The following is a 57,466-nucleotide window of genomic DNA, read 5'->3' as shown; positions in this document are numbered from 1 at the left end:
GGGCAAACGCTGCGCACGCCTGGACCTGCACAACAAGGAGGATCGAACGCTATTCGAAAGCCTGCTCAAGGACGCCGATATCTTGCTCCACGGCTACCGCGCCGACGCATTGCAAAGGTTGGGTTACGGTGTCGCCGAGCGGCAGAAACTGGCGCCAGGCCTGATTGATGTGTGCCTCAACGCCTACGGCTGGAGCGGTCCATGGCAGAACCGGCGCGGCTTCGACAGCCTGGTGCAGATGAGCAGCGGGATTGCCGAGGCGGGGATGCAGTGGAAGACCGCGGACAAGCCGACGCCGCTGCCGGTGCAGGCACTCGATCATGCCACCGGATATTTGATGGCGGCTGCGGCGATCACCCTATTGGGACGTGGTGGGTCAGCCAGATTGTCGTTGGCGCGGACGGCGAAGTTGTTGATTGAAAATGGCGCTGGGACAACCGAGGCCTTGCGGGCGGAGGATGAAAACGATCAGGGCCTGTTGGTTGAGCAAACGCCATGGGGCCCGGCGCATCGGTTGCAAGTGCCGCTGAAAATCACCGGCACGCCATTGCAGTGGGCACTGCCGGCAACTGAATTGGGTTCTCATCGCGCGCAGTGGGGGTGACCGTTCTGGCCCCATCGCCAGCAGGCTGGCTCCCACAGTGAATCTGCATCGTTCACAAAACCTGTGGGAGCCAGCCAAACCAAATCATCAAAATCAAGACAGTTGCCCCACAGCGGACTTATGTCGATCACAAAACCTGTGGGAGCCAGCCTGCTGGCGATGAGGCCGTAACAAACAGCTCAATCCATCCGGCTCAACGAAGTCCAAAGAAGCTGCGCCGCATACCCTCGGCAAGGTCGCCACGCCTCGGCGCGCAGCAGCAATTCCCGCGCCGTCACCGGCCTTTCTTGAAGCGCCGCCAGTGCATTGATCAACCCCACATCCCCACTCGGAAACGCATCCATCTCCCGCAACTGCCGCAACGCAATGTACTGCGCCGTCCAGTCGCCAATCCCGTGCAACGCCAGCAACCGCGCCACACCGCCCTCACGCCCCGGTTCAAACAGCAACGGATCATCGAGCAACGCCTGAGCCACACCCGACAACGTCCGGCCCCGACTTTTCGGCATGCCCAGCGTTGCCAGATCTGCGTCCGCCAAAACGGCCGACTCAGGAAACACAGATGTGACACCGGGCAGAACAGAGTCCAAAGGCTGCCCATACTGCGCCACCAGTTTCCCCGCCAACCGGATCGCCGCGCTCACCGTAATCTGCTGACCCAACACCGCACGAATCGCCAGTTCGAGACCGTCCCACGCCCCCGGAACCCGCAATCCCGGGCGCTCGGCAATCAACCGCGCCATCAACGGATCAGCCTTCAGCGACTGATGAATCGCCGATAAATCCGCATCCAGATCAAACATCCGCCGCAACCGCGCAACGATCTCCGGCAGCGCCGCCGGATCAGCAAAGTCCAGCGTCACTTGCAGCGCATCGCCCGCCACCGGCCTTATCGAGAACGTACCGTGAACACCGTTCAAGCCGATGCTGCGCGAATACACGCCATCCACCACCGTTTCCATTCCCGCCACAGCCCGCGCCGACAAGAAGCCCAGCATCGCCGGCCAGTCATAGGGCGGTTGATACGCCAGCAGCAACCTCACAACGACAGCAATCCGCTGTACAAGCCATACGCCGCCAACCCGGCGCCGCTGATGACCGCGGTAAAAATCCCTTTCTCGATGGTCGTAAACAGCGGTTCACCCTGCTCGTGTTTGGCCTTGGCGAACAGAATCACCCCCGGTGCATACAACAACGCCGACAGCAGCAAATACTTCACCCCGCCGGCGTACAACAGCCACACCGCGTAACTCAGCGAGATGCCGCCGATCAGCAGGTCTTTGGTGCGTTCCGCCGAGGCATGTTCGTAGGTTTCGCCGCGCCCGCTCAACAGCACCGCATACGCCGCCGACCACAGATATGGCACCAGAATCATCGACGACGCGAGGTAGATCAGGCCGGTGTAGGTGCCAGCGGAAAACAGCGTGATCAGCAGGAAAATCTGGATCATCACGTTGGTCAGCCACAGCGCATTGACCGGCACATGATTGGCGTTTTCCTTTTTCAGGAAGGCCGGCATGGTGTTGTCTTTCGCCGTGGCAAACAGGATCTCGGCGCACAGCAGCGCCCAGGACAACAGTGCACCCAGCAGCGAAATCGCCAGGCCAATGCTGATCAACAAAGCGCCCCAGGGCCCGACGATACGTTCCAGCACTGCCGCCAGCGATGGGTTCTGCAGGTTGGCCAGTTCCGGCTGACTCATGATCCCCAGCGACAACACATTCACCAGCACCAACAACGCCAGCACGCCGAGAAAACCGATGACCGTGGCGCGTCCCACATCCGAACGTTTCTCCGCCCGCGCCGAATACACACTGGCGCCCTCGATACCGATGAACACAAACACGGTGACCAGCATCATGTTGCGCACTTGATCCATCACCCCGCCGAAATTCGGGTTGCTGTGGCCCCAGATGTCGCGAGTGAAGATGTCAGCCTTGAACGCCACGGCGGCGATGACGATGAACATGATCAGCGGCACGATCTTGGCCACGGTGGTCAACTGATTGATGAACGTCGCTTCCTTGATCCCGCGCATCACCAGAAAATGCACGGCCCAGAGCAGGACCGAGGCGCAGCCGATGGCGATGGGCGTGTTGCCCTGGCCAAACACCGGAAAGAAGTACCCCAGGGTGCTGAACAGCAAGACGAAGTAGCCGACGTTGCCGAGCCAGGCGCTGATCCAGTAACCCCACGCGGACGAGAAACCCATGTAGTCGCCGAACCCGGCCTTGGCGTAGGCGTACACCCCGGAGTCCAGTTCGGGCTTGCGATTGGCCAGCGTCTGGAACACGAAGGCCAGCGTCAGCATGCCGACCGCCGTGATGGCCCAACCGATCAATATCGCGCCAGCATCGGCACGCGCCGCCATGTTCTGTGGCAAAGAGAAGATCCCGCCGCCAATCATCGATCCCACCACCAGCGCAATCAGTGCGCTCAGGCGAAGTTTTTGCGTCGGTTGCGACATTCCAGCGTCTCCTTTTTTCCTCGCCCCAGGAATAACTTTAACTAAATAGGCAAACGGTAATAACGTTTATTAATTAATGGCGATTCGCGTCTTCTATTTATAGCCGGTGCTTCTATAGCCGCAGTCGGCAACAGCAGTTTTGTGTGTTGATCCTAATAAATCAATTCGGTACTGAAACAAACTTCAAAAATTTGCGCAAACCGGAAAACGAACTAGCCTAAAGGTCCGAGTAATATCCTCCCTTGCTGAGCGTTCTGGCCGATGGCTCTGGACTGGGCTTTTCCGGCAATACCGTTATGCCTGGGAAAGATTCATAAGTCTTTCATTAACAATGGAATGTGACCATGCACTGATCTATGTCAGATGATTGAATAGCGAACAGAATTAATCTGTTGTCTCTTTTCTCCTGCATTGGAGTCATGCAATGTCTGAATCCCCCGGAAAACTGAAACTCGGTGCACTGGTTGCGCTGGTTGTCGGCTCAATGATTGGTGGCGGGATCTTCTCTTTGCCGCAGAACATGGCAGCCAGTGCCGACGTCGGCGCCGTGCTGATCGGTTGGGCCATTACCGCCGTCGGCATGCTGACGCTGGCCTTCGTCTTTCAAACCCTTGCCAATCGAAAACCTGACCTGGACGGCGGTGTCTACGCCTACGCCAAGGCCGGGTTCGGCGACTACATGGGTTTCTCGTCCGCCTGGGGTTACTGGATCAGTGCCTGGCTCGGCAACGTCGGCTACTTCGTTTTGCTGTTCAGCACCCTCGGTTACTTCTTCCCGATCTTTGGCGAAGGCAACACCGTTGCCGCAGTAATCGGCGCGTCGGTGCTGCTCTGGGGTGTGCATTTCCTCGTGCTGCGGGGGATCAAGGAAGCCGCGTTCATCAACCTGGTGACCACCGTTGCCAAGGTCGTGCCGCTGCTGCTGTTTGTGCTGATCGCTGTTTTCGCCTTCAAACTGGACATCTTCACCGCTGACATCTGGGGCCTGAAAAACCCGGACCTGGGCAGCGTGATGAACCAGGTGCGCAACATGATGCTGGTCACCGTGTGGGTGTTCATCGGCATCGAAGGCGCGAGCATCTTTTCGGCCCGCGCAGAAAAACGCAGCGACGTCGGTAAAGCCACCGTGATCGGTTTCATCACCGTGCTGCTGTTCCTGGTGCTGGTGAACGTGCTGTCGCTGGGCATCATGACCCAACCGGAATTGGCCAAGTTGCAGAACCCGTCAATGGCGGCCGTACTGGAACATGTGGTCGGTCCGTGGGGCGCGGTGCTGATCAGCATCGGTCTGATCATCTCGCTGCTGGGGGCGCTGCTGTCGTGGGTGCTGCTGTGCGCGGAGATCATGTTCGCCGCCGCCAAGGACCACACCATGCCGGCCTTCCTGCGCAAGGAAAACGCCAACCACGTACCGGTCAACGCCTTGTGGCTGACCAACGCGATGGTGCAATTGTTCTTGGTCATTACGCTGTTCTCGGCCAGCACGTACCTGTCGCTGATCTACCTCGCCACCTCGATGATTCTGGTGCCGTACCTGTGGTCGGCGGCCTATGCGCTGCTGCTGGCGGTGCGAGGCGAGAGTTATGAAAACGCCATGGCCGAGCGCAGGAAAGACCTGTTCATCGGTGCCGTCGCATTGATCTACGCGATCTGGCTGATCTATGCCGGCGGCGTCAAATACCTGCTGCTCTCCGCCCTGCTCTATGCCCCCGGCGCGATCCTGTTCGCCAAGGCCAAGCTTGAAGTCAACAAACCGGTTTTCACCAACGTCGAGAAGCTGATTTTCGCCGCAGTCGTCGTGGGCGCCCTCGTGGCGGCTTACGGGCTGTATGACGGCTTCCTGACCCTGTAACACCTGATTGATTTGTCATTTGGAGGATCACTGAAATGACCACCGAAAAAGTTAAGTACGGCGTACATTCCGAAGCCGGCAAACTGCGCAAAGTCATGGTTTGCTCCCCCGGCCTGGCCCACCAGCGGCTGACCCCGAACAACTGCGATGAGCTGCTTTTCGATGATGTGCTGTGGGTCGCCCAGGCCAAGCGTGACCATTTCGACTTCGTCACCAAAATGCGTGAACGCAACATCGACGTGCTGGAAATGCACAACCTGCTGACCGACATCGTCGCCATCCCTGAAGCGCTGGACTGGATTCTGGAACGCAAGGTCACCGCCAATTCGGTCGGCCTCGGCCTGATCCATGAAGTCGGTTCGTGGCTGCGCAGCCTGGAGCCGCGCAAGATCGCCGAGTTCCTGATTGGCGGCGTGTCCGCCGATGACCTGCCGGACAGCTTCGGCGGCAAGACCATTCAGATGTTCCGCGACTTCCTCGGCCACTCCAGCTTCATTCTGCCGCCGCTGCCCAACACCCAGTTCACCCGCGACACCACCTGCTGGATCTATGGTGGCGTGACCCTGAACCCGATGTACTGGCCGGCCCGCCGTCAGGAAACCCTGCTGGCCAGCGCCATCTACAAATTCCACCCGCAATTCACCAACGCCGACTTTGAAATCTGGTACGGCGACCCGGATCAGGAACACGGCAGCGCCACCCTTGAAGGCGGCGACGTGATGCCAATCGGCAACGGCGTGGTGTTGATCGGCATGGGTGAACGCTCGTCCCGTCAGGCGATCGGCCAACTGGCGGTGAACCTGTTCAAGAACAAAGCCGTCGAGAAAGTCATCGTTGCCGGCCTGCCGAAGTCCCGTGCCGCGATGCACCTGGACACCGTGTTCAGTTTCTGCGACCGCGACCTGGTCACGATCTTCCCGGAAGTGGTGAACCAGATCGTCGCCTTCACCTTGCGTCCTGACGAAAGCAAACCGGGCGGCATCGACATTCGCCGCGAAGAAACCAACTTTCTCGACACCGTGGCCAAGGCCCTCAACCTCAAAGCATTGCGCGTGGTGGAAACCGGCGGCAACAGCTTCGCCGCCGAACGCGAACAGTGGGATGACGGCAACAACGTGGTGGCCGTGGAGCCGGGCGTGGTGATCGGTTATGACCGCAACACCTACACCAACACCCTGCTGCGCAAGGCCGGTGTGGAAGTCATCACCATCAGCGCCGGCGAACTGGGGCGCGGACGTGGCGGCGGCCACTGCATGACCTGCCCGATCATTCGCGACCCTATCGACTATTAAATCCTGAGCCCTGCTTCACGCTTATAACGCGTGAAGCAGGCGGATAACCGAAACCCAAGGAGATCCAATCATGGCTTTCAACATGCGTAACCGCAGCCTGCTCTCGTTGATGCACCATACGACTCGCGAGCTGAACTATTTGCTGGACCTGTCCCGCGACCTCAAGCGCGCCAAGTACACCGGCACCGAGCGTCCGCACCTGCAAGGCAAGAACATCGCACTGATCTTCGAAAAAACCTCGACCCGCACCCGTTGCGCCTTCGAAGTCGCGGCCCATGACCAGGGCGCCCACGTCACCTACATTGACCCGGTGTCGTCGCAGATCGGCCACAAGGAAAGCATGAAAGACACCGCCCGCGTGCTCGGGCGGATGTTCGATGCCATCGAATACCGTGGCTTCGAACAGGAAATTGTCGAAGAGCTCGCCAAGTTCGCCGGTGTGCCGGTGTTCAACGGTCTGACCGCTGAGTTCCACCCGACGCAGATGATCGCCGACACCCTGACCATGCGCGAACACAGCGACAAACCGCTGCATGACATCAGCTACGCCTACCTCGGCGACGCCCGCTACAACATGGGCAACTCGCTGCTGATGATCGGCGCCAAACTCGGCATGGACGTGCGCATCGCCGCGCCGAAAGCGCTGTGGCCGCACGCTGATTTCATCGCCCAGTGCAAAGCCTTCGCCGAAGAAAGCGGCGCACGCATCACCATCACCGAAGACCCGAAAGAAGCGGTCAAGGGCGTGGACTTCATCCACACCGACATCTGGGTTTCGATGGGTGAGCCGGTGGAAGCGTGGGACGAGCGTATCGAGCAACTGCTGCCGTACCAGGTCAACGCGGCGATGATGAAAGCCTCGGGCAACCCGCGCGTGAAATTCATGCACTGCCTGCCGGCGTTCCACAACAGCGAAACCAAGGTCGGCAAGGACATCGCCGCGCGCTACCCGAACCTGGCCAATGGCGTGGAGGTGACTGAAGAAGTCTTCGAATCCCCGGCCAACATCGCCTTCGAGCAAGCGGAAAACCGCATGCACACCATCAAGGCGATTCTGGTGTCAGCGCTGGCGGATATCTAACGGCTGACCTGGCCGTTCCTGCAGGAACACGGAACCTGTGGGAGCTGGCTCGCCAGCGATGGCATCACCTCGGTGTATCTGACAGACCGAGGCGACGCCATCGCTGGCGAGCCAGCTCCCACATTGACCGAGTCCCTACAGGGACACCGAGTCGCTCGCAACTTCTCTGCTTTAGAAGGACTGCATTATGCGTATCGTCGTTGCTCTGGGCGGTAACGCCCTGCTCCGCCGTGGTGAACCCATGACCGCGGACAATCAACGCGCCAACATCCGGATCGCCACCGAGCAAATCGCCAAGATTTACGCCGGCAATGAACTGGTCATCGCCCACGGCAATGGTCCGCAGGTCGGCCTGCTGTCGCTGCAAGCGGCGGCTTACACCTCGGTTTCGCCGTATCCGCTGGACGTGCTCGGCGCCGAAACCGAAGGCATGATCGGCTACATCATCGAACAGGAACTGGGCAACCTGCTGGACTTCGAAGTGCCCTTCGCCACGCTCCTGACCCAGGTTGAAGTCGACCCCAACGATCCGGCGTTCCAGAACCCGAGCAAACCCATCGGCCCGGTCTACGCCAAGGCCGAAGCGGAAAAACTCGCCGCCGAAAAAGGCTGGGCGATTGCCCCGGACGGCGACAAATACCGTCGCGTGGTCGCCAGCCCGAGACCGAAACGCATCTTCGAAATCCGCCCGATCAAATGGCTGCTGGAAAAAGGCAGCATCGTGATCTGCGCCGGTGGTGGCGGCATTCCAACCATGTATGGCGCCCACGGCAAGCTGCAAGGCGTGGAAGCGGTGATCGACAAGGACCTGTGCTCGGCGCTGCTGGCCGAACAGCTGGACAGTGATTTGCTGGTGATCGCCACCGACGTCAACGCCGCCTTCATCGACTTCGGCAAACCGACCCAGAAAGCCATCGCTCAGGCGCACCCGGACGACATGGAGAAACTCGGTTTTGCCGCAGGTTCCATGGGGCCGAAGGTTCAGGCGGCCTGTGAGTTTGCCCGCCATACTGGAAAAACCGCGGTGATCGGTTCACTCTCGGACATCGAAGCGATCGTCCAGGGCAAGGCCGGAACGCGCATCAGCACGGCGAAACCTGGCATAACTTATTTATAAGGAGAAACGTCAATGGCAACGTTCGAGCCCGGCAAGCTGCACATCGAGCGCCACGCGCTGACCCCGGATGATGTCAGCTACAACCTGCACCTCGACTATGAGGTCAGCAAGGACGACAAAGGCGAAAAAGGCATCCAGTTCACCATGCATGGCAGCATTCAGAACAAGGATATGAGCGAAACCTTCTTTCTACCCAAGGTTGAGGCCTACAACTTCGCCAACAACATAACGAATATCGCCGAGAAGTACGGCATTCCAAGGACACACAGCCAGATCGGCTCGGTTCACAAACATTACGACTTGGTGTTTGAAGACATTCGGACGAAGCTGGATATGAAATCCGGCGACCCGGTAGACCTCAAGAACTTCGAGTAACCCTGTTCCCCTGGATGAACGCTGTACCCGTGGGAGCGAGCCTGCTCGCGATAGCGGACTGACAGTCACCATGATGTCGACTGACACACCGCTATCGCGAGCAGGCTCGCTCCCAAAGGGTTCATCGTTGCCCTGAAGTCCTGCTCAGGATTTCACCATTCGCCCGCCCCAAGGCATACTTGCCACCCTCCGCTCGCAAGATTGAAAACCGCCCCATGCGTATCCACGTCAGCTTCATCGACCGCGTCGGCATCACCCAGGAAGTCCTGGCCCTGCTCGGTGGGCGCAATCTCAATCTGGATGCGGTGGAAATGGTTCCGCCCAACGTCTACATCGACGCCCCGACCCTCAGCCCCGAAGTGCTCGAGGAACTGCGCGATGCGTTGCTCAGCGTGCGTGGCGTGCAAGCGATGACGGTGGTCGACATTCTTCCGGGCCAACGTCGGCACTTGCAGCTCGATGCATTGCTCGCCGCCATGACCGACCCGGTGCTGGCATTGGACAGCGACGGCAAAGTGCTGCTGGCCAACCCGGCGCTGATCGCCCTGTACGGTCGCGAACCGGCCGGTGAAAGCATCGCGGATCTGTTTGCCGATCCCGCCCTGCTCGACACCTTGCTGGAACAAGGCTTTCGCTTGCCGCTGCGCGAGATCACCGTCAACGGCCAGACCCTGTTGCTGGACGCCACGCCGATCACCGACGCCGGCGCGCTGCTGACGCTGTATCAACCGAACCGCATCGGCGAACGCCTCTCGGCGCTGCACCACGACCATGCCGAAGGGTTCGATGCGTTGCTTGGCGAATCCCCGGCCATTCGCACGCTCAAGGCCCGTGCCCAACGTGTAGCCGCCCTCGATGCGCCGTTGTTGATCCAGGGCGAAACCGGCACCGGCAAAGAACTGGTGGCCCGCGCCTGTCACGCCATCAGTGCCCGGCACACGTCACCTTTCCTGGCGCTGAACTGCGCGGCATTGCCGGAGAACCTCGCCGAAAGCGAACTGTTCGGCTACGCCCCCGGCGCCTTCACCGGCGCCCAACGGGGCGGCAAACCGGGGCTGATGGAACTGGCAAACCAGGGCACGGTATTTCTCGATGAAATCGGTGAAATGTCGCCGTACTTGCAGGCGAAACTGCTGCGGTTTTTGAACGATGGCAGCTTCCGCCGCGTGGGTGGCGATCGTGAGGTGAAGGTCAACGTGCGGATCCTCAGCGCCACGCATCGCGATCTGGAAAAAATGGTCAGCGAAGGCACGTTCCGCGAAGACCTGTTTTATCGCCTCAACGTGCTCAACGTCGAAGTCCCGCCGCTGCGCGAACGCGGCCAGGACATTCTGTTGCTGGCGCGCTATTTCATGCAGCAGGCCTGCGCGCAGATTCAGCGCCCGGTGTGTCGTCTGGCACCGGGCACTTACCCCGCGTTGTTGGGCAACCGCTGGCCGGGCAACGTGCGGCAATTGCAAAACGTGATCTTCCGCGCGGCGGCGATTTGCGAAAGCAGCCTGGTGGACATCGGCGACCTCGACATCGCCGGCACCTCCGTGGCGCGCCAGAGCGACACCGAGGTCGACAGCCTGGAACAGGCGATGGAAGAGTTCGAGAAAACCCTGCTGGAAAAACTCTACGTCAGCTACCCCTCGACCCGGCAACTGGCCAGCCGTCTGCAAACTTCGCACACGGCAATTGCCCATCGGTTGCGCAAGTACGGTATTCCCAAAACACCATAGCCCGCCTGTGGGAGCCAGCCTGCTGGCGATTGCGGTGTGGCAGGCAAAAAAGATGTCGACTGACAGGGCCTCATCGCCAGCAGGCTGGCTCCCACAGGTTTCGCGTTCAACTGAAAGCCTGTTTAAAAACGACCTCCATCTGTACTGAAAGCGCTACAGCGGAATGATATCGATACACTCCCTCCTAACCACCGCAGTGCAAGGCTTTGATCCACTTAGGCTTTTTTCTTCGGCTCGCGCTGTATCGATTTCGCTACAGTCGCTGCAACACAATGGCCACATGAAACTCATAAGCCATTGTTTTTAAACACAAAAATAACATTGGCCGCGATTTTGCTTAGTAACCACCCATAAAGAAGGGCTTTTGCCCAAGCATTCAATCGCGTCCACCAGACGAGTCTGGCCCCTTAGGAGTTTCCATGAGCGAGTTGCGTTTTACTGAAGATCACGAATGGCTGCGCACCGAAGCTGACGGCACCGTTACCGTCGGCATCACCGCTTTCGCACAGAACGCCTTGGGCGACGTGGTTTTCGTACAACTGCCTGAGCTGCAGTCCTACGACAAAGGCGCAGAAGCCGCCACCGTGGAATCGGTAAAAGCCGCCAGCGGCGTATACATGCCACTCGACGGCGAAGTGCTGGAAGTGAACCCGGCGCTGGACAGCAACCCGGAACTGGTCAACGAAGATCCGCTGGGCGAAGGCTGGTTCTTCCGCTTCCAGCCTGCCGACGCCTCGGCAGTTGCCAAACTGCTGGATCAGGACGCTTACGACCGTCTGATCAAAGCCAACGCCGAAGCCTGAGGAGCGCTGACATGACTCAAGTAAACCTTACGACCGCCAACGAATTCATCGCGCGCCACATCGGCCCGCGTTCCGGCGATGAGCAAGCCATGCTCAACAGCCTCGGTTTCGATTCGCTGGAAGCCCTGAGCGCCAGCGTCATTCCGGAAAGCATCAAAGGCACCAGCGTCCTCGGCATGGACGACGGCCTGAGCGAAGCCGACGCCCTGGCGTTGATCAAAGGCATCGCCGCCAAGAACCAACTGTTCAAGACTTACATCGGCCAGGGCTACTACGGCACGCACACGCCGTCGCCGATCCTGCGCAACCTGCTGGAAAACCCGGCCTGGTACACCGCGTACACCCCGTACCAGCCAGAAATTTCCCAGGGTCGTCTCGAGGCGCTGCTGAACTTCCAGACCCTGATCAGCGACCTGACCGGCCTGCCGATCGCCAACGCCTCGCTGCTGGATGAAGCCACCGCCGCTGCCGAAGCCATGACCTTCTGCAAACGCCTGAGCAAGAACAAAGGCAGCCACGCGTTCTTCGCGTCGGTTCATTGCCACCCGCAAACCCTCGACGTGCTGCGCACCCGTGCCGAGCCGTTGGGCATCGACGTCGTGGTCGGCGACGAGCTTGAACTGACTGACGTGACGCCGTTCTTCGGCGCCCTGCTGCAATACCCGGCGAGCAACGGTGACCTGTTCGACTACCGCGCACTGACCGAACGCTTCCACGCCGCCAACGCTCTGGTTGCGGTGGCTGCTGACCTGCTGGCCCTGACCGTGCTGACCCCGCCAGGCGAATTCGGCGCCGACGTGGCCATCGGCAGCGCCCAACGCTTTGGCGTGCCGCTGGGCTTCGGTGGCCCGCACGCGGCGTACTTCTCGACCAAAGATGCATTCAAGCGCGACATGCCGGGCCGTCTGGTCGGTGTCTCTGTGGACCGTTTCGGCAAGCCGGCCCTGCGCCTGGCGATGCAGACCCGCGAGCAACATATCCGCCGTGAGAAAGCCACGTCGAACATCTGTACTGCCCAAGTCCTGCTGGCCAACATCGCCAGCATGTACGCCGTCTACCACGGCCCGAAAGGCCTGACGCAGATTGCCAACCGCATTCATCACCTGACCGCGATCCTCGCCAAAGGCTTGAGCGCACTGGGCCTGACCGTCGAGCAAGCCAGCTTCTTCGACACCCTGACCCTGAACACCGGCGCCAACACCGCCAAACTGCACGACAAGGCACATGCGCAGCAGATCAACCTGCGTGTAGTCGATGGCGAACGTCTGGGCCTGTCCCTCGACGAAACCACGTCGCAAGCGGACGTCGAATCGCTGTGGGCCTTGTTCGCCGACGGCAAAGCGCTGCCGGACTTCGCCGCCCTCGCCGCCTCTGTGGTCAGCACCATCCCGGCCGCTCTGGTTCGCCAATCGCCAATCCTCAGCCACCCGGTGTTCAACCGTTATCACTCGGAAACCGAGCTGATGCGCTACCTGCGCAAGCTCGCCGACAAGGACCTGGCCCTGGATCGCACCATGATCCCGCTGGGTTCATGCACCATGAAACTCAACGCCGCCAGCGAAATGATCCCGGTGACCTGGGCTGAATTCGGTGCCCTGCACCCGTTCGCCCCGGCCGAACAAAGCGCCGGTTACCAGCAACTGACCGATGAACTGGAAGCGATGCTCTGCGCCGCCACCGGTTACGACTCGATCTCCCTGCAACCAAACGCCGGTTCGCAAGGTGAGTACGCCGGTCTGTTGGCGATTCGTGCCTATCACCAGAGCCGTGGCGAAGACCGTCGCGACATCTGCCTGATCCCGTCGTCCGCCCACGGCACCAACCCGGCCACCGCCAACATGGCTGGCATGCGCGTGGTTGTGACAGCTTGCGATGCCCGCGGCAACGTCGACATCGAAGACCTGCGCGCCAAGGCCATTGAGCACCGCGAACACCTCGCTGCGCTGATGATCACTTACCCGTCGACCCACGGCGTGTTCGAAGAAGGCATCCGCGAAATCTGCGGCATCATTCATGACAACGGCGGCCAGGTGTACATCGACGGCGCCAACATGAACGCGATGGTCGGCCTCTGCGCACCGGGCAAGTTCGGCGGCGACGTGTCGCACCTGAACCTGCACAAAACCTTCTGCATCCCCCACGGCGGTGGCGGCCCGGGCGTCGGCCCGATTGGCGTCAAGTCGCACCTGACGCCGTTCCTGCCGGGCCACGCCCAGATGGAGCGCAAGGAAGGCGCGGTCTGCGCGGCACCGTTCGGCAGCGCGAGCATTCTGCCGATCACCTGGATGTACATCCGGATGATGGGCGGCGCGGGTCTCAAGCGCGCTTCGCAATTGGCGATCCTCAATGCCAACTACATTTCCCGTCGCCTCGAAGAGCACTATCCCGTGCTGTACACCGGTAGCAACGGTTTGGTCGCGCACGAATGCATCCTCGATCTGCGTCCGTTGAAAGACAGCAGCGGCATCAGCGTCGATGACGTCGCCAAGCGCCTGATCGACTTCGGTTTCCACGCCCCGACCATGTCGTTCCCGGTCGCTGGCACACTGATGATCGAGCCGACCGAAAGCGAATCCAAGGAAGAACTGGACCGCTTCTGCGACGCCATGATCCGCATCCGCGAAGAAATCCGCGCAGTGGAAAACGGCACGCTGGACAAGGACGACAACCCGCTGAAAAACGCCCCGCACACCGCTGCGGAACTGGTCGGCGAGTGGTCCCATCCGTACAGCCGTGAGCAAGCGGTGTACCCGGTTGCCTCGTTGATCGAAGGCAAATACTGGCCGCCGGTCGGTCGCGTCGACAACGTCTTCGGCGATCGCAACCTGGTATGCGCCTGCCCGTCGATCGAAAGCTACGCTTAAACGAATTAGGGGGCGGGTTCGCTCGCCCCCACCTTCGAGAACACTGCAAGACTCTGTGGGAGCTGGCCTGCCAGCGATAGCGGTGGGTCAGTCGACATTTCCGCTGTCTGACACTCCGTCATCGCTGGCAGGCCAGCTCCCACAGAATCGTGCCTAGCCTGAAATTCCGTGAATTCCTATAACAAGAAACCGGAGAACAACCATGTCGTTAAGCGTGTTCGACCTGTTCAAGATTGGCATCGGCCCCTCCAGCTCCCACACCGTCGGCCCGATGCGCGCCGCTGCGCGTTTCGCCGAAGGTTTGCGCCGTGAAGGGCTGCTGGCCGCCACCACCTGTGTCAAAGTCGAGCTCTACGGCTCACTCGGCGCCACCGGCAAGGGCCACGGCAGCGACAAGGCTGTGTTGCTGGGCCTGGAAGGTGAACACCCGGACACCGTGAACACCGAAACCGTCGCCGCCCGTCTGCAAGACATTCGTGGCAACGGTCGCTTGAACCTGCTCGGCGAACACAGCATTGCGTTCAACGAGAAAGAACACCTGGCAATGATCCGCAAACCATTGCCCTATCACCCCAATGGCATGATCTTTCGCGCGTTCGACGCGGCGGGTCTGCAAATCCGAAGTCGCGAGTACTACTCGGTCGGCGGCGGTTTTGTGGTCGATGAAGACGCCGCCGGCGCCGACCGCATCGTCGAAGACGCCACACCGCTAACGTTCCCGTTCAAAAGCGCCAAGGACCTGCTCAGCCATTGCGCCACGTACGGTTTGTCGATCAGCCAGATAATGCTGACCAACGAAAGCGCCTGGCGCCCGGAAGCGGAAACCCGCGCCGGCCTGCTGAAGATCTGGCAAGTGATGCAGGACTGCGTCGACGCCGGCTGCCGTAACGAAGGCATTCTGCCCGGCGGTTTGAAGGTCAAACGGCGAGCGGCAGCGCTGCATCGGCAACTGTGCAAAAACCCGGAGTCATCACTGCGCGATCCGCTGTCGGTGCTGGACTGGGTCAATCTGTACGCCCTGGCGGTCAACGAGGAAAACGCCAACGGCGGACGTGTGGTTACCGCGCCCACCAACGGTGCAGCGGGCATTGTCCCGGCGGTTTTGCATTACTACATGCGCTTCATTCCCGGCGCCAACGAGGACGGCGTCGTACGTTTTCTGCTGACCGCCGCAGCCATCGGCATTCTCTACAAGGAAAACGCCTCGATCTCCGGCGCCGAAGTCGGTTGTCAGGGTGAAGTCGGCGTGGCCTGTTCGATGGCGGCCGGCGCCTTGTGCGAAGTGCTTGGCGGCACCGTGCAGCAAGTGGAAAACGCCGCCGAAATCGGCATGGAACACAACCTCGGCCTGACCTGCGACCCGATTGGCGGGCTGGTGCAAGTGCCTTGCATCGAGCGCAACGCCATGGGTTCAGTGAAAGCCATCAATGCGGTGCGCATGGCCCTGCGCGGCGACGGTCAACACTTCGTTTCCCTCGACAAGGTTATCCGCACCATGCGCCAGACCGGCGCCGACATGAAAAGCAAATACAAGGAAACCGCCCGTGGCGGTTTGGCAGTCAACATTATCGAGTGCTGATGCGCGCTCACTGCATCTGCACACTTTTTCAGGAGCTGGATATGTCCACCGAACAACTGTTGAAAACCCCGTTGCACGCACTGCACATCGAACTCGGCGCCCGCATGGTGCCGTTCGCCGGCTATGACATGCCGGTGCAGTACCCGCTGGGCGTCATGAAGGAACACCAGCACACCCGTGATCAGGCCGGGTTGTTCGATGTTTCGCACATGGGCCAGATCCGCCTGACCGGCGCCAATGCCGCCAAGGCCCTGGAAACCCTGGTGCCGGTGGACATCATCGACCTGCCAGTGGGCATGCAGCGCTATGCGATGTTCACCAATGAGTCCGGCGGCATTCTTGACGATCTGATGGTTGCCAACCTGGGTAACGACGAACTGTTCCTGGTGGTCAACGCCGCTTGCAAGGATCAGGACCTGGCGCACCTGCGTCAGCACATCGGCGATCAGTGCACTATCGAGCCGCTGTTCGAAGAACGTGCGCTGTTGGCATTGCAGGGCCCGGCCGCCGTCACCGTGCTCGCACGCCTGGCACCGGAAGTGGCGAAGATGACCTTCATGCAGTTCGCCCGCGTGAAACTGCTGGGTGTGGACTGCTTTGTCAGCCGCTCCGGCTACACCGGTGAAGACGGTTTCGAAATCTCCGTGCCGGCCGCCAACGCCGAAGCCCTGGCTCGTGCCCTGCTGGCCGAACCGGAAGTGGCAGCCATCGGCCTGGGCGCACGCGACTCCCTGCGTCTGGAAGCCGGCTTGTGCCTCTACGGCCACGACATGAACACCGAGACCAGCCCAATCGAAGCCAGCTTGTTGTGGGCCATCTCCAAGCCACGTCGCGCCGATGGCGCGCGGGCTGGCGGCTTCCCTGGCGCTGAAACCGTGTTCGCCCAGCAACAAGCCGGTGTCAGCCGCAAGCGCGTGGGCCTGTTGCCGCAGGAACGTACGCCGGTACGCGAAGGTGCAGAAATCGTCAATGAAGCGGGCGACATCATCGGCACCGTGTGCAGCGGCGGTTTCGGTCCGACCCTGGGCGGTCCTTTGGCCATGGGTTACCTCGACAGCGCATATATCGCCATTGACACACCTGTGTTCGCAATCGTTCGTGGGAAAAAGGTGCCATTGCTTGTAAGCAAAATGCCATTCGTTCCACAACGCTACTATCGTGGTTGATTGACTGTTTCTATAAGTAACGCGGTTGCGTTAACAGTGCACTAATGTGTAACGCAACCGCCATAAAACAGTGCAGCGTTTCGATTATGAACTTGCCTTATAACGTTCGAAAACAATTGAACACCCCTATCGAATAAGCCAACGCTAGTACACGTACTACTGCGGCCAACCTGAGCAAAACCAGCCCTTTCGCGGGGCTTGTTTTTCCTCCCGTAGTTGGCGTAGAGTTTGTTCACTGTGTTTGCATGGGTCGCTTGGAATCGTGACCTGGGCAGTAGCCTACAAGTTAGCTACATCCCGTTCGACGTCTTCTTACTCTCCTGCAACCAGCCCCAGTACTCTTTCATGAGAAAGAGACTGTCATTAATTTTTGCGTCAAAGGAAATAAGAAATGTCCCAACGTCAGAGCGGTACCGTCAAGTGGTTTAACGACGAGAAAGGTTTTGGTTTTATCACTCCAGAAAGCGGTCCGGATCTGTTCGTGCATTTCCGCGCTATTCAGGGCAACGGCTTCAAGAGCCTGAAAGAAGGCCAGAAAGTGACCTTCATCGCCGTGCAAGGCCAGAAAGGCATGCAGGCTGACGAAGTACAAGCAGAAGCCTAACCTTCTGTTACGAAAAAGCCCCTGATGCTGACATCAGGGGCTTTTTTGTGCGCGTAAATCCGTAAAATGGCTTCTTTTTTCGTCGAGAGCCCTGCCATGTCGAAACACTTGCTCAACCCTCAGGGCGACTTTCCCGCCGCGACCCTGGGCCGTCGCCTGGCAGCGATGTTCTATGACTTCCTGTTATGCACTGCGCTGCTGATCGTCACCAGCGGCCTCTACAAGATGATTCAGATGGCAATCATCGGCGAAGACAAAATGCGCACCCTGACCGAAGCAGGCGCGCTGGACGGTGACCCGTTGCTGTCGACTGTGTTGTTGTTCGTGCTGTTCGGCTTCTTCGCCAAATTCTGGACCTGGTCCGGCCAGACTCTGGGCATGCAGGTGTGGGGCATTCGTGTGCAGAATGCCGATGGATCATCCATCAGCCTGTGGCAGGCGCTGCTGCGCTTTGTCGTGTCGATTGCGTCGCTGTTGTGCGTTGGCCTTGGGTTCTTTTGGTCACTGTTCGATAAACAGAAACGCAGCTGGCATGACATGTACTCGAACACGCAATTGGTTCGAATTCCGAAGAAGACCAAGTAATCCAGCCATACGAAAACCACTGTGGGAGCGAGCTTGCTCGCGATAGCGGCGCATCGGTCAACATTGATATGACTGACAGACCGCTATCGAGAGCAAGCTCGCTCCCACAGTTTTTGCAAATTGACTGAACAATCTCAGGCGTTACCGGCCAGCCTCATCCGCGCTGCTTGCGTAAAGTCGAGCATGCGCTTCAACGGGCGGATCGCCTGAGGAATCAACGCCGGATCAACAAAGATCTCGTTCGTCCCCTCCTTCAAGGCCTTCAGCGTCCGCTCAAGCGTGTTCATCGCCATCCACGGGCAGTGTGCGCAACTGCGGCACGCCGCGCCGTTACCCGCCGTTGGCGCCTCGATGAAGACCTTGTCCGGGCACAACTGCTGCATCTTGTAGAAGATGCCACGGTCAGTGGCCACGATCAGCGTCTTGTTCGGCAGGCTCTGCGCCGCTGCGATCAATTGACTGGTGGAGCCGACGGCGTCCGCCAGTTCGATCACCGAGGTCGGCGATTCAGGGTGCACCAGAATGGCCGCGTCCGGGTACAACGCTTTCATATCTTCGAGCTGCTTGGACTTGAACTCTTCGTGAACGATGCAGGCACCGTCCCATAGCAGCATGTCGGCACCGGTCTGGCGCTGGATGTAGGTGCCCAAGTGCTTGTCCGGGCCCCAGATGATCGTTTCGCCGTTATCCATCAGGCTTTCAACGATTTCCAGCGCACAGCTTGAAGTCACGACCCAGTCCGCCCGGGCCTTGACCGCTGCCGAGGTATTGGCATACACCACCACGGTACGTTCCGGGTGCTGATCGCAAAACGCCGAAAACTCGTCTACCGGGCACCCCAGGTCCAGCGAGCACGTCGCTTCCAGAGTCGGCATCAACACGCGTTTTTCAGGATTGAGGATTTTGGCGGTTTCGCCCATGAATTTCACACCGGCGACCACCACGGTCTTGGCCGGGTGAGCATTGCCGAAGCGGGCCATCTCCAGCGAGTCGGAGACGCAGCCACCGGTCTCTTCGGCAAGCGCCTGAATGACCGGATCACAATAAAAGTGAGCGACCAGCACCGCGTCCTGAGCCTTGAGCTCGGCAGCGATGGCAGCACGGTAATAGGCCTCTTCCTCGACTGTCAGCGGTTTGGGCTGCTTGGCGTCGAGGTGGGCTTGAACCAGAAGGCGTTCGGAAATCTGCGTCATGTTCGCAAGACCTGCAAGCGCTTACGCGCGAAAGTCGAGTATACACCTGGCTCTGGACCCTTCAGGGGTACCGCCGGGAGAGTGAGTGTTCATCAGGCATGGACAGCGTTGAAGCTGCGCAAGGCTACAGAATATCCCGATGATGCAAAAGATGATTCTGACCTGTGTCACGCAGTGCAGCCCCGAACGGGGTCGACCTTAAATCGCGGGCAAAAAAAAATCCGGAAATCCTCACTTGCGTGGGCCTTCCAGACTTTTAAAACTGCTACAAAAATGGTGGGTCGTGTGGGATTCGAACCTACGACCAATTGGTTAAAAGCCAACTGCTCTACCAACTGAGCTAACGACCCGCTGTGTGGTGGCGCGTATAATACTGATTTTTATAGGTTATTCAACACCTTATTTGAAATAAATCAGAAATAAGGTGTTGGGTCGCTGATTCCGGCCGCTGCGAAGCCTTCCGCACGCAGTCGGCAGCTGTCGCATTTACCGCACGCATAGCCTTTATCGTCCGCCTGATAACAGGAAACGGTCAGGCCGTAATCGACGCCCAGCTTCACGCCCGCCTGGACGATCTGCGCCTTGCTCAGGTTTTGCAGGGGCGCCTGAATACGGAAGCCGTTGCCTTCGACACCGGCCTTGGTCGCCAGATTGGCCATACGCTCGAAGGACTCGATGAACTCGGGACGGCAATCCGGATAGCCGGAATAGTCGACAGCGTTCACCCCGATGAAGATGTCACGAGCGCCGAGCACCTCAGCCCAGCCTAGCGCGAGGGACAGAAACACCGTGTTGCGAGCCGGCACGTACGTCACCGGAATGCCTTCGCCGGCCTCTTCCGGCACATCGATGCTGCTGTCGGTCAGTGCAGAACCACCGATACCATTCAGGTTCAGACCGATGACCTTGTGCTCGACCACACCCAAATCCCGGGCAACACGTTCGGCGGCGTGCAATTCGGCGTGAGACCGCTGACCGTAATCGAAGCTCATCGTGTAGCAGCGGTAGCCTTCAGCGCGAGCCATGGCCACGACCGTCGCCGAGTCGAGGCCGCCGGAAAGCAAGATGACCGCACGTTTTTCAGCAGTATTCAGTTGTTCAGTCATATCAGCGCCCCGGCTCATCATTCCAAAGATATTTATGCAGTTGCAGCTGCAGACGCACGGGCAGGTTGTCCGCCACCACCCAGTCAGCCAGATCCCGAGCATTCAGGTCATGGTGACTGGGTGAGAACAACACTTCACCGGCACGGCGATCCAGACCGTACTGAATCAGCTTCGACACGGCCCAGTCGTAGTCTTCCCGCGAACAGATGACAAATTTCACCTGGTCATTGGGTGTGAGCAGCTCGATGTTCTCGTAGAGGTTGCGATGCACTTCCTTCGAACCCGGGGTTTTCAGGTCGACCACGCGGCTGACTCGCGGATCCACCGCCGAGATATCAAGCGCACCACTGGTTTCCAGTGACACTTCGTAACCGGTGTCGCACAACTGCTTGAGCAATGGGATGGCATTAGGTTGCGCCAGCGGCTCGCCGCCGGTGACACACACATAACGCGGGCGGAAACCGGCGACTTGCTCGAGGATATCGTCGAGCGTACGGACAGTGCCGCCAGAGAACGCATAGGCGCTGTCGCAGTATTGGCAACGCAATGGGCAACCGGTCAGGCGCACAAAAACAGTGGGCAGCCCGGCAGTCCGCGTTTCACCCTGCAACGAGTAGAAAACTTCGGTGATTCTCAATGTGTCTTGCATAGTCGCCACGGGCGTAACAGCTAAACAGGCTGTCCGCCTCCGTCAGGCACTTCAAGGAACCCCGCCAACGCGCAGGCCCCAAAAAGCGTATTTCATAAAAAGGGCGTGAATTCTAACGAAAAAACCCGCGACAAGCGCGGGTTTCTTCGAAATGGGTCAAGCAGGCTTACATGCGCTGCAGATCGCGCTGGGCCAACTGAGCGGCGGAAGTGCCCGGATATTGGGACACAACCTGTTGCAGAATGCCTTTTACCTTGTCGGGATGACCGAGGCGACGCTCTACATCAGCCAGCTTGTACAGCGAGTCAGGCACTTTGTTGTGCTTTGGGTACAGCTGCGAAACCTTGGCAAATGCCTGACCTGCACCTTGCAGATCGCCTTTGGCCAGGTTTACTTCGCCCAACCAGTACTGGGCATTGCCCGCGTATTGGCTGTTCGGGTACTTACGCAGGAAAGCGGAAAAAGCCTGACTGGCTTTGTCGAAATCCTTGGCTTTGATCAAATCGAAGGCTGCATCGTAATACAGTTTTTCCTTCGCCGGATCCGCCGGTTCGCTACCTGCGGCAGGAGCTTGAGCGGCTGCCGCCCCTGCACCTGCACCCGCTGCTGCGCCGGGGGCATTCAGATTGCCACCGGAGGAAGAATTCTCAGGAGTCGCGGCTGGTGCAACGCCGGTTCCTATGCGCCGATCAAGATCCTGGTATCGCTCCAGGCTTTCCTGCTTCATGCGCGCTACATCATTTTGCAGAACTTCAATCACACCTTGTTGGCGCGAGATCTGTTCCTGCATCGATTGCAGTTGGTTGAACAGCTCGCCCTGTGCCGAGACAGGGGCCGAAACCCCTCCCCCGGCATAGGCGCCGTTCGTACCGTAACCCGCAGGCGGATAACTACTCCCGCTATTGTTATAGCCGGAGTTGTCCTCGACCACAGGAACCGCAGCCCACACCGCAAGCGGTGCGAGGCTGAGAGCCAAAACAGTTACAGCACGACGGCACGTTCGCATGACGAATTACTTACGCAGTTCGACGCGACGGTTTTGAGCCCAGGACTGCTCGTCGTTGCCGGTAGCAACTGGACGCTCTTCGCCGTAGGAAACCAGTTCCAGCTGAGCTGGGGAAACACCTTGCAGTACCAGGTAGCGTTGAACGGCTTTCGCACGACGCTCGCCCAGTGCCATGTTGTACTCACGAGTACCACGTTCGTCGGTGTTGCCTTCCAGAACAACGCGAGCGCCGTTTGCTTTCAGGTCTTTGGCGTGAACGTCCAGAGCGCGCATGGCTTCTGGCTTCAGGTCCGAGCTATCGTATTCGAAGTAGAAGGTGGTGATTGCGCGCAGAGCAGCTTCTTCGCTCAGGGAGCCATCAACAGCACCAGTGTTAGCGCCGTAACCAGCGTTTGGATCAACAGCGCCTTCACCGGCGTTGTCGCCGCCTTTGGACGAGCAACCTACAGCTACAGCCATGGCCAGAGCCAGCGCAGCAAATTTACCAAACTTCAGCATTTCCATCGTGAAACTCCTAATGAACCCCAGTGTGTTAAGTGAAACGTGTAGCGCCGCGTCAGTTCAGGTAAGGGGACCAGGAAGGTTCTCTGACTTCGCCTTGTGCGGTAGGAAGCGGGAGCCTTACGCGTCCATTAATGGACACGAGCATCAAGACTCCCCGGCCCTGCTGGCGGGTGGCGTAGATTACCATGGTGCCGTTGGGCGCAACAGTAGGCGACTCGTCCAGAGTGCTATCAGTGAGGATTTTTACGCTTCCGCGCTGCAAATCCTGGGCCGCCACCTTGAAATTAGTGAAGCCATCCTGGCGATGGATCATCACCAGAGTCTTTTCATCAGCCGAAAGCTTCGGGTTGGCGTTGTAGTTACCGATAAAGGTCACACGCTCCGCACCGCCGCCGCTAACGCTGGATTTGTAGATCTGAGGCTTGCCGCCACGATCTGAAGTGAAGTACAGGGTCGAACCATCCTTGCCCCAGAACGGTTCGGTGTTGATGCCGGGACCGTTGGTGACGCGAGTGATCTGACGCGAACCCAGGTTCATCACATAGATGTCCGGGTTTCCGTCCTTCGACAGCACGAATGCCAGGCGATTGCCATCCGGCGACCAGGCTGGCGCGCCATTCAGGCCTTCGAAGTTGGTGATCTGCTCACGGCGACCGGTGTCGATGTTCTGCATGAAAATGCGCGGACGCTTCTGCTCGAACGATACATAAGCGATGCGCTTGCCATCCGGTGCGAAACGCGGCGACAGGATCGGCTCGCGCGATTGCAGCAGGGTCACGGCGCGGGCACCGTCATAGTCCGAACGTTGCAGCGTGTAGCGCGTGTTCTTCTCGGAGAAACGCTCTGCAGTCACGTACAGCAGACGTGTCGAGAACGCACCTTTGATACCGGTGAGTTTTTCGAACGACTGGTCCGCGATGTAGTGCGACATGTCGCGCAGCTGATCAACGCTGCCCGACACGCTACCGGTCAGCACTTGCTGCTCGGTGGCGACGTTGAACAGAGCGTATTGAACCTGCAGGCGGCCGCCCGCTGGAGCAATGCTGCCGACCATGACGTACTGGGCGCCGAGCGCCTTGAAGTCACGGTAGATGATTTCGCTGGCCTGGCTCGGCTGGCTGATCATGTTCTGCTTTGGAATCGGCGAGTAGTAACCCGAGTTGCGCAGGTCGTTACCGATGATCTCGGCCATATCGTCCGGCAGCACGCTACCGCCCTGGTTGCCGAACGGAACAACGGCGATCGGAGTTGCCCGATCGCTGCCGCTGGTGACCAGAATGTTTTTTTCATCTGCCGCCGCTATCCCTGCCATGCAGCAGATCACGACAAGCATTCCTCGAAGAAGGTTTCTCACAAGGCTAGATCCTCAGGTGTGAATGTCATCTTGAATGAACGATACGGGGCGAAATCGCCCGGCTTCATTCCCTGCATTTCTGTCAAACGTCCAATATTCTTGACCGCCGCTACAGCCGAAGCGTCAAACGGACCGTCACCGCTGGACTTGGACACGCTGACCGAAGTCACCGTACCGTCCGGCAACATGCCGATTTGCAGCACAACCGTCATGCCTTTGCGTGCCGAAGGTGGACGAGCCCAGCCTTCCGCTGCACGAGCACGAATCAAATCATCGAAACTGCCGGCGACTTCGTCACCCTGCTCATCCGCCAAGGCCTGCTGACGCTGCGGCGTGTCGGAAAGCAAATCTGCCAGGGCCTGAGCCTTTTTCTCTTCGGCGGATTTACGTGCCGCTTCCTGCGATTTCTTTTTCGCAGCATCGGCAGCAGCTTTCTTCTTCGCATCTTCGGCGACTTTCTTTTTCGCCTCTTCAGCTTCAGATTTCTTCTTGGCGTCTTCCGCGGCTTTCTTCTTCGCGTCTTCGACGATCTTCTTCTTGGCTTCTTCCGCGGCCGCTTTCTTGGCCTCTTCTTCAGCCGCTTTCTTGGCTTCTTCTTCAGACTTCTTCTTGGCTATATCAGCCAATTGTTTCTCTTCGGCCTTTTTGGCTTCGGCGGTCTTCTTCGCTTCATCGGCTTTCTTGGCTTCATCAGCCTTTTTAGCCTCTTCCGCTTTCTTGGTCTCGTCGGCTTTCTTGGATTCTTCGGCTTTTTGAGCCGCGTCTTCCTTCTTTTGTTCCGCGGCTTTGATCGCTTCCTGCTCGATCAACTTCTGTTCCATCTGTTCGACTTCGGTCTGGCGCGCAGCGGATTTCTTCGCTTCACCCGCAATCTTCTGATTGGTCTGGGTGGTCGCCTGACTTTTCGATTTCAGCTGATACAGGGTCGCCTGGACAATCGGCTTGGCCGGCGGGAGCTCCGGTGTGAAGGCGAAACTGACGAACAGCATGCCAAAAACCAGCACGTGCAAGACAATCGCCCAGACACTAGGCCAGAAGTAGCTTTCCGAGGCTGTTGGCTCTCGCTGTTGCTGCATCAGGGCGCCTCGGTAATCAGGCCAACGTTACCGACTCCGGCTTTCTGCAACCCACCCATCGCACCCATGACGGAGCCGTAATCAACGGTCTTGTCGCCGCGGATGAACACCTGGGTACGCTTGCCGCCTTCGGTGCCGGCGCGAATGATCTTGGTCACGGCGTCAGTCATTTGCGGCAAGGTCATTGCCTTGTCCTGCTGTTTTTGCGTGTCGACTTCGCTGCCAAGGTTCCAGTAGTAGGTCTTGTCAGCCTTGATCGAAATGGTCAGGACCTGGGTGTTGTTGTCCTGCGGCAAGGCTTCGCTGGAAACCTTGGGCAGATCAACTTTCACGCCCTGATTGAGCATCGGCGCGGTCACCATGAAGATGACCAGCAGTACCAGCATCACGTCGATGTAAGGCACCACGTTCATCTCGGCGACCGGCTTGCGCTTTTTGCGAGCTCGAGCGATTAAAGCCATTGGAAATTACCTGCTTATTCTTCGCTGGTGTGCACTTTGCGGTGCAGGATCGCCTGGAATTCATCGGCGAAGGTGTAGTAGCGGCTGATCAGCGTTTCGCTGCGAGCGGCAAAACGGTTGTAAGCGATAACGGCCGGGATGGCTGCGAACAGACCGATCGCGGTGGCAATCAGTGCCTCGGCAATACCTGGAGCTACGGTGGCCAGGGTCGCTTGCTGGGCAGTCGCCAGACCACGGAAGGAGTTCATGATGCCCCAGACGGTACCGAACAGACCGATGTACGGGCTGACGGAACCGACGGTCGCGAGGAACGGCAGGCTCTGCTCGAGCTTTTCTTCTTCGCGGGAAATGGCTACGCGCATGGCACGAGCCACGCCTTCCATGACCGCTTCCGGGTCAACGCCTGGCTGCTGGCGCAGACGGGAGAATTCCTTGAAGCCAGCACGGAAGATCTGCTCGACGCCCGAATCCGGATCAGGGTTGCTGCCAGCCTGACGGTACAGCTTGGACAGGTCGATGCCCGACCAGAAGCGCTCTTCAAAGCTCTCCAGGGCACGTCGACCGGCGCGCAGCAAGTTGCTGCGCTGAAAGATCATGATCCATGAGGTCACCGATGCGGCTACCAGGATCAGCATTACCAGTTGCACCACGATACTGGCATTGCTGACCAGGCTCCACATGGAGGAATGGTCGACGACGTTAGCTTCCACGCTTTATCTCCTGCTTTGAGTGTGTACCCGCGCCGCTCACGTCGGCAAAGGCCGCACGTAGAGCTTCGGGAATGGCCCGGGGTTTTAAACTTTCAGTGCGCACACAGGCCACCAAAAACTGCCCTTCGCAGAGCAGCGCATTATCCGTGGCTCGCCTGACCTGCTGTTTGAAGCGCAGGCTGACACGGTTCAATTCGATTACTTCAGCGCTTACCAGGAGTTCGTCGTCCAGTCGCGCCGGCGCGTGATAACGCGCTTCGCTGGAATGCACGACAAACAACAGGTCCTCTCCTGCCAGCTGGGATTGGGCAAAGCCCAGCTCCCGGAGCCGCTCGGTTCGAGCCCGTTCCATAAACTTGAGGTAATTAACGTAATACACGATGCCGCCCGCATCGGTGTCCTCGTAATAAACGCGACAACGATGTGCGAACGGCTCAAGCCCGTTTTGCGCGCGCATACTCTAGTGCTTACTCCTCAGGTTGCCAATCCGGCCAGGCAACTGTTTTTCATTGATTCACGGCTTTCAGGCAAAACCACGGTCCTAGGACAGCACAATGCCCGAAAATTCTGCCCGTAAAAGTTAATTAATCGTCCACGGCATCAAGGAACTCGTCTACCACGGGCATTTCGCCCAATCGTGACGGAATATTTAAACCGAAATGCAGATAGGCATGCCGGGTGACCACCCGCCCACGCGGCGTGCGCATGATATAGCCTTGCTGGATCAGGTACGGTTCCAGCACGTCTTCAATCGTGTGACGTTCCTCGCTGATCGCGGCAGCCAGACTGTCAACGCCCACCGGTCCACCGTCAAACTTCTCGATCATGGTCAGCAGCAGACGTCGATCCTGGTGGTCGAAACCACGCTCATCGACATCCAGCAGATTCAAGGCGAGATCGGCAATCGGTTTGGTGATGTGGCCCTTGGCGCGAACTTCAGCGAAATCGCGCACCCGGCGTAACAGTCGGTTGGCGATCCGCGGGGTACCTCGGGCACGACGGGCGATTTCAAAGGCGCCTTCCGGGTCTAGCGGCAAGCCGAGGATGTTTGCCGAACGACTGACAATCGTCGCCAGATCAGCCGTGCTGTAAAACTCGAGGCGCTGGACGATCCCGAAACGGTCGCGCAGCGGATTGGTCAGCATGCCGGCGCGCGTCGTCGCCCCCACCAGCGTGAACGGTGGCAGATCCAGCTTGATCGAACGGGCAGCGGGGCCTTCGCCGATCATGATGTCGAGCTGGAAATCTTCCATGGCCGGGTACAGCACTTCTTCGACAATCGGCGACAACCGATGGATTTCGTCGATGAACAGCACGTCGTGCGGCTCAAGGTTGGTCAGTAGCGCGGCCAGGTCACCGGGTCGCTCGAGGACCGGGCCCGAAGTGCTTTTGATCGACACCCCCATTTCCTGGGCGATGATGTTGGCCAGGGTGGTTTTACCCAGGCCCGGCGGGCCGAAGATCAGCGTGTGGTCCAGTGATTCGTTCCGCCCACGGGCAGCCTGGATGAACAACTCCATTTGCTCGCGAACGGTCGGTTGGCCAATGTATTCGGCCAGACTGACAGGACGAATCGCCCGATCCTGGACTTCCTCGCGGTCGCGCGGGCCCGGCGTGGCGGCTATCAGACGATCAGCTTCAATCACTTAGATCATTCCCTTCAGGGCACGACGAATCATGTCTTCACTGCTCAAACCTTTCTCCTTGATCGCGGAAATCGCCTTGCTGGCTTCCTGCGGCTTGTAGCCCAGGGAGATCAGCGCGCTGACCGCGTCATTTTCGGCGGTAGCGACCGGATGTGGCGCGTCTGGCCCACCCGGCTGGTTTGGCACCAGAGCAAACATCGCCGGCACGGTTTCCCAGGCCTTGAAGCGATCCTTGAGTTCCACCAGCAAACGCTCGGCGGTCTTCTTGCCCACGCCCGGCACCTTGGTCAGGGCCGAGGTGTCCTGAGATTGCACGCAACGTACCAGTTCATCCACTTCCAGGCTCGACATCAATGCCAGGGCCAATTTCGGCCCTACACCATTGAGACGGATCAACTCGCGAAAAAAGTCTCGCTCACGCTTGCTGGCGAAACCATAGAGTAACTGCGCGTCTTCGCGTACGACCAAATGGGTGTGCAACGTCAGCGGTTCACCGACCGACGGCAAGCGATACAGCGTGGTCATGGGCACTTCCAGCTCATACCCCAGACCGTTTACATCCAGAATCAGGTGCGGCGGCTGTTTCTCAGCCAGTGTGCCGCGCAAGCGTCCAATCACGTTTCAGATCCTTGAGCGTTGGCCAGTTCGGTGGCTGGCGACTGACAGAACAAGGGTTTTGCGCCGACAACACAGGCACAAAACCCTGATTCCGTAAAAAAGACTGCTGATGCTATCAGAGACGCAGGCGCCCGCCACGACTGCGTGCAGTGCCCAGGCCATGCGGCAACAGGCTGGAACGGGTGTGAGCATGGCAAATGGCAATGGCCAGGGCGTCCGAGGCATCGATTTGCGGTTTACTGGTGAGTTTCAACATGTGCATGACCATCATTTGCACCTGCTCTTTGTTCGCCGCACCGGTCCCGGTCACTGCCTGCTTGACCTGGGTGGCCGTGTATTCAGCGATTTCCAGATTTTCTTCGGCACCGGCAACGATTGCCGCACCGCGCGCCTGGCCGAGCTTCAGCGCGGAGTCGGCGTTGCGGGCCATAAAGACCTTTTCGATGCCCATGGTCACCGGGCCGTAGGTCTGGATAACTTCACGCACGCCGCGATAGACGATTTGCAAACGCTCATGCAGCTCGCCGGACCCTGTGCGAATACAGCCCGACGCCACGTACACGCAGCCACGCCCGGTATCGCGTACCACGCCATAACCGGTGATGCGCGAACCGGGGTCGATACCAAGAATTAAAGTCATAACGCCTGCGGGTTAGGAAAAAGCACGATATCCAATACACGAATAACAAATGTGGGAGCGAGCCTGCTCGCGAAAGCGGTTTTATATTCAGCAACGATACTGCCTGAATATCCGCATTCGCGAGCAGGCTCGCTCCCACATTGGATCTTAGTCGCCCTTAACCGAGCTGTGCGGCCACCGACTCGGGGATATCCGCGTTGGAGTAGACGTTCTGCACGTCGTCCAGGTCTTCGAGCATGTCGATCAGCTTGAGGACTTTCTCAGCGCCTTCCAGGTCCAGTTCGGCACTGGTGGTCGGCAGCATGACGATTTCCGCGTCGTCACCTTTGAAACCGGCCGCTTCCAGAGCGTTACGCACGGAGTAGAAACCGGCAAACGAGGTGAACACGTCGATGGAACCGTCTTCGTGGGTGACCACGTCATCGGCGTCCGCTTCCATGGCCGCTTCCATCAACGTGTCTTCATCAACACCCGGCGCGAAGGAAATCTGCCCCTTGCGCTCGAACAGGTAGGCTACGGACCCGTCGGTACCAAGGTTACCGCCGCACTTGCTGAACGCATGGCGAACAGCCGCTGCGGTGCGGTTGCGGTTGTCGGTCATGCATTCGACCATTACCGCCACGCCCCCCGGGCCGTAGCCTTCATAGGTCAGCTCGACCATGTCGTCGGTATCGGCAGCACCGGCCCCGCGAGCCACCGCGCGATCAATGATGTCGCGACTCATGTTCGCACCCAGCGCCTTGTCCAGCGCCAGACGCAAGCGAGGGTTGGAGCCCGGATCACCGCCGCCCTGACGGGCCGCAACGGTCAGTTCACGAATCCACTTGGTGAAAATCTTGCCCTTCTTGGCATCCTGACGTTCTTTGCGGTGCTTGATGTTCGCCCACTTGGAATGACCCGCCATAACTCGCTCCGAATTCTCTTTGAAACATTGCCCGCTGCGCACGACGCTACAGCCAGCAATACAAAAATCTCGACCTGAAGAAAAGGCGCATCCCGAAGGATGCGCCTTTACGGTCAGCCTTACTCAGCCTTTGGCGTTTCGCGCAGGCGAATGTGCAGCTCGCGCAATGCCTTGGCATCCACCTGACCCGGTGCCTGAGTCATGACATCCGCCGCGCTCTGGGTTTTCGGGAAGGCAATCACTTCACGAATCGACTGGGCGCCGGTCATCAGCATCACCAGACGGTCCAGACCGAAGGCCAGACCACCGTGCGGCGGCGCGCCGTATTTCAGGGCGTCGAGCAGGAAACCGAATTTCTCTTCCTGTTCGGCTTCATTGATACCCAGCAGACGGAATACGGTCTGCTGCATTTCCTTGCGGTGGATACGGATCGAACCGCCACCCAGCTCAGTTCCGTTCAGCACCATGTCGTAGGCACGGGACAGCGCGGTCGCCGGGTTGGCTTCCAGTTCTTCGGGGGTGCACTTCGGCGCAGTGAACGGGTGGTGCAAGGCGCTGAAGCTGCCGTCGTCGTTTTCTTCGAACATCGGGAAGTCGACGACCCACATTGGCGCCCACTTGCAGGTCAGCAGGTCCAGGTCGTTGCCGACCTTGATGCGCAACGCGCCCAGGGCTTCGCTGACGATCTTGGCCTTGTCGGCACCGAAGAACACGATGTCGCCATCGACCGCACCCACGCGATCGAGGATCACGTTGAGGTTGGCTTCAGGGATGTTCTTGACGATTGGCGACTGCAGGCCTTCAACGCCTTTGGCGCGCTCGTTGACCTTGATGTACGCCAGGCCCTTGGCACCGTAGATGCTGACGAACTTGGTGTAGTCGTCGATCTGCTTGCGCGGCATGCTCGCCGCGCCAGGAACGCGCAGGGCGGCGATACGGCATTTCGGATCGTTGGCCGGGCCGCTGAAGACCTTGAAGTCGACTTCTTTGAGCTGGTCGGCAACGTCCACCAGTTCCAGCGGGTTACGCAGGTCTGGCTTGTCGGAACCGTAACGACGCACGGCCTCTTCGAAGGTCATGTGCGGGAACTCACCGAATTCCAGATCCAGCACTTCCTTGAACAGGTTGCGGATCATGCCTTCGGTGAGGCCCATGATGTCTTTTTCATCGAGGAAGCTGGTTTCGATGTCGATCTGGGTGAATTCAGGCTGACGGTCGGCACGCAGGTCTTCGTCGCGGAAGCACTTGGCGATCTGGTAGTAACGGTCGAAGCCGGCCACCATCAGCAACTGCTTGAACAGCTGAGGCGATTGCGGCAAGGCGAAGAACGAACCGGCGTGAGTACGGCTCGGCACCAGATAGTCGCGTGCGCCTTCAGGGGTGGCACGGGTCAGGATCGGCGTCTCGACGTCGAGGAAGCCGTTCTCGTCGAGGTAACGACGGATGCTGGTGGTCATGCGCGAACGCAGACGCAGCTTCTCGGCCATTTCCGGACGACGCAGATCAAGGAAACGATAACGCAGGCGGGTTTCTTCACCGACGTCGGAGAACTCGTTCAGTGGGAACGGCGGGGTTTCCGATTCGTTCAGCACTTCCAGCTCGTAGCCCAGGACTTCGATCATGCCCGAGGCCATGTTGGCGTTCGTGGCACCGGCCGGACGCAAGCGCACTTTGCCGGTGATCTTCACGACGTATTCGCTGCGCACGCGATCGGCGGCGGCGAAGCTCTCGGCGCGGTCCGGGTCGAACACCACCTGGGCCAGACCATCACGATCACGGATATCGAGGAAAATCACCCCACCGTGGTCACGGCGACGGTGAACCCATCCGCAAAGGGTAATTTCCTGGCCTTCCAGGCTTTCGTTCAGTTGGCCGCAATAATGGCTGCGCATCATGGTAGTGGTTTCACTTCTCGTAATTCGAAATTCGGTTAGAGACCTTGCACACGGGGTGATGCAAGAGCTCGCACGTGTCGTTCAACTCAGGTTCCAGACCCTAGTCGGCTTTATCGCCGCCGGCCAGATTCTTCTTGGAACCGGTCTTGAAATCGGTTTCGTACCAGCCGGTGCCGCTGAGGCGAAAGCCCGGCATGGACAGCATCTTCTTGAGCTCTGGCGCCTGGCAGGCAGGGCAGTCGACCAGCGGTGCTGCGCTGATCTTTTGAATGGCTTCCAACTGATGACCACAGGAAGCACATTGATAGTCGTACATCGGCATGGGGGTTGTCTCGGCGATCAGATTGCTACCGCGCACGCTGGGTTTTGCGGCAAAGAGCGGGATTATATCCATTAAATGCAGCCTGTGCAGCCGTAAGACTGCACAGACTGACACTCGATGCATTTCGCCATCATGGCTAGGCCATGACGACGCAACTCCCCTCCTTGAGGCTGTGCACAACGCAGACAACCCGCACCAACCCGCTGAAATTCTTCACCCCGCCGTGGCGCAAATGCACCTCTCGATCCACGTGGGACAACAGCGCACTGACCGAGCAGCAATTGATCCTGGCCATTTCCCCCAAAATATTCCAATACACCTGCTCAAGTCGCAAGCAGGTGGCAAATCCATTCAAACGTACGGATCGGGATAATGGCTGGGCCAGGCCCATATCGAACTCACTGACAAACGGATCGATCCTTACATCCTTGAATGAACCGTCCCTCCCCTCGCTTCGCCTGTCTTCATAAACCATACCGTTGACACTCCTTTGCCATCCCTGGCTCTTATAAGAGTCATGCTTTGATTCTTATAAAAGCGCAGGCGCAAAGTTATATCCAGATGACTTTTTGACCATCCACGTAGGATAAGCCAACAACTGAAGGCGGATCATGGAGACCGTCCTAGTCCGGACTATTTCCTCCATACACTGACGCAAAATCATTCAAGGAAAAGGGACAGAAACGACAGAGCGCGAACAACGCCCGCAAGGCGCCATCCGCGTACTGAACGCGTTACTCATCCAGCAATGAGCGCAACATCCATGCGGTTTTCTCGTGAACCTGCATACGCTGGGTCAGCAAATCAGCCGTGGGCTCGTCGCTGACTTTGTCGAGCAGGGGAAAGAGCCCGCGCGCCGTACGCGTGACGGCTTCCTGCCCTTCGACCAGTTGCTTGATCATGTCTTGCGCACTGGGCACGCCCGGTTCCTCCTTGATAGAAGAAAGGCGCGCATAAATGGAATAGGCGCCCGGAGCAGGAAAGCCCAGCGCGCGAATGCGCTCAGCAATCGAATCGACCGCCAAAGCCAACTCGTTGTATTGCTCCTCGAACATCAGGTGCAGGGTCCGAAACATGGGACCGGTGACATTCCAGTGGAAGTTATGGGTTTTCAAATAGAGTACATAAGTGTCCGACAGCAGACGCGAAAGTCCGTCGACGATGGACTTGCGATCCTCTTCACTGATACCGATATCGATTGCCATGTTTTTCCCCTAAAGGTGATCGAATTCATCCAACAGGTGCATGACCACTCTAGCAAGCCTGTCGCCACACCGCAGCCGGGAATGCCCCAAACCCTGCGGCAAATCGCCCTCGGTGCACCGCTGGACTCCCTGATTTGAGTAGCCGCAAGCTTTGCTGTTAAATAGACAGTGTGTCGCCAAGCCCTATTTTTCCGGGCGTTGCGCATAGGCTGATAGCGGGTACGTGCCCAACGCCTCTTATTGTTCTGAAGCGAACCGTGCTCCATCAGCTCTTCCTTGTGATCCGTCTTAACGTGAGTTAATCAAAATGTTGAAAATCGTCCACCTGCTAATGGGCGCAGCGGCACTGCTGCTGTCCTTCATCCCTAGCCTGCGATCCGAAGCTGTTCCTTACCTGCAACAACCCGATGCGCTTTACCTGGCCTTTTTCGGCCTGCTCAACCTCACCCTCGCTCCTGTTATCCCTTACTGGAACAAAGGCCCGCGTCATCAATTGCAAAACCTGGTCAGCGCCCTGCTGGTTCTGACTGTCGTATTGCAAACCCTGACGCTGCTCGCGCCAATGCCTGTCATCGCCGGTCAACCTGCCGTTCTGTTCAGCCTGGTGGCGGCCCTGATCGCCGTGCTTCTGCACCTGGCCATCAGCTTCTACAAATCTTCACCGGCCACTGCTTCGCCAAGCTATGACATGACCAACCGCGATACCGGCACCGTGAAGTGGTTCAATACATCCAAAGGCTTCGGGTTCATTTCCCGTGATTCCGGCGATGATATTTTCGTGCATTTCCGGGCCATTCGCGGCGAAGGTCATCGCGTTCTGGTCGAAGGCCAGCGCGTGGAGTTCTCCGTCATGAACCGTGACAAGGGCCTGCAGGCCGAGGACGTGATCGCCGCACTGCCGCGACGCTGATTCAAGGCTGAAAAAAAAACCGCGAACAGCAGGGCTGTTAGCGGTTTTTTTTGGCCTGCATGTTCAGTAATGCGGCGGTGGCGCTTCTTCTTCGAACGTTTCGAACTGGCCAGCCATTTCCTCTTGCCGCTTGAGCAGTGCGGCCATTTGCAGTTGCAGACGCTCAACGGCACGCTGCTGCGTCGCCAGCACATCGCTCAATGCCTGGATGGTGTCATCCTGAAAGGCCAACTGGCTCTCAAGGTCGGTAACGCGTTCTTCCAGGCTCATGATTCAACCCTCCAGAAACGTAAAGTCATCGGTCAACACCAGACGCAGCCGTTCGCGAATCACCGCGATCTGCTCTGCACTGTAAGGCTTCGCCGGGTGCTTGCCCCAAACCGGAGCCGGCCAGGCGGCATCCTCGCGTTTGCGCACAATCACATGCATATGCAGCTGGCTGACGACGTTACCCAGGGCCGCGACGTTCAATTTGTCGGCGTCAAACGAGTCCTTGAGCATTTCCGCCAGCGCGGTCGTTTCCTTCCACAGTTGCTGCTGATCGGCGACATCCAACTGAAATATCTCACTGATATCCTCGCGGCGTGGCACCAGGATGAACCAGGGGTAATTCGAATCGTTGGACAACAGCAACCGGCTGAGCGGGAAATCCCCGATCGGTAGCGTGTCTTGTTGAAGCCGTGGATCTAAAGCGAACACTGCGCGCACTCCCGTCTGGTCATCATTTTCAGCTTAGCGCCCCTCCCGCAGGACGACGCACCAAGCGACAGGACGGCAGCATACCTGCGAACACCGCCAGCTTCACGACGAACCATGGTCGCAGGCTCAACGAAACTCGAGCGAGTCGCAGAATGCACGCCCTGACATGAGACATTTTTCGCATGGACGCACCATTACCGAACCGATGTTCATGCAAAAAACGCTGAAATGACTGACAGACAACGACCTGTTCGCCTTCACCCTGCAGTCATGCTGTATGAATTCAGCACAGCGATTAAGAATTTTTGCACCAAAACCGCACAGTGCGTCTACGCTGAGTGCGTCGGGCATCCGCCAATTACTCACTGAAGGGGTGAACCGGTAACGTTTTTGGTTGTCGCGCAGTCGACCAGGAAGGCGCAACACGATGCAAACCATGGCGTCAAGCCCCATAAGAAGGTGCTTGTAACCCCCGGTTTTATGAGGTTTTTACAGTAACAGGCAGGCGTTCAGAAAAAAAAACAGCAGTTTTCTGATTTGTGCACGCTTGTTGCATTCACACTCACATCGCCTTCAAAGCGTCCGCTGGAAGCGGAAGCCTTCAAGGCAATAAAAACAGTGGCAGGGTTGCCCGATGGAGATTCACACGTTTCGCCAAGGATTCTTTTTACCGATGCTCAAGCCCTCGGAAAACAGCGCTGAAGTTGTCATTCCTATTGCATTGGGGCTGTAAATTTGCGACATCTACCAAGCCATTTGCGACAGGGTCGTAAAGAAGCTGAAAGGTTAGATGCGCAAGTATCGCCAACATGGTCGGCGTGATATAAGTTTGCGCCGACACAAAAAGAAAGAGCCGCCCAGATAATAAAACAGGTGGGACGGCAGTACTCTTCTAAAAACCAAAGGAGCAAATCACGATGCGCGTGATGAAGTGGAGCATGATCGCACTGGCTGTTTCGGCCAGTACTTCGCAGTTCGCAATGGCGTCCTCTCAAGAGGAATCCAAGGGCTTTTTTGAAGATCAGAGCCTGAATGTACATAGCCGTATTCTGTACATGAACCGTGACTTCAAGAACGAAAACGCGGTTGCCAAAGATCAAAGCTATCGCGAAGAGACTGGCCTCGGCGTACGTACCACGTACGAGTCCGGCTTCACTCAGGGCACCGTAGGTTTCGGTGTGGATGCCTTGGTCAACAGCATGGTCAAACTGGACAGTGGCCGTGGCCGCACCGGTAATGGTCTGTTTGGTCAGGATAGCGAAGGCCGCCCGGAAGACACCCAATCCAAGGCTGGCGGCGCAGTTAAGTTCCGTCTGTCCGACACTGTCCTGAAATACGGTAACCAATACGTTGCCAGCCCGGTCTTCTCCACAGACGACAGCCGTCTGCTGCCAGAAGTTGCTACCGGCACCATCATCACCAGTAAAGAAATCAAAGGGCTGGAGCTGACCGCAGGTCGTTTCAGCGCCCTGAGTTCGCAGACTGGCATGGGCCGTGACACCATCAACGGACCGCACAACCCAGGCCTGACCAGTGCCAACATTGCCGGCGCTACCTACCAGTTCACCGACAATTTTGTAGCCGGCTTGGCTGCTTCCGATGTAGATGACTACTTCAAGAAGCAATACATCAACGCCAACTACACCCTGCCGATCAACGAAGATCAGTCCCTGAACTTCGACTTCAACGGCTATCGCTCCAAGAGCCAGGGTCAAGAGCTGAACGGTGATGTTGACAACCGCATCTGGTCCCTCTCCGCTGCCTATAGCATCGGCGCCCACAAGTTCACCGTGGCGCACCAACGTTCCAGTGGTGATACCGGTTACGTTTATGGCGTTGACGGCGGCGGCACTATCTTCCTCGCCAACTCCATCCAATACTCCGACTTCAACGGTGCAGACGAGCGCTCGTGGCAGGCCCGTTATGACCTGAACATGAAAACTTACGGTGTTCCAGGTCTGAGCTTCATGACTCGTTACGTCAAAGGTGACAACATCTCCACAGCCACCGAAGAAGGCAAAGAACACGAGTTTGACTTCGAAACCAAATACGTATTGCAAAGTGGTCCAGCCAAAGACCTGTCTTTCCGCCTGCGTAGCGCGATCTATCGTTCGAACACTGCCTACTCTGGCGGCGACAACAACGACTTCCGCGTGATCGTTGAATACCCACTGAGCATCTTGTAATCGCTCAGCGGTAGTTCGATAGCTTCAAATCTGCACTAACAAAAAACCGCTCACCTGATCCAGGTGAGCGGTTTTTTTTGTATCCGGCTTCCCACAGTCTTGTTCGCCGTTTAGTTGCATACCAACTTAACAATATAAAAGTTGACAAAGCCTACAGGAAACGTTATTGCGAAACCCCTTCATGGAGCATACGGATAACTCGCTGCGGAAACGGAATATCAATACCGGCAGTCTTCAAACGATCACGCGATTGTTCGTTAAACATGAACATCACATCCCAGTAATCAGCCGTCTTCACCCACACTCGCAGGGAAACCGTAATCGAGCTGTCCCCCAAGGTCGAAATGACCGCCTGAGGAGCCGGTTCGGCGAGGATGCGCTCATCCTTGGCCAGATCCAGTAACACTTCGCGAGCCTTCTGCAAATCCGCCTCGTAATCAACGCCCACATCAAACACAACCTTGCGCGTCGGCTGACGGTTAGTGTTAGTGATGATGCCGTTCGATAGATTGCCGTTAGGCATGATGATGGTTTTGTTATCGCCGGTACGCAGCACGGTGTGGAAGATCTGAATGCTGTCGACCGTACCGGCCACCCCTTGAGCTTCGATCCAGTCACCGATACGGAACGGACGGAACAACAGAATCAGCACGCCACCGGCAAAATTCGCCAGGCTGCCCTGCAACGCCAGACCAATGGCCAGCCCCGCCGCACCGATCGCCGCGACGAAGGAAGTCGTTTCCACGCCGATCATCGACGCCACGCTGACGATCAGCAACACCTTGAGAATAATGTTCGCCAGGCTGCTGATGAAACCTTGCAGGGCCAGGTCGGCGTTACGCAACGCGAGCAAACCGCCCAGTTTCTGCGTCACTTTGTTGATCAACCACCAACCAATGGCCAGCGTGAGTATCGCCAGCAGCACGCGGCTGCCGTATTCCATGATCATCGGAATCCAGGCTTGGGACGCCTTGACCAGGTTGTCCACTTCAGCATTCAAGTCCATCTACGTTCTCCTGATTTCCGGCCACGCGGCACGCGAAAAAAAAATAAGCGGCAGAAAAGACTGCCCCCTCTCTCGGGGCCAATCTTTCTGCCGCTGCTTGGGCCTCGGACGCCGAAAGCGCCGAGAGGTTCCCGCCTGAAACGTCAGTCGCGGAAGTTGTTGAACTGCAACGGCATGTCGAATGTCTTGGCACGCAGAGCCGCAATGGCTTCCTGCAAATCGTCACGCTTCTTGCCGGTGATGCGCACCTGCTCGCCCTGAATGGCGGCCTGCACCTTGAGTTTGGCGTCTTTCACGTGAGCGACGATTTTCTTCGCCAGCTCTTTGTCGATGCCTTCCTTGAGGACGGCTTCCTGCTTCATCAGCTTGCCCGACGCGTAGGCATCCTTGACTTCAAGGCACTGCACGTCGATCTTGCGCTTGACCAGCGCCAGCTTGAGGATCTCAATCATTGCTTCGAGCTGGAAATCGGCTTCAGCGGTCAGGTTGACGGTCAGGTCCTTTTCCTTGAACTCGAAGGTGCCCTTGCCTTTCAGGTCATAACGACGATCGAGTTCCTTGACGGCGTTCTCGACCGCGTTGGTGACTTCGTGTTTGTCCAGTTCGGATACCACGTCGAACGACGGCATGTAATCTCTCCAATAAAGGGCGCGCTCGATCACGAAGGAGCACGCCTGGCTTGCGGTTAAAATCCGCGCTGATTATAACGGGTCTTTCCCATCATTCACTGCGAGCGTCCGATGCGCGCCTTAAACAGAGCAAAAAGCTGATGTCCACCACCTGGCATGTTCTGGGCGCCGGCAGCCTCGGCACCTTGTGGGCCACCCGTCTGGCGCGCGCCGGGGTACCGGTCAGACTGATCCTGCGGGATACGCCGCGCTTACAGGCTTATCAGGCCGCGGGGGGCTTGACGCTGGTGGAGCACGGTGAAGCAACAACGTATGCCATCCCCGGCGAGACGACCGACAACAATGAGCCGATCAATCGCCTTCTGGTGGCCTGCAAAGCCTACGATGCCGAGCAGGCCGTGGCCCGACTGGCACCACGCCTGGCGCCCGGCGCCGAGCTGATTTTGTTGCAGAACGGGCTCGGCAGTCAGGACGCGGTCGCCGCCCAAGTTCCGCAGGCACGCTGCATTTATGCTTCGAGCACCGAAGGCGCGTTTCGCGACGGTGACTGGCGCGTAGTGTTCGCGGGTCACGGTTACACCTGGTTGGGGGATGCCGGTCATCCCGTGGCGCCGATCTGGCTGGATGACGTGAGCGCCGCCGGAATTCCTCACGAATGGAGCACCGACATTCTTACAAGGCTATGGCGAAAACTCGCACTCAACTGTGCGATCAATCCGCTGACGGTGCTGCACGATTGCCGCAACGGCGGATTACAGGACCATCATTGTGAAGTCGCCACCCTCTGCGGCGAACTGACTGAGGTGCTTGAACGCTGCGGTCAGCCCGCAGCGGCCGAGGACCTCCAGCAGGAAGTCGAGCGGGTGATTCACGCCACCGCGGCCAATTTCTCCTCGATGTATCAGGACGTCGCGAATCGGCGCCGAACCGAAATCAGCTATCTGTTGGGCTATGTCTGCAAAGTGGCTTCGCGACACCAGCTGAACCTGCCGCACCTCAATCAGCTTGAAGCACGGTTGATCGCCCATCTGCACAGCCTTGGATTGCCCAGCGACTGAGCAGCGGCTACGCTGGCCACTTGTTCCTTTTCAGCGATAAACCTGATGCCATTGCGCCAGCGCCTTGAAAACCTTCCCGTCGGCCAGAAATTGCTGGCCGCCCTGCTGGTGCTGTTGACCACCGTTCTGCTGGTCGCCAACCTGACCTTTATCAGCGCCGCGTACTACATTTCCCAGGAAAGCATGGCCCCCCAGGCCTTGCAGACCATCGGCCGACTGGTGTCCAACCCGAGTCTGGTGGCTGAAGCGCTGCAGTCGCCACAAAATGCCGAACGGCTGCTCAATGAGCTCAACAGTTATTCACCGCTGCGCGCGGCAGCCCTGTATGACGGCAAGGGCGAAAGACTGGCGCAGTTGCAGCGCGGCGATCATTTGGGCCTGCCGGAGCGTTACCGCCACATCGAGTCCTGGCAAGCCACCGAATTTCGCAGCAATCAAGTGATCACCCTGCCCCGCCCCGGCACCGCGCCGGGCCACCTGTTGTTGGTCGCCAGCAGCGAACTGCCGATGGCCTTCTACACCGGGACCCTGACCGCCAGCCTCGGCATTCTGATCTTCAGCGTGCTGTTGTGGCTGGTGATCGCCCGGCAGATCAAACGCCTGATTACCCGGCCGATCCATCAACTCGAAGAACTGTCCCGGCAAGTTACCCGGGAAGAGAACTACGCCCTGCGCGCCTCACGCGGCAATCATGACGAAATCGGCAGTCTGGCCGAGGCGTTCAACACCATGCTCTCGCGCATCGAAGCACGGGAGCAGCAACTCAAACGGGCACGGGACGATTCCCAGGCCGCTTACGATCAGGCCCAGGGCCTGGCCGAAGAGACCCGCCACACCAACCGCAAACTGGAACTCGAAGTCCAGGTGCGCAGCAAGATCGAGAAGAAACTCACCGGGTTCCAGAATTACCTCAACAGCATCATCGATTCCATGCCCTCGGCGTTGATTGCCCTCGACGAGCAGCTCTACGTGACGCAGTGGAATCAGGAGGCCAGCGCCCTCTCCGGTACGCGCCTCGACGAAGCGCTGAATCAGCCGATCTTTCTCGCCTTCGAACCGCTCAAGCCGTTTCTGCCGCAGCTCAAACAGACCGTCGAGCAGCACACGGTGGCGAAGATCGAACGCGTGACCTGGTTCAAGGACGAAGAGCCCAAGCATTACGCCCTGACCTTCTACCCTCTGATGGGCGGTGCCGGTCGTGGCGTGGTGATCCGGATCGATGACATCACCCAGCGCCTGTCCCTGGAAGAAATGATGGTGCAATCGGAAAAAATGCTCTCGGTCGGTGGCCTCGCCGCCGGCATGGCCCACGAAATCAACAACCCGCTCGGCGCGATCCTGCACAACGTACAGAACATTCGCCGACGCCTGTCCCCCGAACTGCCGAAAAACCTCGAACAGGCGGAGCATGTCGGCATCGAACTGGACACGGTCAACGAGTACCTGAAGGCACGTGAGGTGCCGCAGTTGCTCGATGGCATTCAACAGGCAGGCGCCCGGGCGGCGAAAATCGTCACCCACATGCTCAGCTTCAGCCGCCGCAGCACCCGGCAAATGGCGCCCTGCGATTTGCCGGCGCTGATTGATCAAGCCGTGGAAATCGCCGGCAACGACTTTGACCTGGCAATTGGCTTCGACTTCAAGGGCCAAGCGATCATTCGTCAGTTCGATCCCGCTCTGGGCCCGGTGCCGGGCACCGCCAACGAACTTGAACAGGTGCTGCTCAACCTGCTGAAAAACGCCGCGCAAGCCATTCACCAGCGCGAGGACGGCTGCGAGCCGGGACGGATCATCCTGCGCACGAAGCTGAATCCGCCGTGGGCGGAAATCCAGGTCGAGGACAACGGCATCGGCATGAGCGAAAACGTGCGCAAACGCACCTTCGAACCGTTCTTCACCACCAAGGAAATCGGCCAGGGCACCGGGCTTGGCCTGTCGGTTTCGTATTTCATCATCACCAACAACCACAAGGGTCAGATGGAAGTGCAATCGACCCTGGGCCAGGGCACGTGTTTCACCTTGCGCCTGCCGTTGACGAGCACCCCGCTCGTTTCTCAAGAACTCAATCAGCTTTCGAGGTAACCATGGGCTTTCGCTTGTCGAAGATTTACACCCGCACCGGCGACAAAGGCGAAACCGGGCTGGGCGACGGCCGTCGCGTGCCCAAGGATCACCCGCGAATCGAGGCCATTGGCGAAGTCGATACACTGAACAGCCAGGTCGGCGTGCTGTTGGCCGGGCTGGAAGTGGAATGTGTCCGGTTTCCAGGATTGAACGAAGTGATCGAGGTGTTGGCGCCTTGCCAGCATCGGCTGTTCGATCTGGGCGGAGAGCTGGCGATGCCGGTGTATCAGGCGTTGAATGCGACGGAAATTGAACGCCTGGAAGCGGCGATCGATGTGTGGAATGAAGAGTTGGGGCCACTGGAGAATTTCATTCTGCCGGGTGGTTCGGCGCTGATTGCCCAGGCGCATGTGTGCCGAAGCCTGGCGCGCAGTGCCGAGCGACGGTGTCAGCATTTGAATGCCGTCGAGCCGTTGACCGGGGTTGGGTTGGCCTATATCAATCGGCTGTCGGACTTGCTGTTTGTGGCGGCGCGGTTGATCGCCAAACGGCAGGGGATTGCGGAGATTTTGTGGCAGCCGGCGGTGAAGCCTGAGATTTAGTCGGCGCCTCCAAGGACGCCTTCGCGGGCAAGCCCGCTCCCACAGTGATCGGTGTCGTACACAAAATCTGTGAACGCCACTGAACCTGTGGGAGCGGGCTTGCCCGCGATGAGGCCCGTAATTACACCAAAGAATCAGGCCAGAACGCGCGAATCCCCGCCACACCTTGAGCACCTGCCGCCCAAGCTTTATCAACCTGTGCAGGCCCAACACCACCCAGCAAGAACACCGGTTTGCTGAAGCCTTCAATCAGAGTCGAAGCCTGCTCCCAACCCAACGGCTGAGCCCCCGGGTGCGTCAAGGTCGGCTGCACCGGCGACAAGGTCACAAAGTCCACGCCCATCTGCTCGGCCAGCGCCAGTTCTTCAGCGTTATGACAGGACGCCGCCAACCAGCGCGACGCCGGTAGCGGACGACCGGCCGCCGCGTATTTGCGCAGCTGTGCCGAGGTAATGTGCCAACCGGCCGACGGGAAATCGCCCAGCCATTCGAATGGCCCCTTGATCATCAACTGCGCCTTGCCGGCGCACAGCCCCGCCGCGTCCACCGCCAGATCGCGGTATTTCGGGTCGTAGCCATTGGGCGCCCGCAGCTGGATCAACTTGATGCCGTTGGCGACGGCCTTCTGGATACCACGCAGCAGGGCCGGGGTTTCCAGATCGTCGGGGGTAATCAAATACTGTGCAGGCAACCGCGCGGCTGCAACGATCGGCTGGTTGGCCGCCGGGAAATCGTAATTCAACAGATCACGGGGCGCGACCCACTCTAAAGGCTGGCCTTCGGCGCCATGCGGTTCGCCGGTGAAGGCCGAAACCTCCCAAACATCCAGCAACACCTGCTTATCCGGGTAGTCGTGTTGAACCTTGATAAGCGGTCGCGCGACATCGACGACGATGCCCAACTCTTCGTGAAGCTCACGGCCAAGCGCCGTGGTCACGGACTCGTCGGCCTCGACCTTGCCACCGGGGAACTCCCACAAACCGCCCTGATGCTGAGTGTCGGCACGCCGGGCAATAAGGATCTTGCCGCTGTTATCGCGTATGACGGCGGCCGCTACGTGTACTCGTTTCACTGTCCGACCTCCTCCAGACCTGCCTTTTGCCACGCCTTGAAAGCCGGCCATTGGTAGATCGTTTCGACGTAGGCCTCATCCGTCGCCGGCAACTTCACCTGGTAGGTGCGCAGGCGCACGGCAATGGGTGCGAAGAAGGCATCGGCAAGGGTCGCACGGCCAAACAGGAATGGACCGGTTTCGGTCGCGGCTGCCCGACACTCGGCCCACAACGCCAACATGCGCTCGATATCCGCCTGCACGTCGGTCGGGACCGGCGACAGCGGTGCATCGCGGCTCAGGTCAAACGGCATGTTGCCGCGCATGGCGAAGAAACCGGCATGCATCTGTGCGCACGCCGAACGTGCCTGGGCGCGGGCGGCGACGTCTTTGGGCCAGAGCCCGGCCTCAGGAAATTGTTCGGCCAGGTACTCGGCAATCGCCAGGGAATCGGCAACGGTGCCGTGCTCGGTTTTCAGCAGCGGGACCTTGCCGGTCGGCGAATGCTTGAGCAGACGTTCACGGGTGTCCGGCTGGTTCAGCTTGATGAGTTCTTCGGTGTACGGAGCGCCGGCCAGATCGAGGGCCAGTGCGCCGCGCAGGGACCAGGAGGAAAGCAGTTTGTCGCCGATGATCAGGTGGAGGCTCATGTTCGGGACCTTTTGATGAGGGGTACAGACCAGCAACTTGAGTGTCTGGTCTGCCGTCATCGCGGGCAAGCCCGCTCCCACAGGATTTGCGCTAACCCTGTGGGAGCGGGCTCGCCCGCGAAGGGGGCGAATCGGTCTTAAGTACGGTATTCGGCGTTGATCTTCACGTATTCGTGGGACAGATCGGTGGTCCAGATGGTTTCGCTGCAGTCGCCGCGACCCAGTTCGATACGGATGGTGATCTCTTCCTGCTGCATCACTGCTGCGCCCTGAGCTTCGGTGTAAGTCGCAGCGCGCGCGCCACGGCTGGCGATGCAGACTTCGCCGAGGAACACGTCGATCTTGCTCACGTCCAGGTTTGGTACGCCGGCACGGCCAACGGCAGCCAGAATGCGGCCCCAGTTCGGGTCGGAGGCGAACAGCGCGGTCTTGATCAGCGGCGAGTGCGCCACGGTGTAGCCGACGTCCAGGCATTCCTGGTGATTGCCGCCGCCGTTGACTTCAACGGTGACGAACTTTGTCGCGCCTTCGCCGTCGCGAACGATGGCCTGGGCCACGTCCATGCACACTTCGAACACAGCCTGCTTCAGCTTGGCGAACAACTCACCGCTCGCTGAGGTGATTTCCGGCAGCGCAGCCTGACCGGTGGCGATCAGCATGCAGCAATCGTTGGTCGAGGTGTCGCCGTCGATGGTGATGCGGTTGAACGACTTGTTGGCGCCGTCCAGCAACAGGTTTTGCAACACGTCGCGGGAGACTTTGGCGTCAGTGGCGATGTAGCCGAGCATGGTGGCCATGTTCGGCCGGATCATCCCCGCGCCTTTGCTGATCCCGGTAACGGTGATGGTCACGCCGTCATGCTGAAACTGGCGGCTGGCGCCCTTCGGCAATGTGTCGGTAGTCATGATGCCGGTGGCGGCCGCTTCCCAGTTGTTCACCGACAGGTCGTCGAGAGCCGCTTGCAGCGCGCCTTCGATCTTTTCGACCGGCAGCGGTTCGCCGATCACGCCCGTGGAGTACGGCAGCACCAGGCTGGCATCGACGCCGGTCAGTTCCGCCAGTTTCGCGCAGGTGCGCTCGGCGGCGGCCAGGCCAGGTTCGCCAGTGCCGGCGTTGGCGTTGCCAGTGTTGGTCAGCAGGTAACGCACCGGGCCTTGCACGCGCTGCTTGGCCAGGATCACCGGAGCGGCGCAAAAGGCGTTGAGGGTAAACACGCCCGCCACGGTGGAACCTTCAGCGCAGCGCATGACCACGACATCCTTGCGCCCCGGGCGCTTGATGCCGGCCGAGGCGATACCGAGTTCAAAACCGGCAACCGGGTGCAACGTTGGCAAAGGACCAAGACCAACAGCCATGAATGCGCTCCTTAATAAATGATGTCAGCACCGCTTTCAGGAAGAACGGTGGTGTAAATGGCAAAACGCCGCGACGGCTGATGCCGGTCGCGGCGCGGGTATTTCAGCGTATGAAACGGGTTTTACTGGATCTGCCCGTGGCAATGCTTGAATTTCTTGCCCGAACCGCAATAGCACAGCTCGTTACGGCCCAGCTTCTGCTCGTTGCGAACCGGTGCGGTGGCGAGGGCCACATCGACTTCTTCACCGAGCAGTTCGGGTTGCTCGAGACCCGGTGCTTCGTCGTGCTGGAACTGCATGCGCGCTGCCAGTGCTTCGGCTTCCTGGCGCAGGCGCTGCTCTTCTTCGATCGGATCTTCGCGGCGAACCTGGACGTGCGACAGCACACGGATAGAGTCGCGCTTGATCGAATCCAGCAGCTCGGAGAACAGCGTGAACGACTCGCGCTTGTACTCTTGCTTCGGGTTCTTCTGCGCATAGCCACGCAAGTGGATGCCGTGACGCAGGTGGTCCATGGTCGACAGGTGGTCTTTCCACAGGTCATCCAGCACACGCAGCACGATTTGCTTCTCGAAGGTGCGCAGCGCATCGGCGCCCGCCTGGTCTTCTTTTTCGTTGTACGCCGCAATCAACTCCTGCATCAGTTTCTCGCGCAGGGTCTCTTCGTACAGGTGATCGTCTTCGTCGAGCCATTGCTGGATCGGCAGCGCCACACCGAAGTCGCTCTGCAACGCCGCTTCCAGACCGGCCACGTCCCACTGCTCAGGCAGCGATTGCGGTGGAATGTGTGCGCTGACTGTCGCGTTGAGTACGTCCTGACGGAAGTCGGCGATGGTTTCACCGATGTTGTCGGCGGCCAGCAACGTGTTGCGCATGTGATAGATCACTTTACGCTGTTCGTTGTTGACGTCGTCGAACTCCAGCAGTTGCTTGCGGATGTCGAAGTTGCGGCCTTCAACCTTGCGCTGGGCCTTCTCGATGGCGTTGGTCACCATGCGGTGCTCGATCGCTTCACCGGACTGCATGCCCAATGCTTTCATGAAGTTCTTCACCCGGTCAGAGGCGAAGATGCGCATCAGGCTGTCTTCCAGCGACAGGTAGAAACGGCTGGAACCGGCGTCACCCTGACGACCGGCACGACCACGCAACTGGTTGTCGATACGGCGCGATTCATGACGTTCGGACGCAATCACCTGCAAACCGCCCGACTCGAGCACTTGCTGGTGACGTTTCTGCCAGTCGGCCTTGATCTGGGCAATCTGCTCCGGCGTCGGGTCTTCCAGAGACGCGACTTCCACTTCCCAGTTACCGCCCAACAGGATGTCGGTACCACGACCGGCCATGTTGGTGGCGATGGTCAGCGCACCCGGACGACCGGCCTGGGCAATGATCTCGGCTTCTTTTTCGTGGAACTTGGCGTTCAGGACCTTGTGCTCGATACCTTCCTTCTGCAGCAGCGCAGACATGTGTTCGGAAGTTTCGATGGTCGCAGTACCCACCAGTACCGGACGGCCCTGAGTCATGCATTCCTTGATGTCGTTGATGATCGCCGCGTATTTCTCGTCGGCAGTCAGGAACACCAGGTCGTTGTAGTCTTTACGCGCCAAAGGCTTGTTCGGCGGGATGACCATGACCTGCAGGCCGTAGATCTGATGGAATTCGAACGCTTCGGTGTCTGCGGTACCGGTCATGCCGGACAGCTTGTTGTACAGACGGAAGTAGTTCTGGAACGTGGTCGACGCCAATGTCTGGCTTTCGGCCTGAATGTTCAGGTTTTCCTTGGCTTCGATAGCCTGGTGCAGACCTTCGGACAAACGGCGACCCGGCATGGTACGACCGGTGTGTTCGTCGACCAGGACAACCTGACCGTCCTGCACGATGTATTCAACGTTGCGGTTGAACAGCTTGTGCGCACGCAGGCCGGCATAAACGTGGGTCAGCAAGCCCAGGTTGTGCGCCGAATACAGGCTCTCGCCTTCAGCCAGCAGGCCGACGCGGGTCAACATGTCTTCGATGAACTGGTGACCGGCTTCGTTGAGCTCGACCTGACGGGTCTTCTCGTCGACGGTGTAATGGCCAGCCTTGGTGACTTCGCCTTCGACTTCTTCGACATGCAATTCAAGCTGCGGGATCAGTTTGTTGATCTCGATGTACAGCTTCGAGCTGTCCTCGGCCTGACCGGAAATGATCAGCGGGGTACGGGCTTCGTCGATGAGGATGGAGTCGACTTCGTCGATCACGGCAAAGTTGAGTTCGCGCTGGAATTTTTCTTCCATGCTGAACGCCATGTTGTCGCGCAGGTAGTCGAAACCGAATTCGTTGTTGGTGCCGTAGGTAATGTCGGCGGCGTAGGCCAGACGTTTCTCTTCCGGCGGCTGGAATGGCGTAACCACACCGACCGTCATGCCGAGGAATTCGTAGAGCGGACGCATCCAGTTGGCGTCACGGCGGGCCAGGTAATCGTTCACAGTAACCACGTGCACGCCTTTGCCGGACAGCGCGTTGAGGTAAACACCCAGTGTGGCCACCAGGGTCTTGCCTTCACCGGTACGCATTTCCGCGATCATGCCTTCATGCAAGGTCATGCCGCCGATCAGCTGGACATCGAAGTGGCGCATACCCATGACGCGCTTGCCGGCTTCCCGGGCGACCGCAAAGGCTTCCGGCAGCAGCTTGTCGAGGGTTTCCCCTTTGGCGATGCGGGCCTTGAACTCATCTGTCTTGGCACGCAATTGATCGTCCGAAAGGGCCACCATTTGCTCTTCGAAGGCATTGACGAGTTGCACCGTCTTGAGCATGCGTTTGACTTCACGCTCGTTCTTGCTTCCAAAAAGTTTCTTTAACAAAGGCGCAAACATATCGGCAGGATCTTCCACACTAAAGGGATGGAGGGCGGCCCCGTGAGTCGCCCGTGCAGCCCTCATGGCCGCATGCGAACGAGCATTCTACCCGGAAACGATGGTGAGGAAAGTGGCGTTATTCCACGATGCATGCACTGCGCTGTAACGGGGCTCACTTAAAATAAGGGCTTTTTGCTGAACTTCAAGCCAGTTACAGCAGAAGTTACTTGTTGATTTAATGGGTAAAGCGCGCGCAAAGCAATGGGTCGGGTGCATCCGGTGCTTTCTGCTACCATGGCGGCTCTGTTACTTCAGGTGTCTGATCATGGCATTTCGCCCTCTTACGGCCAGAGCACCCGCCGTTCTGCTTCGCGAAGCCAAACCGCTGAAAGCCATTTTTGGCCACGCTCAACGCCTGGGTCATTTACAACGTCTGCTCGAAAGCCAATTGCAGCCCGCCGCCCGCGAGCATTGCCATGTGGCGTCGTGGCGCGAAGGCAGTCTGTTGTTGATTGTCACTGACGGTCATTGGGCAACTCGCCTGCGCTATCAACAGAAGCGTCTGCAACGGCAGTTGCAGATGTTTGATGAGTTCGCCAGCCTGACCCGGATTCTGTTCAAGGTACAACCACCGACCGTTCAGCAAGGGGCGGCGGGGCATACCATCAGTTTGTCCAGCGATGCCGGCGCGACCATTCAGGCAACGGCTGAGGGGATCAGTGATCCGAATCTGCGGGCGGCGCTGGAGCGACTGGCGGCTCACGCCAAACCAAAAGACTGACATCTAACCCATGTGGGAGCGAGCAGGCTCGCTCCCACATTTGACCGTGCCCGCTTGCTAGCGGCGCTTGCTGCCGCCGAGCAGCGAGCCCATCAACCCCCGCACCAACTGCCGCCCCAACTGATTGGCCGCCTGTCGCATCGCCGATTTCAACGCCTGCCCCGCCGCCGTGCCGAGGAATTCCCCCGCCTTGTCGGTGAAGCTCGGTTCCTCTGGTGCAGGTTTGCCCGGCGCCGGTTCGGCTTCTGGCGCCAAGCCTTTGCGCCCCATCAGCACTTCATAGGCCGATTCGCGGTCCACCGGTTTGTCATACCGCCCTTTGAACGGCGAGCCGGCGATCAGCACGGTGCGCTCGGTTTCACTCAGCGGTCCGATCCGCGATTGCGGCGGCGCGACCAATACGCGCTGGACCATTTCCGGCGTGCCCTTGTCCTGCAACGTGCCGACCAGCGCCTCGCCAATCCCCAGTTCGGTCAACACCGACAAGGTGTCGAACGCCGGGTTTGGCCGGAAACCATCGGCCACCGCACGCAGGGATTTCTGCTCCTTGGCGGTGAACGCACGCAAGCCATGCTGGATGCGCAGGCCGAGCTGCGCCAGCACGTCATCCGGCAAATCGCCCGGCGATTGGGTGACGAAATACACGCCCACGCCTTTCGAGCGAATCAACCGCACGACTTGCTCCAGTCGCTCCTGCAACGCCTTCGGCGTATCGGCGAACAACAAATGCGCTTCGTCGAAAAACAGCGCCAGCAGCGGTTTGTCGGCATCGCCGCGCTCCGGCAGTTGCTCGAACAGTTCAGCCAGCAGCCACAGCAGGAACGTCGCATAGACTTTCGGCGCCTCATGCACCAGACGACTGGCATCGAGCAAGTGAATGCGCCCACGCCCCTCGGCGGTGGGTTGCAGAATGTCTTCGAGTTGCAGCGCGGGCTCGCCGAACAAGGCTTCAGCGCCTTGTTGCTCCAGGGTCGCCAATCGACGCAACAGGGCCTGGCTGGAACCCGTGGTCATCAACGCGGCGTCATCGCCCAGCGATTCGGGGTGGTCACGCAGGTGATTGAGCAGCGCCTTCAGATCCTTCAAGTCCAGCAGCAACAGGCCTTCGCGGTCCGCGACTTTGAACGCCGCATACAGCGCCGATTGCTGGCTGTCGGTCAACTCCAGCAGGGCGCCAATCAACAGCGGCCCCATTTCGCTCAAGGTTGTACGCAATGGATGACCGGACTGACCTTGTATGTCCCACAAGGTGACCGGGTACGCCTGCGGCGTGTGATTCAGCCAGGGCATCCCGGTGATACGCTCGGCAATTTTGCCTTGAGGGTTGCCGGCCGCGCCAAGACCACACAGGTCACCTTTGATATCCGCCGCAAACACGGCCACGCCAGCATCACTGAACGCTTCGGCCAGTTTTTGCAGGGTGACGGTCTTGCCGGTCCCCGTTGCGCCCGCGACCAGTCCATGACGATTCGCCAGACGCATGGCCTGGGCGATCGGTTGCCCCGCGAGATCGGCACCGATAACAAGTTGAGAGGAATCAGGCATTTGGTCACCTTTGGTTAATCTTTGATCCTGCGCGGCCGATATAAAAGACTGAAAAGCCTCGGTAATCCCCCTAAGGAGAGGACGGAAATATCAGCTTGTTTTCATGACCGCCCACAGTGCGCTTCCTTATAAAAGCACGCCTTGGGCATTAAGACCTTAGCGGAACCCCAAGCCATGAACAAAAACCTGCGCTTCAGCCATAAAATCCTGCTTGCCGCCGCCCTCATCGTCATTGCCGCGTTCGCCTCGTTCACGCTGTACAACGACTATCTGCAGCGCAACGCCATTCGCAAGGACCTGGACAACTATCTGCAAGAAATGGGCAGTGTGACTGCCAACAATATCCAGACCTGGCTGACCGGCCGCAGTCTGCTGGTCGAAAACCTCTCACAGAACGTCGCGCTGAACGCTGAAATCGGCAACGTCTCCAAGTTGCTGGAGCAGAAGGCGATGGCGTCGACGTTCATGGGCGTTTATCTGGGCAACAAGGATGGCACCTTCATCATTCGCCCGGACAGCAAAATGCCGGACGGTTATGACCCGCGCGCCCGCCCTTGGTACAAAAGTGCCCAAAGCACCAGCGGCTCGGCACTGACCGAACCCTACATCGATCTGGCGTCTGGCCAACTGGTCATTTCCATCGTCAACAGCGTGCTCAAGGACGGTCAAAATATCGGTGTGGTCGGTGGTGACCTGAGTCTTCAAGTGATCGCCGACAGCCTGAATGCGCTGGACTTCGATGGCATGGGCTATGCCTTTCTGGTCAGCGCCGACGGCAAGATCCTGGCGCACCCGGACAAAGCGCTGGTGATGAAGTCCCTGACCGAGGCGTATCCGAAAAACACGCCACGCATCAGCAGCGACTTCAGTGAAGTCGAAGCCGATGGCAAAACCCGCATCGTCACCTTCACCCCGATCAAAGGCCTGTCTTCCGTCAACTGGTACATCGGTCTGTCGGTGGATAAAGACAAAGCCTTCGCGAAGCTCAGCGAATTCCGCGCCTCGGCGGTCGTTGCGACCGTCATTGCGGTCGCGATCATCATCGCCTTGCTGGGCATGTTGATCCGCATCCTGATCCAGCCGCTGCATGTCATGACCCGCGCCATGGCCGATATCGCCGATGGTGAGGGCGACCTGACCAAACGCCTGACTATCCAGAACAACGATGAATTCGGTTTGCTCGGCACCGCGTTCAACCGTTTCGTGGAGCGCATCCACACCTCGATCCGCGAAGTGTCTTCGGCTACCGGCCAGGTCAACGAAGTGGCGCTGCGCGTAGTCGCCGCGTCCAACTCGTCGATGTACAACTCCGACCAGCAAGCTTCGCGCACCAGCAGCGTCGCCGCCGCCATCAATCAGCTCGGTGCCGCTGCGCAGGAAATCGCGCGCAACGCCGCCCAGGCGTCGAGTCAGGCCAGCGATGCCCGCAGTCTCGCCGAAGACGGCCAACAAGTGGTGGATCGCAGCATTGTCGCGATGAACCAACTGTCGAGCATGCTCAGCGCTTCGAGTACCAACATCGAATCGCTGAACAGCAAAACCGTGAACATCGGGCAGATTCTCGAAGTGATCACCAGCATTTCCCAGCAAACCAACCTGCTGGCGCTCAACGCCGCGATCGAAGCGGCCCGTGCCGGTGAAGCCGGGCGTGGTTTTGCCGTGGTGGCGGATGAGGTGCGCAATCTGGCGCACCGCACGCAGGAATCGGCGCAGCAGGTGCAGACCATGATCGAGGAGCTGCAAGTCGGCGCCCGCGAATCCGTCAGCACCATGAGCGACAGCCAGCGCCACAGTCAGGACAGCGTGGAAATCGCCAACCTGGCGGGCGAACGCCTGAACAGCGTGACGTTGCGTATTGGCGAGATTGACGGGATGAACCAGTCCGTGGCGACGGCGACCGAGGAACAGACGGCGGTGGTCGAGTCGATCAATGTCGACATCACCGAGATCAATACGCTGAACCAGGAAGGCGTGGAAAACCTGCAATCGACGTTGCGGGCGTGCTCGGACCTGGAACAGCAGGCGGCACGTCTCAAGCAGTTGGTAGGTAGTTTCAGGATTTAAGTCGCTCTTGCGGGCCCCTTCGCGGGCAAGCCCGCTCCCACAGTGATCTCAGTCGTACACATAATTAGTGTCCACCAAAAATCATTGTGGGAGCGGGCTTGCCCGCGATGGCGGCCTGTAACACACCGCAAAAACCTCGCCGACATCCCCGCCACAAAACCCCAACCGAACATCTATCCTTCATAAAGGTCAACCGAGGGAGCGCCACGGGACCGGAGGGATGTTCATCGTGCATATCGCTGACATAACCATGTTCTACGCCCCTGCCAGCGGTGGCGTGCGCACGTATCTGGATGCAAAACACCGTCGCCTGGGCGTCAAGCCCGGCATTCGCCACAGCCTGTTGATTCCCGGTTCCAACCTGACTGAACAGGATGGCGTTTACACGGTTCCGGCCCCCGCCCTGCCCTTCGGCAGGGGTTATCGCTTCCCTCTCCGTCTCGCTCCTTGGCGAAATGTCCTGCAGGATTTGCAGCCCGATCTGATCGAAGTCGGCGACCCGTACCTCACAGCCTGGGCGGCACTGGATGCCCGGCGCCAACTCGATGTACCCGTGATCGGCTTCTATCACTCGGACTTGCCGCTGCTGGTGAGCAATCGCATGGGCAATTGGGTCACAGCCAACGTCGAAGCGTATGTCAAAAAGCTCTACGGCAACTTCGACCGGGTCTTGGCGCCGAGCCGGATCATGGCCGACAAACTGATCAGCCTCGGGGTGAAGAACGTTTTCGTACAACCCCTGGGGGTCGACCTGCACACCTTCCATCCCGACGCCCGAGACCCGGGCCTGCGCGCAGAATTGGGTATCGATGAAAATACCCATCTGATGATTTTTGCCGGGCGCGGCTCCAAGGAAAAAAACCTGCCGGTGTTGCTCGACTGCATGAAGCGCCTGGGCCGCCGCTATCACTTGCTGCTGGTGGGTTCTTCGATGCCGGCGGTGGTGCCGGAAAACGTGACGGTGGTCGATGAGTTCTGTCCGGCGACACAAGTCGCAAGACTGATGGCCAGTGCCGATGCGCTGCTGCATGCCGGCGATCAGGAAACATTTGGCCTGGTGATCCTCGAAGCCATGGCGTGCGGCATTCCGGTGGTGGCCGTGGCGGCCGGGGCCTTTGAGGAACTCATCAACAAGGAATGCGGACTGCTTTGCACGCCGAACGACCCGGGGGCGATGGCCAATGCGGTACGGGAACTGTTCAGTTCGGGCAGTGCCGCGTTAGGCCAACAGGCGCGCCTCCATGTCGAACGGCATTACTCGTGGGACACGGTAGTCAACAGCCTGTTGGGCCATTATCACGCCGTCCTCGGCAGCCAATGGCCGCTGGCCTCCAATGGTTGAGCCCATGACCGCGCCCAGCCTGTTACTCGTGCTGCATGACGTCGCGCCGCACACCTGGGCTGATTACCAACCTTTTGTCGAAGCCGTCGACGCCTTGGGCGAGGTGCCGATGACCTGGCTGGTGGTGCCGGACTTCCACAGACACAACGATCTGGAGGCACACCCGGGGTTCCGCCGCGTGCTGACCAACCGTGTCGCCCGAGGTGACGAACTGGCGCTGCACGGCTATTTTCATTGTGATGATGAGTCGCCGCCCATCACGCCACGAGACTGGTTCATGCGCCGCATTTATACCCACGAAGGCGAGTTCTACGCACTGTCCCAGGACGCTGCGCTCGCGCGCCTGCGAGCAGGTATCGAGCTGTTCCGTCGCTACAACTGGCCGCTCGAAGGTTTCGTCGCCCCGGCATGGCTGATGAGTCAAGGTACGCGCCAGGCCTTGCGCCAGTTACCCCTGAGTTACACCAGCGATCCACAACATCTGTTTCATCTACCGGATTTCACCCCGGTCGATACGCCGGGACTGGTCTGGAGTGCGCGCAGTGCATGGCGACGAGGGTTGTCCAAGCTCGTCAGCGATCAGCGCGAACAACGTTGGCGCCAGGCACCGGTGATTCGTCTAGGCGTGCACCCCGTGGACATGCAACATCGGTTCGCGCGCGATTACTGGCTGCAAACCCTCAAGCGATTGCTCGACGAAGGCCGCGTGCCGATGACCAAGGCTCGTTGGCTGGCGCTGCACGGCGACCGTGTCGGTCGCGCCGCATGAGCCGGGGGATTCTGCTGTTTGTTGCGCTGCTCGCGGCGGTGCTGATTCCGCTGCTGCTTGGCGGCAACCAGACCTGGTCGAGGTTGCAAAGCTTTCCATTGAGCTGGTTGCTGATCATGTTCGGCATGATCCTGCTGTGCTGGGTGGTGAACACGATGCGCTTGCGCCTGTTGCTGGGTGATCAGCGCGACAAGGTCAGCCCGGTCAAAAGCCTCGGCGTGGTGATGGCCGCCGAGTTCGCCTACTGCGCCACACCGGGTGGCAGTGGCGGACCGCTCACCATCATGGCGCTGCTGGCACGCAACGGGGTGCGGCCGGCACGGGGCAGCGCGGTTTTCGCCATGGATCAACTCAGCGACCTGCTGTTCTTTCTCTGCGCGTTAAGCGGGATTCTGATTTATGCGTTGTTCCAGCACCTCAGCGAACGCATGGAGTGGTTGCTGACGGTCAGCGCCATTTCGATGTTTGGCGGGCTGCTCAGTTGCGTGGTGATCGCACGCTACCATAGGTCGTTGATTCGCCTGAGCGGGCGCCTGCTCGTGCGCCTGAATGTCAAAGGCAGCACGCGAATGCGCTGGGCGCGAAAACTCCTGCATTTTCTGGCGGCGTTCACTGACACGCTGAAGTTGCCCGTTCAGACGTTGATCAAGGTGTTTGCCCTGACCTGCGTGCATTGGCTCCTGCGCTACAGCGTGTTGTATCTGGCGTTACGCGGGCTCGGTGCGGATTTGCAGTGGGCGTGGAGCTTTCTGATCCAGATGCTTTCGCTGAGCGCGGGTCAATTCAGCCTGTTGCCGGGCGGCGCAGGGGCTGCGGAATTGACCTCGGCCGCGCTGCTGGCCCCCATGGTGGGGAAATCCACGGCGGCCGCGGCGATTCTGATTTGGCGGGCGGTGACGTATTACTTTTATCTGGTGGTTGGGGGGCCGGTGTTTTTGTTGATGCTTGGGCGGCCGTTGTTGAAGAAGTTGATGAGGTTTGGGCAGGCTTAGGGCTTACTTAGGGCGTCTGCCAACAATCCACTGTGGGAGCTGGCTTGCCAGCGATGGGGGGCCAGACAGCGCGTTCATTCAGACAGCACGCGTTATCGTTAACGTCCATCGCTGGCAAGCCAGCTCCCACAGGGAATGCGTACGCTTGAAGAAACGGGCCGCCTCGCGGCGCCGTTACGGTAGCCGCTACCGCAAAAACGGATATGTACACAATCAAAGCAGCCAGGCGCCAGACCTCAAGACCGCTTCGCCGGCAAGCTGGCTCCTGCAAGGTCAATATCAGGTTTGGGATTCAATGCCTCCCACAACTCCACCGCCCCCGGAAACTCCGTGCCATCTTCAGGGCTCAAGTCATCCGGGTCATAGCGGCTCAAACACCCCTCCCCCAATGTGGCGGGGGCTTTGGAAGTGGCTTTGTCCAGTGGATCGGCCATGGTCATGTCCTCAGTGCAGAAACGGCGAAGGGCCTGAGCGATTGAACGCCCAGGCCCTTCGAATTTCAACCGTGTCGTATGGGTATCAGAACACCACGGTCTTGTTGCCATGCACCAGCACCCGGTCTTCCAGGTGATAACGCAGACCACGGGCCAGCACCATTTTCTCGACGTCACGGCCGAAACGCACCATGTCTTCGATGCTGTCGCTATGGCTGACACGCACCACGTCTTGCTCGATGATCGGGCCGGCATCCAGTTCTTCGGTGACATAGTGGCACGTCGCACCGATCAACTTCACCCCACGCATGGAAGCCTGGTGATACGGCTTGGCCCCGACGAACGACGGCAGGAAGCTGTGGTGGATGTTGATGACCTTGTGCGCATATTCGCTGCACAACTCGGGCGGCAGGATTTGCATGTAACGGGCAAGTACCACCACTTCGGCATCGTGCTGTTTGACCAGGCGCGAGACTTCGGCGAACGCCGGCTCTTTGTCCTGCGGATTGACCGGCACGTGGTAGTACGGAATACCGTGCCACTCGACCATGCTGCGCAAATCATCATGGTTGGAAATCACACAGGAAATTTCGCAATCCAGTTCATCGCTGTGCCAGCGGTGCAGCAAGTCAGCCAGGCAATGTGACTCGCGACTGGCCATCAACACCACGCGCTTTTTCTGCGCGGTATCGGTAATGCGCCAGTTCATCGAGAACTCTTCGGCAATCGGCGCGAACGCTTCGCGGAAAGCCTCGATACCGAAAGGCAGAGAATCGGCCCGAATTTCGTGACGCATGAAGAACCAGCCACTGAGATTATCCGAGTGATGGCTCGCTTCAGTGATCCAGCCGTTATGTGACGCCAGAAAGTTACTGACTTTAGCAACGATGCCGACGCGGTCCGGGCAAGCAATCACCAGCCGAAAAGTGCGCATGAGGGGGAAACTCCAGAACTTCGCAAAGGCCGCCATTCTAGCGATTGCGCGAAAAAACTGCAGTATAGATGACACCTTGCGTTGTGCGAGGACGTCAGGCACAAGCGTTGAAAGCCCCGTTCACCCGCGCAATGGTGTTCTTGTTGCCAATCT

The 57,466-nt window shown here is 58.9% G+C and carries 54 protein-coding genes and 1 tRNA gene (1 of these 55 running past the window's edge); 23 read left to right on the top strand and 32 right to left on the bottom strand.

What is annotated here, in order from left to right; all coding sequences use genetic code 11:
• Positions 1-604, top strand: the final stretch of a protein-coding gene (locus tag F8N43_RS17780; protein ID WP_150633181.1) for a CoA transferase. It extends 728 nt beyond the left edge of the window; 604 of the gene's 1,332 nt are visible here — the last part of the coding sequence; its start codon lies off the left edge, out of view; it ends in the stop codon at positions 602-604.
• A 179-nt stretch (positions 605-783) separates the two neighbouring features.
• On the opposite strand, the gene F8N43_RS17775 is transcribed toward F8N43_RS17780, so the two are convergent.
• Together F8N43_RS17775 and arcD (F8N43_RS17770) are read right to left on the bottom strand one after the other, a co-directional pair.
• Positions 784-1,647, bottom strand: a complete 864-nt coding sequence (locus F8N43_RS17775) for a DNA-3-methyladenine glycosylase family protein (protein WP_150633182.1) — start codon at positions 1,645-1,647, stop codon at positions 784-786.
• Positions 1,644-3,071 carry an arginine-ornithine antiporter gene (arcD, locus tag F8N43_RS17770; protein WP_150633183.1) on the bottom strand — a complete coding sequence of 476 codons (1,428 nt, stop codon included), beginning with the start codon at positions 3,069-3,071 and terminating at the stop codon, positions 1,644-1,646. The genes F8N43_RS17775 and arcD (F8N43_RS17770) overlap by 4 nt, the downstream gene beginning before the upstream one ends.
• Before the next feature lie 424 nt (positions 3,072-3,495).
• Here arcD (F8N43_RS17770) and arcD (F8N43_RS17765) point away from each other — a divergent pair, with 424 nt between their 5' ends.
• From arcD (F8N43_RS17765) to F8N43_RS17710, 12 genes are all read left to right on the top strand, one after another.
• On the top strand, positions 3,496-4,923 hold the full coding sequence (gene arcD, locus F8N43_RS17765) for an arginine-ornithine antiporter (RefSeq protein ID WP_150633184.1): 1,428 nt from the start codon (positions 3,496-3,498) through the stop codon (positions 4,921-4,923).
• 35 nt (positions 4,924-4,958) lie between these two features.
• Positions 4,959-6,215 carry an arginine deiminase gene (gene arcA / locus F8N43_RS17760; RefSeq protein WP_150639426.1) on the top strand — a complete coding sequence of 419 codons (1,257 nt, stop codon included), beginning with the start codon at positions 4,959-4,961 and terminating at the stop codon, positions 6,213-6,215.
• Positions 6,216-6,285: 70 nt separating this feature from the next.
• Entirely contained in the window at positions 6,286-7,296 is a 1,011-nt protein-coding gene (locus F8N43_RS17755) for an ornithine carbamoyltransferase (RefSeq protein WP_150639427.1), read from the top strand.
• A gap of 187 nt (positions 7,297-7,483) precedes the next feature.
• The gene (arcC, locus tag F8N43_RS17750) at positions 7,484-8,413 is read left to right on the top strand and encodes a carbamate kinase (protein WP_150633187.1); all 930 of its coding nucleotides are present in this window, start codon (positions 7,484-7,486) and stop codon (positions 8,411-8,413) included.
• Between the two features lie 12 nt (positions 8,414-8,425).
• Positions 8,426-8,788, top strand: a complete 363-nt coding sequence (locus F8N43_RS17745) for a DUF5064 family protein (protein ID WP_150633188.1) — start codon at positions 8,426-8,428, stop codon at positions 8,786-8,788.
• 215 nt (positions 8,789-9,003) lie between these two features.
• Positions 9,004-10,512, top strand: a complete 1,509-nt coding sequence (locus F8N43_RS17740) for a sigma-54-dependent transcriptional regulator (RefSeq protein WP_150633189.1) — start codon at positions 9,004-9,006, stop codon at positions 10,510-10,512.
• A 419-nt stretch (positions 10,513-10,931) separates the two neighbouring features.
• Complete coding sequence (gcvH, locus tag F8N43_RS17735; RefSeq protein WP_150633190.1) at positions 10,932-11,315, top strand: glycine cleavage system protein GcvH; 384 nt, start codon at positions 10,932-10,934, stop codon at positions 11,313-11,315.
• Positions 11,316-11,326: 11 nt separating this feature from the next.
• Complete coding sequence (gcvP, locus tag F8N43_RS17730; protein WP_150633191.1) at positions 11,327-14,179, top strand: aminomethyl-transferring glycine dehydrogenase; 2,853 nt, start codon at positions 11,327-11,329, stop codon at positions 14,177-14,179.
• A 202-nt stretch (positions 14,180-14,381) separates the two neighbouring features.
• On the top strand, positions 14,382-15,758 hold the full coding sequence (locus F8N43_RS17725) for an L-serine ammonia-lyase (protein ID WP_150633192.1): 1,377 nt from the start codon (positions 14,382-14,384) through the stop codon (positions 15,756-15,758).
• Between the two features lie 41 nt (positions 15,759-15,799).
• Complete coding sequence (gcvT, locus tag F8N43_RS17720; protein WP_150633193.1) at positions 15,800-16,924, top strand: glycine cleavage system aminomethyltransferase GcvT; 1,125 nt, start codon at positions 15,800-15,802, stop codon at positions 16,922-16,924.
• A gap of 391 nt (positions 16,925-17,315) precedes the next feature.
• A complete protein-coding gene (locus F8N43_RS17715; RefSeq protein WP_007977299.1) occupies positions 17,316-17,528 on the top strand; it encodes a cold-shock protein in 213 nt (70 codons plus the stop codon).
• Between the two features lie 96 nt (positions 17,529-17,624).
• Entirely contained in the window at positions 17,625-18,113 is a 489-nt protein-coding gene (locus tag F8N43_RS17710) for an RDD family protein (RefSeq protein ID WP_150633194.1), read from the top strand.
• 134 nt (positions 18,114-18,247) lie between these two features.
• Here F8N43_RS17710 and nadA read toward each other — a convergent pair whose 3' ends face one another.
• From nadA to F8N43_RS17615, 19 genes are all read right to left on the bottom strand, one after another.
• Positions 18,248-19,306 (bottom strand): quinolinate synthase NadA, encoded by a 1,059-nt coding sequence (gene nadA / locus F8N43_RS17705; RefSeq protein ID WP_150633195.1) that lies wholly within the window; start codon positions 19,304-19,306, stop codon positions 18,248-18,250.
• Between the two features lie 274 nt (positions 19,307-19,580).
• Positions 19,581-19,656: transfer RNA gene (locus F8N43_RS17700), tRNA-Lys, on the bottom strand.
• A 63-nt stretch (positions 19,657-19,719) separates the two neighbouring features.
• The gene (gene queC / locus F8N43_RS17695) at positions 19,720-20,412 is read right to left on the bottom strand and encodes a 7-cyano-7-deazaguanine synthase QueC (protein ID WP_150654097.1); all 693 of its coding nucleotides are present in this window, start codon (positions 20,410-20,412) and stop codon (positions 19,720-19,722) included.
• 1 nt (position 20,413) lies between these two features.
• Positions 20,414-21,061, bottom strand: coding sequence for a 7-carboxy-7-deazaguanine synthase QueE (queE, locus tag F8N43_RS17690; protein ID WP_150639428.1), 648 nt, complete (start codon positions 21,059-21,061; stop codon positions 20,414-20,416).
• 166 nt (positions 21,062-21,227) lie between these two features.
• The gene (gene ybgF, locus F8N43_RS17685; protein ID WP_150633198.1) at positions 21,228-22,067 is read right to left on the bottom strand and encodes a tol-pal system protein YbgF; all 840 of its coding nucleotides are present in this window, start codon (positions 22,065-22,067) and stop codon (positions 21,228-21,230) included.
• A 6-nt stretch (positions 22,068-22,073) separates the two neighbouring features.
• The gene (gene pal, locus F8N43_RS17680) at positions 22,074-22,571 is read right to left on the bottom strand and encodes a peptidoglycan-associated lipoprotein Pal (protein WP_003178634.1); all 498 of its coding nucleotides are present in this window, start codon (positions 22,569-22,571) and stop codon (positions 22,074-22,076) included.
• Positions 22,572-22,623: 52 nt separating this feature from the next.
• Positions 22,624-23,904 (bottom strand): Tol-Pal system beta propeller repeat protein TolB, encoded by a 1,281-nt coding sequence (gene tolB, locus F8N43_RS17675; protein ID WP_191623732.1) that lies wholly within the window; start codon positions 23,902-23,904, stop codon positions 22,624-22,626.
• Between the two features lie 17 nt (positions 23,905-23,921).
• Positions 23,922-25,001: a cell envelope integrity protein TolA gene (tolA, locus tag F8N43_RS17670; protein WP_150633199.1), complete on the bottom strand. Its 1,080-nt coding sequence runs from the start codon at positions 24,999-25,001 to the stop codon at positions 23,922-23,924.
• Positions 25,001-25,453, bottom strand: a complete 453-nt coding sequence (tolR, locus tag F8N43_RS17665; RefSeq protein WP_162491085.1) for a protein TolR — start codon at positions 25,451-25,453, stop codon at positions 25,001-25,003. The genes tolA and tolR overlap by 1 nt, the downstream gene beginning before the upstream one ends.
• A 23-nt stretch (positions 25,454-25,476) precedes the next feature.
• Entirely contained in the window at positions 25,477-26,172 is a 696-nt protein-coding gene (gene tolQ, locus F8N43_RS17660; RefSeq protein ID WP_017340467.1) for a protein TolQ, read from the bottom strand.
• The gene (ybgC, locus tag F8N43_RS17655; protein ID WP_008027788.1) at positions 26,162-26,629 is read right to left on the bottom strand and encodes a tol-pal system-associated acyl-CoA thioesterase; all 468 of its coding nucleotides are present in this window, start codon (positions 26,627-26,629) and stop codon (positions 26,162-26,164) included. The genes tolQ and ybgC overlap by 11 nt, the downstream gene beginning before the upstream one ends.
• Before the next feature lie 127 nt (positions 26,630-26,756).
• Positions 26,757-27,818: a Holliday junction branch migration DNA helicase RuvB gene (gene ruvB, locus F8N43_RS17650; RefSeq protein ID WP_008027785.1), complete on the bottom strand. Its 1,062-nt coding sequence runs from the start codon at positions 27,816-27,818 to the stop codon at positions 26,757-26,759.
• Entirely contained in the window at positions 27,819-28,436 is a 618-nt protein-coding gene (ruvA, locus tag F8N43_RS17645; protein ID WP_017340470.1) for a Holliday junction branch migration protein RuvA, read from the bottom strand.
• Positions 28,437-28,551: 115 nt separating this feature from the next.
• The gene (gene ruvC, locus F8N43_RS17640; RefSeq protein WP_019693260.1) at positions 28,552-29,076 is read right to left on the bottom strand and encodes a crossover junction endodeoxyribonuclease RuvC; all 525 of its coding nucleotides are present in this window, start codon (positions 29,074-29,076) and stop codon (positions 28,552-28,554) included.
• Between the two features lie 157 nt (positions 29,077-29,233).
• Positions 29,234-29,980 carry a YebC/PmpR family DNA-binding transcriptional regulator gene (locus F8N43_RS17635; protein WP_150633201.1) on the bottom strand — a complete coding sequence of 249 codons (747 nt, stop codon included), beginning with the start codon at positions 29,978-29,980 and terminating at the stop codon, positions 29,234-29,236.
• 119 nt (positions 29,981-30,099) lie between these two features.
• The gene (gene aspS, locus F8N43_RS17630) at positions 30,100-31,875 is read right to left on the bottom strand and encodes an aspartate--tRNA ligase (RefSeq protein ID WP_150654096.1); all 1,776 of its coding nucleotides are present in this window, start codon (positions 31,873-31,875) and stop codon (positions 30,100-30,102) included.
• A 100-nt stretch (positions 31,876-31,975) separates the two neighbouring features.
• Positions 31,976-32,197, bottom strand: coding sequence for an FmdB family zinc ribbon protein (locus F8N43_RS17625; RefSeq protein ID WP_010457489.1), 222 nt, complete (start codon positions 32,195-32,197; stop codon positions 31,976-31,978).
• A gap of 136 nt (positions 32,198-32,333) precedes the next feature.
• Positions 32,334-32,672, bottom strand: coding sequence for a ribbon-helix-helix domain-containing protein (locus F8N43_RS17620; protein WP_150633203.1), 339 nt, complete (start codon positions 32,670-32,672; stop codon positions 32,334-32,336).
• A 259-nt stretch (positions 32,673-32,931) separates the two neighbouring features.
• On the bottom strand, positions 32,932-33,402 hold the full coding sequence (locus F8N43_RS17615; protein ID WP_150633204.1) for a Dps family protein: 471 nt from the start codon (positions 33,400-33,402) through the stop codon (positions 32,932-32,934).
• Positions 33,403-33,709: 307 nt separating this feature from the next.
• Between F8N43_RS17615 and F8N43_RS29765 the strand changes: the two genes are divergently transcribed.
• The gene (locus F8N43_RS29765; protein ID WP_008029235.1) at positions 33,710-34,312 is read left to right on the top strand and encodes a cold-shock protein; all 603 of its coding nucleotides are present in this window, start codon (positions 33,710-33,712) and stop codon (positions 34,310-34,312) included.
• 63 nt (positions 34,313-34,375) lie between these two features.
• Here F8N43_RS29765 and F8N43_RS17605 read toward each other — a convergent pair whose 3' ends face one another.
• Positions 34,376-34,582 carry a SlyX family protein gene (locus F8N43_RS17605; RefSeq protein WP_008029236.1) on the bottom strand — a complete coding sequence of 69 codons (207 nt, stop codon included), beginning with the start codon at positions 34,580-34,582 and terminating at the stop codon, positions 34,376-34,378.
• Positions 34,583-34,585: 3 nt separating this feature from the next.
• Positions 34,586-35,011 (bottom strand): HIT domain-containing protein, encoded by a 426-nt coding sequence (locus tag F8N43_RS17600; protein WP_150633205.1) that lies wholly within the window; start codon positions 35,009-35,011, stop codon positions 34,586-34,588.
• A 917-nt stretch (positions 35,012-35,928) separates the two neighbouring features.
• On the opposite strand from F8N43_RS17600, the gene F8N43_RS17595 reads away from it, so the two are divergent.
• A complete protein-coding gene (locus tag F8N43_RS17595; protein WP_150639430.1) occupies positions 35,929-37,197 on the top strand; it encodes an OprD family porin in 1,269 nt (422 codons plus the stop codon).
• A gap of 163 nt (positions 37,198-37,360) precedes the next feature.
• Here F8N43_RS17595 and F8N43_RS17590 read toward each other — a convergent pair whose 3' ends face one another.
• The gene (locus F8N43_RS17590; RefSeq protein ID WP_150639431.1) at positions 37,361-38,203 is read right to left on the bottom strand and encodes a mechanosensitive ion channel family protein; all 843 of its coding nucleotides are present in this window, start codon (positions 38,201-38,203) and stop codon (positions 37,361-37,363) included.
• A gap of 143 nt (positions 38,204-38,346) precedes the next feature.
• A complete protein-coding gene (locus F8N43_RS17585) occupies positions 38,347-38,832 on the bottom strand; it encodes a YajQ family cyclic di-GMP-binding protein (RefSeq protein WP_007906601.1) in 486 nt (161 codons plus the stop codon).
• Between the two features lie 140 nt (positions 38,833-38,972).
• Here F8N43_RS17585 and F8N43_RS17580 point away from each other — a divergent pair, with 140 nt between their 5' ends.
• From F8N43_RS17580 to F8N43_RS17570, 3 genes are read left to right on the top strand one after another with little or no spacing between them, the layout of a single operon-like run.
• Positions 38,973-39,890, top strand: a complete 918-nt coding sequence (locus F8N43_RS17580; RefSeq protein WP_150633208.1) for a putative 2-dehydropantoate 2-reductase — start codon at positions 38,973-38,975, stop codon at positions 39,888-39,890.
• Positions 39,891-39,935: 45 nt separating this feature from the next.
• On the top strand, positions 39,936-41,972 hold the full coding sequence (locus F8N43_RS17575) for a sensor histidine kinase (protein WP_150633209.1): 2,037 nt from the start codon (positions 39,936-39,938) through the stop codon (positions 41,970-41,972).
• A gap of 2 nt (positions 41,973-41,974) precedes the next feature.
• The gene (locus tag F8N43_RS17570; RefSeq protein ID WP_150654095.1) at positions 41,975-42,556 is read left to right on the top strand and encodes a cob(I)yrinic acid a,c-diamide adenosyltransferase; all 582 of its coding nucleotides are present in this window, start codon (positions 41,975-41,977) and stop codon (positions 42,554-42,556) included.
• A 121-nt stretch (positions 42,557-42,677) separates the two neighbouring features.
• Here the strand turns inward: F8N43_RS17570 and F8N43_RS17565 are convergent, their stop codons facing one another.
• The 4 genes from F8N43_RS17565 to secA all read right to left on the bottom strand — a co-directional run bounded on the left by F8N43_RS17565 (position 42,678) and on the right by secA (position 48,470).
• Positions 42,678-43,628, bottom strand: a complete 951-nt coding sequence (locus tag F8N43_RS17565) for a Nudix family hydrolase (RefSeq protein WP_150654094.1) — start codon at positions 43,626-43,628, stop codon at positions 42,678-42,680.
• On the bottom strand, positions 43,625-44,257 hold the full coding sequence (locus tag F8N43_RS17560; RefSeq protein ID WP_150639434.1) for a glutathione S-transferase family protein: 633 nt from the start codon (positions 44,255-44,257) through the stop codon (positions 43,625-43,627). The genes F8N43_RS17565 and F8N43_RS17560 overlap by 4 nt, the downstream gene beginning before the upstream one ends.
• Positions 44,258-44,394: 137 nt before the next feature.
• Positions 44,395-45,612, bottom strand: coding sequence for a bifunctional glutamate N-acetyltransferase/amino-acid acetyltransferase ArgJ (argJ, locus tag F8N43_RS17555; protein ID WP_150633213.1), 1,218 nt, complete (start codon positions 45,610-45,612; stop codon positions 44,395-44,397).
• Positions 45,613-45,734: 122 nt separating this feature from the next.
• On the bottom strand, positions 45,735-48,470 hold the full coding sequence (gene secA / locus F8N43_RS17550; RefSeq protein ID WP_150633214.1) for a preprotein translocase subunit SecA: 2,736 nt from the start codon (positions 48,468-48,470) through the stop codon (positions 45,735-45,737).
• Between the two features lie 307 nt (positions 48,471-48,777).
• On the opposite strand from secA, the gene F8N43_RS17545 reads away from it, so the two are divergent.
• Complete coding sequence (locus tag F8N43_RS17545; protein ID WP_017340487.1) at positions 48,778-49,233, top strand: DUF721 domain-containing protein; 456 nt, start codon at positions 48,778-48,780, stop codon at positions 49,231-49,233.
• A 57-nt stretch (positions 49,234-49,290) separates the two neighbouring features.
• Here the strand turns inward: F8N43_RS17545 and F8N43_RS17540 are convergent, their stop codons facing one another.
• Positions 49,291-50,778: a helicase HerA-like domain-containing protein gene (locus tag F8N43_RS17540; protein ID WP_150654093.1), complete on the bottom strand. Its 1,488-nt coding sequence runs from the start codon at positions 50,776-50,778 to the stop codon at positions 49,291-49,293.
• Between the two features lie 174 nt (positions 50,779-50,952).
• Here F8N43_RS17540 and F8N43_RS17535 point away from each other — a divergent pair, with 174 nt between their 5' ends.
• The 4 genes from F8N43_RS17535 (at position 50,953) to F8N43_RS17520 (ending at position 55,945) form a co-directional block, all read left to right on the top strand.
• Complete coding sequence (locus F8N43_RS17535) at positions 50,953-52,842, top strand: methyl-accepting chemotaxis protein (RefSeq protein WP_150654092.1); 1,890 nt, start codon at positions 50,953-50,955, stop codon at positions 52,840-52,842.
• A 220-nt stretch (positions 52,843-53,062) separates the two neighbouring features.
• Positions 53,063-54,184 carry a glycosyltransferase family 4 protein gene (locus F8N43_RS17530; RefSeq protein ID WP_150654091.1) on the top strand — a complete coding sequence of 374 codons (1,122 nt, stop codon included), beginning with the start codon at positions 53,063-53,065 and terminating at the stop codon, positions 54,182-54,184.
• Entirely contained in the window at positions 54,177-54,953 is a 777-nt protein-coding gene (locus tag F8N43_RS17525) for a DUF2334 domain-containing protein (RefSeq protein ID WP_150639436.1), read from the top strand. The genes F8N43_RS17530 and F8N43_RS17525 overlap by 8 nt, the downstream gene beginning before the upstream one ends.
• On the top strand, positions 54,950-55,945 hold the full coding sequence (locus F8N43_RS17520) for a lysylphosphatidylglycerol synthase transmembrane domain-containing protein (protein WP_150654090.1): 996 nt from the start codon (positions 54,950-54,952) through the stop codon (positions 55,943-55,945). Before F8N43_RS17525 ends, F8N43_RS17520 begins: the two co-directional genes overlap by 4 nt.
• 236 nt (positions 55,946-56,181) lie before the next feature.
• Here F8N43_RS17520 and F8N43_RS17515 read toward each other — a convergent pair whose 3' ends face one another.
• Together F8N43_RS17515 and purU are read right to left on the bottom strand one after the other, a co-directional pair.
• Positions 56,182-56,379, bottom strand: a complete 198-nt coding sequence (locus F8N43_RS17515; protein ID WP_150639438.1) for a hypothetical protein — start codon at positions 56,377-56,379, stop codon at positions 56,182-56,184.
• A gap of 85 nt (positions 56,380-56,464) precedes the next feature.
• A complete protein-coding gene (gene purU / locus F8N43_RS17510; protein WP_008031689.1) occupies positions 56,465-57,313 on the bottom strand; it encodes a formyltetrahydrofolate deformylase in 849 nt (282 codons plus the stop codon).
• Between the last annotated feature and the right edge of the window lie 153 nt (positions 57,314-57,466).

The organism is Pseudomonas fluorescens (assembly GCF_902498065.1).
In the GTDB taxonomy this organism is placed as follows: domain Bacteria; phylum Pseudomonadota; class Gammaproteobacteria; order Pseudomonadales; family Pseudomonadaceae; genus Aquipseudomonas; species Aquipseudomonas fluorescens_BJ.
This window is presented reverse-complemented; position numbering and strand designations above follow the sequence as displayed.

Excerpts from the sequence above, each read along its gene's own strand:
- F8N43_RS17525 (WP_150639436.1), top strand. The coding sequence starts at position 54,177 with ATGGTTGAGCCCATGACCGCGCCCAGCCTGTTACTCGTGCTGCATGAC.
- gcvT (WP_150633193.1), top strand. The coding sequence starts at position 15,800 with ATGTCCACCGAACAACTGTTGAAAACCCCGTTGCACGCACTGCACATC.
- F8N43_RS17570 (WP_150654095.1), top strand. The coding sequence starts at position 41,975 with ATGGGCTTTCGCTTGTCGAAGATTTACACCCGCACCGGCGACAAAGGC.
- F8N43_RS17635 (WP_150633201.1), bottom strand. The coding sequence starts at position 29,980 with ATGGCGGGTCATTCCAAGTGGGCGAACATCAAGCACCGCAAAGAACGT.
- arcC (WP_150633187.1), top strand. The coding sequence starts at position 7,484 with ATGCGTATCGTCGTTGCTCTGGGCGGTAACGCCCTGCTCCGCCGTGGT.
- tolA (WP_150633199.1), bottom strand. The coding sequence starts at position 25,001 with ATGCAGCAACAGCGAGAGCCAACAGCCTCGGAAAGCTACTTCTGGCCT.
- F8N43_RS17605 (WP_008029236.1), bottom strand. The coding sequence starts at position 34,582 with ATGAGCCTGGAAGAACGCGTTACCGACCTTGAGAGCCAGTTGGCCTTT.
- F8N43_RS17725 (WP_150633192.1), top strand. The coding sequence starts at position 14,382 with ATGTCGTTAAGCGTGTTCGACCTGTTCAAGATTGGCATCGGCCCCTCC.
- F8N43_RS17540 (WP_150654093.1), bottom strand. The coding sequence starts at position 50,778 with ATGCCTGATTCCTCTCAACTTGTTATCGGTGCCGATCTCGCGGGGCAA.
- F8N43_RS17585 (WP_007906601.1), bottom strand. The coding sequence starts at position 38,832 with ATGCCGTCGTTCGACGTGGTATCCGAACTGGACAAACACGAAGTCACC.
- F8N43_RS29765 (WP_008029235.1), top strand. The coding sequence starts at position 33,710 with ATGTTGAAAATCGTCCACCTGCTAATGGGCGCAGCGGCACTGCTGCTG.
- ybgF (WP_150633198.1), bottom strand. The coding sequence starts at position 22,067 with ATGCGAACGTGCCGTCGTGCTGTAACTGTTTTGGCTCTCAGCCTCGCA.
- gcvH (WP_150633190.1), top strand. The coding sequence starts at position 10,932 with ATGAGCGAGTTGCGTTTTACTGAAGATCACGAATGGCTGCGCACCGAA.
- F8N43_RS17740 (WP_150633189.1), top strand. The coding sequence starts at position 9,004 with ATGCGTATCCACGTCAGCTTCATCGACCGCGTCGGCATCACCCAGGAA.
- F8N43_RS17535 (WP_150654092.1), top strand. The coding sequence starts at position 50,953 with ATGAACAAAAACCTGCGCTTCAGCCATAAAATCCTGCTTGCCGCCGCC.
- F8N43_RS17575 (WP_150633209.1), top strand. The coding sequence starts at position 39,936 with ATGCCATTGCGCCAGCGCCTTGAAAACCTTCCCGTCGGCCAGAAATTG.
- queC (WP_150654097.1), bottom strand. The coding sequence starts at position 20,412 with ATGACTGAACAACTGAATACTGCTGAAAAACGTGCGGTCATCTTGCTT.
- F8N43_RS17710 (WP_150633194.1), top strand. The coding sequence starts at position 17,625 with ATGTCGAAACACTTGCTCAACCCTCAGGGCGACTTTCCCGCCGCGACC.
- arcD (WP_150633183.1), bottom strand. The coding sequence starts at position 3,071 with ATGTCGCAACCGACGCAAAAACTTCGCCTGAGCGCACTGATTGCGCTG.
- F8N43_RS17590 (WP_150639431.1), bottom strand. The coding sequence starts at position 38,203 with ATGGACTTGAATGCTGAAGTGGACAACCTGGTCAAGGCGTCCCAAGCC.
- F8N43_RS17620 (WP_150633203.1), bottom strand. The coding sequence starts at position 32,672 with ATGGTTTATGAAGACAGGCGAAGCGAGGGGAGGGACGGTTCATTCAAG.
- arcD (WP_150633184.1), top strand. The coding sequence starts at position 3,496 with ATGTCTGAATCCCCCGGAAAACTGAAACTCGGTGCACTGGTTGCGCTG.
- F8N43_RS17715 (WP_007977299.1), top strand. The coding sequence starts at position 17,316 with ATGTCCCAACGTCAGAGCGGTACCGTCAAGTGGTTTAACGACGAGAAA.
- ybgC (WP_008027788.1), bottom strand. The coding sequence starts at position 26,629 with ATGCGCGCGCAAAACGGGCTTGAGCCGTTCGCACATCGTTGTCGCGTT.
- pal (WP_003178634.1), bottom strand. The coding sequence starts at position 22,571 with ATGGAAATGCTGAAGTTTGGTAAATTTGCTGCGCTGGCTCTGGCCATG.
- F8N43_RS17515 (WP_150639438.1), bottom strand. The coding sequence starts at position 56,379 with ATGGCCGATCCACTGGACAAAGCCACTTCCAAAGCCCCCGCCACATTG.
- F8N43_RS17745 (WP_150633188.1), top strand. The coding sequence starts at position 8,426 with ATGGCAACGTTCGAGCCCGGCAAGCTGCACATCGAGCGCCACGCGCTG.
- queE (WP_150639428.1), bottom strand. The coding sequence starts at position 21,061 with ATGCAAGACACATTGAGAATCACCGAAGTTTTCTACTCGTTGCAGGGT.
- F8N43_RS17545 (WP_017340487.1), top strand. The coding sequence starts at position 48,778 with ATGGCATTTCGCCCTCTTACGGCCAGAGCACCCGCCGTTCTGCTTCGC.
- F8N43_RS17755 (WP_150639427.1), top strand. The coding sequence starts at position 6,286 with ATGGCTTTCAACATGCGTAACCGCAGCCTGCTCTCGTTGATGCACCAT.
- F8N43_RS17615 (WP_150633204.1), bottom strand. The coding sequence starts at position 33,402 with ATGGCAATCGATATCGGTATCAGTGAAGAGGATCGCAAGTCCATCGTC.
- F8N43_RS17520 (WP_150654090.1), top strand. The coding sequence starts at position 54,950 with ATGAGCCGGGGGATTCTGCTGTTTGTTGCGCTGCTCGCGGCGGTGCTG.
- ruvC (WP_019693260.1), bottom strand. The coding sequence starts at position 29,076 with ATGACTTTAATTCTTGGTATCGACCCCGGTTCGCGCATCACCGGTTAT.
- argJ (WP_150633213.1), bottom strand. The coding sequence starts at position 45,612 with ATGGCTGTTGGTCTTGGTCCTTTGCCAACGTTGCACCCGGTTGCCGGT.
- arcA (WP_150639426.1), top strand. The coding sequence starts at position 4,959 with ATGACCACCGAAAAAGTTAAGTACGGCGTACATTCCGAAGCCGGCAAA.
- secA (WP_150633214.1), bottom strand. The coding sequence starts at position 48,470 with ATGTTTGCGCCTTTGTTAAAGAAACTTTTTGGAAGCAAGAACGAGCGT.
- F8N43_RS17560 (WP_150639434.1), bottom strand. The coding sequence starts at position 44,257 with ATGAGCCTCCACCTGATCATCGGCGACAAACTGCTTTCCTCCTGGTCC.
- aspS (WP_150654096.1), bottom strand. The coding sequence starts at position 31,875 with ATGATGCGCAGCCATTATTGCGGCCAACTGAACGAAAGCCTGGAAGGC.
- F8N43_RS17580 (WP_150633208.1), top strand. The coding sequence starts at position 38,973 with ATGTCCACCACCTGGCATGTTCTGGGCGCCGGCAGCCTCGGCACCTTG.
- F8N43_RS17530 (WP_150654091.1), top strand. The coding sequence starts at position 53,063 with ATGTTCATCGTGCATATCGCTGACATAACCATGTTCTACGCCCCTGCC.
- F8N43_RS17625 (WP_010457489.1), bottom strand. The coding sequence starts at position 32,197 with ATGCCGATGTACGACTATCAATGTGCTTCCTGTGGTCATCAGTTGGAA.
- purU (WP_008031689.1), bottom strand. The coding sequence starts at position 57,313 with ATGCGCACTTTTCGGCTGGTGATTGCTTGCCCGGACCGCGTCGGCATC.
- gcvP (WP_150633191.1), top strand. The coding sequence starts at position 11,327 with ATGACTCAAGTAAACCTTACGACCGCCAACGAATTCATCGCGCGCCAC.
- F8N43_RS17595 (WP_150639430.1), top strand. The coding sequence starts at position 35,929 with ATGCGCGTGATGAAGTGGAGCATGATCGCACTGGCTGTTTCGGCCAGT.
- tolB (WP_191623732.1), bottom strand. The coding sequence starts at position 23,904 with ATGCTTGTCGTGATCTGCTGCATGGCAGGGATAGCGGCGGCAGATGAA.
- nadA (WP_150633195.1), bottom strand. The coding sequence starts at position 19,306 with ATGACGCAGATTTCCGAACGCCTTCTGGTTCAAGCCCACCTCGACGCC.